The following is a 57123-nucleotide window of genomic DNA, read 5'->3' on the forward strand; positions in this document are numbered from 1 at the left end:
CGGGACGAGGGCCCGCCGCGGGGTGGGCGGGGGCGCCGCCCCGGCGGAGCGGCGGCCACAGCGGGTGGCGGTCAGGCCGCTGCGTTCGGTTCCTCCACGGGGGCGCGGACGCCCAGGTCCGTCAGGAGCGACGTCGTCGCGCGGTGGGCCGACGCCAGCGCCCCGCCGACCGTGCTCGTGTCGCGATGGTCGCCGCACACGTACAGCCCCGCGAGCAGCCGCACCGAGCGGTGCGCGTCGTGCGGGGGCCGCATCGCCGGGACCGCCTCCGGGGTGTGGTGGAAGGCCAGGAGTTCCCAGTCGTCCGTCGACGTGCCGTAGAGCGTGGCCAGGTGTTTGCGGACGCGGCGTTCCGTGTCGTCCGGGGGAGTTCCGAGGACCGTCGAGGTGATGAGGGGCCGGCCTCCCGGCGCCCGCGCCGGGTCCACCGTGCTCATCACCGCCGTGTGCGCCACCGGCCCGCCCGGGTCCGCCTCCAGGAGGAGAGTGGGGTCCCCGCACGGCGCCACGGGGGCCGTGTGGTGGAGGACGGTCACCGGGTGGAAGTTGGGGACCCGCAGGCCCGGCAGCAGGGACGCCGCCGTCCGCGCACCCGTCGCCAGGAGGACCGAGCGGCAGCCGATGACCCCGTGCTCGGCCGTCGTGACCCGGGAGACCGATATGTCGGTGACCCGGACGCCGGTCCGGACCGTGCCCGGCGGCAGCGCGGCGGCGAGCCGCTCGGGGAGCGCCGCCGAACCGCCCTCGGGGACGGCCGGCCGCCCCCGGGCGAAGGCCCGCAGCGCCAGGTCCGCCTGACGGCTCGACATGGCGAGGTCGGGGTCGGCGAGGAGCGCGGCGAGCAGCGGCCGCAGCACCCCCTGGACCGTCCGGGCGGGCAGCCGGGCCGTCAGGGCCTCCCGGGCGGTCCGCTCGGGCCGGGCGAGGAGGCGCTGCGTCGGCGTCGCGGCGAGCCGGACGAGGGACGCGCCGAGCCGCGCCTGGTCGAGCGAGGCGGCCGGATTCCGGGGGGCGCTCGCGAGGGCGCGCGCCACGCTGAACGCTCCCCCCACGCCCCGGTGGACCCCGCCGCCCCGGTGGCCGCCCGCCCGGCGCGGGTGCGGGACGCCCCAGCGTGCGTACCGCCCGTCGCTGTGGACGAGCACCCCGGGAGCGAACGGGCGCAGCGCGAGCCCGGACAGCCCGGGCGTGGCCCGTAGTTCCTCGGGCGAGAGGGTGAGCAGCGGGCCCACCCGGTCGAGCAGGAAGCCGTCGACGTGGTCGGTGGCCATCCGGCCGCCGACCTGCGGCTCCGCCTCCAGGACGGCGACGGCGAGCCCGGCGCCGGTCAGCCGGCGCGCGGCCGCGAGCCCCGCGATCCCGGCTCCTACGATGACGACGTCGACGGCCTCCACGACGTCCCTGTGCTGTGCGCTGGTTGCGGTACTGAGCACGTTCCCCTCCCCAGGTCGGCGCCGCCGGTGGGAGGCCTTATGCCCCCAACAGGCCCCCGGAATGCCCGAGTTCGCGTTCGTATCGAACGGTGGGCGTCGAGCCTAGGCAGGGGCCGTGCGGAAGTCGGCCCGCGCGCGGCGGGGTGCACGCAGCACGGGGGAGCGCACCTCGGGGACGGGGCGTCAGCGCAGCGCCGCCCGGATCGACTCGTCGATCGTCGGGAAGGCGAAATCGAAACCGGTCTCCAACAGCCGCCCCGGCAGCACCCGCTGACTGCCCAGCACGTCCTGGGCGAAGTCGCCGAGGACCACCTTCAGGGCGGGCGCGGGGACGGTGAAGAGGGTCGGGCGGTGCAGCACCCGGCCCATCGCCGCCGTCACCTCGCGGTTGGTGACGGGCTCGGGGGCCGTCAGGTTCACGGGACCCGAGAGGGACGGGGTGTCGACGAGGTGGCGCAGGGCGGCCACCTCGTCGTGGAGGGAGATGTGCGACCAGTACTGGCGGCCGTCGCCCATCCGTCCGCCGAGCCCGGCGCGGAAGACGGGGAAGAGCCGTCCCCAGGCGCCGCCTCGGCGTGCCACGACCAGGCCCGTGCGGGCGTAGGTGACCCGGATGCCGGCCTCCTCGGCGGGGGCGGCCGCGGCCTCCCACTCCACGCAGACCGAGGGCAGGAAGCCCGTGCCGGCGGGGGCGCTCTCGTCCACCGCGCGCGTGCCGGTGTCCCCGTACCAGCCGAGTGCCGTGCCGCAGACCAGCGTCTCCGGCGGGTCGGCGAGCGAGGCGAGCGCCTGGGCGATCGCCGTCGTGCCGAGGACCCGGCTGTCCCGGATCTCCTTCTTGTACGCCTCGTTCCAGCGGCGCTCGCCGACGCCGGCGCCCGCCAGGTGGACGACGGCGTCGACGCCGACGAGCCCGGCGGCGTCCACGTACAGCCGCTTGGGGTCCCATTCGACCTCGTCGGCGGTCCGGGCCGGGCGGCGGACGAGGCGGAGGACGTCGTGGCCGTCGGTGCGCAGGGAGCGGACCAGGGCCGAGCCGATGAGCCCGGAGGCGCCGGTGACGGCGACGCGCTTGCGAGTGGCGGAACGCTGCATGGTCACCATCCTGCCCTCCCCGAGCGGCGCGTGGCACAGTGGCCGTCATGATCGTGCCGGAGACGCAGATACGCATACGTACCGCCGTCCTTGAGGACGACGCCGTGCTCTCGGAGCTCGACCGGACCACCTGGTCGACCCTCCACGCCGTGCAGCCCGCCCCGGAGCCGGGCGCGCCCTTCTTCGACGAGCGCCACCTGCCCGAGCACTACCTGGTCGCGGAGGTCGGCGGGGCGGTCGTCGGTTACGTCCGGGTGGCGCCGCCGACCCCGCTCGCCGTCACCGCTCACGTCCGCCAGATCCAGGGCCTCGCCGTCGCCGAGTCCGCTCGGGGCAGAGGGGTCGCCCGGGCACTTCTGCGGGCGGCCATGGACCGGGCCCGGGAGCAGGGCGCCGTCCGGATCACCCTGCGGGTCCTCGGGCACAACGCGCCGGCCCGCGCGCTCTACGCCTCGGAGGGCTTCGCGGTCGAGGGCGTACTGCCGGGGGAGATACTGCTCGACGGGGCGTACGTGGACGACGTCCTCATGGGCCGCTCGCTGCTCGCCTGAGGGCCCGCGAGGGCGCTGTCCACCCGGTCGCTACTCGGCTGACGCGTCCCGCAGCAGCCGCATCCCGCCCATGAGTTCCCGCAGGCAGCGCACCGCGAGCGCGGCCGGTGCGCCCTCCCCGCGCTCCGGTGCCTCGGTCTCCGCCCAGCTCTCCAGGGCGATCCGGATCGCGTCGGTGGCCGCCGCCGCCGCGAGCCGTACCTCCAGCGGGTCCGCGTCCGGTCCGGCGAGCCCGGCGACGACCTCGCGCAGCCGCTCCTCGGACTCCTGGTTGACCCGGTACCAGACGGCCCGGAGGGCGGGGTCCTCGGCGGCGGCACGCAGCAGCCCGCGCGTCCAGCGCAGGCCCTCCGCGTCGGCCTCGGTCTCCGGGGTGAGCGCGTCGGCGATCGAGCGCTCCAGGGCCGCGGGCACGCCCGCGGCCGGTCCCGTCGCGGCGAGGAGTTCCCGCCAGCGGTCGGCGCCGCCCGCGAGGAGCGGGGCGACGGCGTCCTGCTTGGAGCGGAAGTAGCGGTAGAAGGTGCGCAGGGCGACGCCCGCCCGCTGGGCGATGTCCTCGGCCGTGGTGCCGTCGGGGCCGCGCTCGGTGAAGAGCTCGGCGGCGGCGCGGGCGATGTCCAGCTGGGTGGCGGCCTTGCGGCGCTCCGTCAGGGAGGGGGTGGGGGGCGTGGCGCCCTCGGGCTTGGTGCTCACTCCACGAAGCGTACGCCTGCGACTGCCGAACGTGCATGACGTGCAGGTGTGGCAAAACGTGCCACTCGGGCGTACGGTGGCGGCATCCCCGGAAAGCTTGACATCGAGAGGTTGTCGACATGAACCAGCTGACTCGTTACGAAGGACGCCGCGCCCTCATCACCGGCGGCGGCTCCGGCATCGGCCAGGCCACCGTCCTGCGCATGCTCGCCGAGGGCGGCCGCGTCGTCGCCGCCGACATCAGCGAGGACGGCCTCAAGGACACCGTCGCCAAGGCCGGCGAGGCCGCCGACCGCCTCACCACCGTCGTCGTGAACATCGCCGACGAGGCCTCCGTACGGGCCGGCGTCGCCGCCGCCGTCGAGGCGCTCGGCGGCCTGGACGTCCTGGTCAACGCCGCCGGCATCCTGCGCTCCTCGCACACCCACGAGACGAGCCTGGACTCCTTCGAGCAGGTGATCCGGATCAACCTCACCGGCACCTTCCTCGTGATCCGCGAGGCGATCCCGGCGCTCCTGGAGGGCAACGACTCCGCCGTCGTGAACTTCTCCTCCACCTCCGCGATGTTCGCCCACCCCTACATGGCGGCCTACGCGGCCAGCAAGGGCGGCATCCAGTCCATGACCCACGCGCTCGCCGCCGAGTACGCCAAGCAGGGCATCCGCTTCACCGCCGTCCAGCCCGGCTCCATCTCCTCCGGCATGACCGACGGCTCCGGCGCCTCCAAGCAGTCCCAGGGCCCCGGCCTGCCCGAGGACACCGACTGGTCCCTCTTCGCCAAGCTCGCCCCCGCCCTCGGCCAGGGCTTCGCCGGCCCCGAGACCGTCGCCGGCGTCGTCGCGATGCTCGCCTCCGAGGACGGCAGGTTCATCACCGGCACCGAGGTCCGCATCGACGGCGGGACCCACTTCTGATGACCGCCGCCGAGGTCTTCCACGGCCGCACCGCCGTCATCACGGGAGCCTCCTCCGGCATCGGCGCCGGCCTCGCCCGGCACGCCGCCGGGCTCGGCATGAAGCTGGTCCTCGCCGACATCGCCGCCGAACGGCTCGCCGAGTTCGCGGGCGAGCTGTCCGCCACCGGCGCCGAGGTCACCGCCGTCGTCACCGACGTCGCCGACCCCGCCTCCGTCGAGGCCCTCGCCGACACGGCGTACACCCGTCACGGCGCCGTCGACCTGCTCGTCAACAACGCCGGGATCATGGCCATGGGCTACTCCTGGGAGATCCCGGCCGAGCGCTGGGACGCCATGCTCCGGATCAACATCGGCGGGTACGTCAACGGCATCCGGGCCTTCGTCCCGCGCATGCTGGAGCGCGGCGAGAAGGCCCGGGTGGTCAACGTCTCGTCGATCGGCGGCCTGCTGCCGAGCCCGCTGATGGCCCCGTACAGCGTCACCAAGTTCGGCACGCTCGCCCTCACCGAGTCCCTGCACTACGAGATGCAGATGAAGGGCGCCCCGATCCAGGTGTCCGTCGTGACGCCCGGCTCGGTCAAGAGCGAGATCTTCAAGGCCGCCAGGCCCGGGGAGACCGCCCCGCCGGAGATCGCGGCCTTCAACGACCGGCTCCAGGCGATGGCCGACGAGCACGGCCTCACGCCCGAGGAGCACGCCGAGCGGGTCTTCGAGATGGTCGCGGAGGGCAAGTACTGGGCGATCCCGCAGCCCGAGCAGCTCTTCCCGGCGCTCAAGCCCCGCACGGAGATGATCCTCGGCCAGGAGAACCCCCGGCTGCAGCTGGGCTGATCCGGACGGGTCCCGGGGGCCCCGCCCCCGGGATCTACACCGTCCCGAAGCGCTCCCACAGCCGGGGGAACCGGGACGCGAGCACGTCGTCGTCCTCCAGGTCGAAGGGGGCGCCCAAGGGCTCCCCGCCCGGCATCGGAATGCCCAGGTCGGGGGTCTCGGCCCCGGTCAGCGCCTCGTACGCCTCGTCCGCCGCGAAGCCGATCTCCTCGCCGTCCCCGTCGATCTCCACGTCGAAGTCGCCGATCAGCTCCGCCAGCGCGTCCGGATCGTGCACACCCCCCTCGTACACCTCCCGGCCCTGGCCGATCAGCCAGCAGCGGAACGAGTCGAAGGTCTCCTCGCCCGCCCCGTCGAAGAGCACCGCCGCGGCACCCCACAGATCCCAGAGGTACGCGCGGTTGAACCGGGCCTCGAAATGGCGCGCGTAGTCGAGCACCGAGTCGGGGTCCAGCCGGGTCAGCCGCTCCACGAGCAGATCCGCCTGCTCCTCGGGGTCGCCCTCGGCTTCCTCGCGGGTGGCGTCGATGAGCTCCCAGAACTCGGTCTCGTCCATCACGGCACCAGCATCGTGGCTCGGGGAGTCCGACGCACCCGGAAAGCCCGAAATGAATCCGGACAGAAGATGTCGTGTTTTCCTGACAGGGTGACGTCCATGACGACTGAAACCGCACCCCTGTACGGACGGATCTGCCTGGTCGCCGGGGCCACCCGGGGCGCCGGACGGGCCATCGCCGTCCAGCTCGGCACGGCCGGAGCCACCGTCTACGTCACCGGCCGCACCACCCGCGAGGAGATCAGCGAGGTCGGCCGCGCCACGGAGACCATCGAGGAGACCGCCGAACTGGTGACGGCCGCCGGCGGCGAGGGCATCGCCGTCCCCACCGACCACCTGGAACCCGAGCAGGTCCGGGCCCTCGTCGAGCGGATCGACCGCGAGCAGGGCCGGCTCGACGTCCTCGTCAACGACGTCTGGGGCGGCGAGCACCTGGTCTCCTTCGGGAAGAAGACCTGGGAGAACGACCTCGCCGGCGGCCTCCGGATGCTCGAACTCGGCGTACGGACCCACGCCATCACCTCGCACCTCGCGGTCCCGCTGCTGATCCGCAACCCCGGCGGGCTCGTCGTCGAGGTCACCGACGGCACCGCCGCGTACAACGACACCCGCTTCCGCGAGAACCTCTACTACGACCTCACCAAGAACGCCCCGATCCGGATGGCCTTCGGGCTCGCCAAGGAGCTGGCGGAGTACGGCGGGACGGCCGTCGCCGTCACCCCCGGCTGGCTCAGGTCCGAGCAGATGCTCGCCGGCTTCGGCGTCACCGAGGAGAACTGGCGCGACGCCACCGAGAAGCTCCCCGACTTCGGCATCTCCGAGTCCCCGGTGTACGTCGGCCGGGCCGTCGCCGCCCTCGCCGCCGACCCCGACCGGCACCGCTGGACCGGACAGTCCCTCTCCAGCGGCCAGTTGGCGAAGGAGTACGGCTTCACCGACGCCGACGGCTCGCAGCCCGACGCCTGGGGCTTCATCGTCGCGGGCGAGACCGGGACGCCGGACGTGGCCGACTACCGGTAGCGCTCCACCATGCCCCGGGCCGCCTCCGCGAACCGCTCCCGGAGCGCGGCCGGGGCGAGCACCTCCACCTCCGGGCCGAGACCCAGCAGCTGGCCGAAGGCGACCTCCTCGCTCTCCACCCGGAGGACCACCCGCACCAGGCCGTCCTCGGCGGTCCCCGCCGCGAGCGCCTCCTCGGCCGCCGCCCGGTCCGTCACGTACGGCAGCCTGCGCGCCCCCGCCTCCGTCAGCCGTACGACGACCTCGGCGCGCAGGATCGACCGGGCGAACTCGGCCGCCCGCTCCTCCCAGAAGGAGGGCAGGTCGAAGTCCGGGTCCCGGTCGAAGCGTTCCTCGCCCACGGCCACCGCCGTGAACCGGTCCACCCGGTACGTGCGGACGGAGGACCCCGAGCGCGCGCACACGTACCAGACCCCGGCCTTGAGGACGAGGCCGTACGGCTGGAGCTCCCGCTCCACCTCCGCGCCGTCACCGCGCCGGTAGCGGGCGGACACCCACCGGTCGTCCCACACCGCCTCGGCCACCGGCGCGAGCAGCTCCGGCGTCTCCGGCTCCTGGTACCAGCCGGGGGCGTCCAGATGGAAGCGCCGCGCCGCCGACTCGTGCGCGTCCCGCAGCGAGGGCAGCAGCGCCGCCGACACCTTGAGCCGGGCCGCCGAGGCCGCGTCCTCCAGGCCCATGTCCCGCAGCGCGCCCGGCAGTCCCGACAGGAACAGGGCCTCCGCCTCACCGCGCGCCAGCCCCGTGAGCCGCGTCCGGTATCCGCCGACGAGCCGGTACCCACCGGCCCGGCCCCGGTCCGCGTACACCGGCACCCCCGCCTCCGACAGGGCGACGGCGTCCCGGGTGACGGTCCGCTCCGACACCTCCAGTTCGGCGGCGAGTTCGGCGGCGGTCATGGACGGCCGGTTCTGGAGGAGCAGGACCATCTTGATGAGGCGGGCGGCACGCATGCGAACAAGAGTGCCGTACGTACGCCGAGGGGCCGCCTCCGTATGTGCGTACGGAAGCGGCCCCTCGGACGATCGGAGGCCCTTACAGGCCGTAGCGCTCGCGCGCCTCCTTCACGGCCGTCGCCCGGACCTCGCCGCGGCGGGCCAGCTGGGCCAGGGCCGCGACGACGATCGACTGGGCGTCGACGCCGAAGTGGCGGCGGGCCGCCTCGCGGGTGTCCGAGAGGCCGAAGCCGTCGGCGCCCAGCGAGGTGTAGTCCTGCTCGACCCACTGCGCGATCTGGTCGGGGACCTGGCGCATGTAGTCGGAGACCGCGAGGACCGGGGAGTCGATGCCCTCCAGGGCCTTGCGGATGTACGGCACCTGCTCCTCGCCGCGCAGGAGGGCCGCGTCGGCCTCCAGGGCGTCGCGGCGCAGCTCCGTCCAGGAGGTCGCGGACCACACGTCGGCGGCCACGCCCCACTCCTCGGCGAGCGTCTTCTGCGCCTCCAGGGCCCAGTGGATGGCCGTGCCGGAGGAGAGCAGCTGGATGCGGGAGGCGTTCGCCGGGAGCTCCAGGCCGGCCGACTCGGCCGTGTTGAAGCGGTAGAGGCCCTTGACGATGCCCTCGTCGATCCCGGACGGCTTGGCCGGCTGCGGCATCGGCTCGTTGTAGACCGTCAGGTAGTAGAAGACGTTCTGGTCCTCGCCCTCGGCGGCCTCGCCGTACATCCGGCGCAGACCCTCCTTGACGATGACCGCGACCTCGTACGCGAACGCCGGGTCGTACGTCAGCGCCGCCGGGTTGGTCGCCGCGATGACGGGCGAGTGGCCGTCGGCGTGCTGGAGGCCCTCACCGGTCAGGGTCGTACGGCCGGCCGTGGCGCCGACGAGGAAGCCGCGGCCGAGCTGGTCACCGAGCTGCCACATCTGGTCGGCGGTCCGCTGCCAGCCGAACATCGAGTAGAAGATGTAGAAGGGGATCATCGCCTCACCGTGCGTGGAGTACGCGGTGGACGCGGCGATGAAGTCGGCCATCGAGCCGGCCTCGGTGATGCCCTCGTTCAGGATCTGGCCGTTGACGGCCTCCTTGTAGTACATCAGCTGGTCGCGGTCGACCGGCTCGTACGTCTGGCCCTTCGGCGAGTAGATGCCGAGCGACGGGAACAGCGACTCCATACCGAAGGTACGGGCCTCGTCCGGGACGATCGGGACCCAGCGCTTGCCGGTCTCCTTGTCGCGGATCAGGTCCTTGATCAGTCGCACGAACGCCATCGTCGTGGCCATCGACTGCGAGCCGGAGCCCTTGTCGAAGGCGGCGAAGGCCTTGTCGGCCGGGGCCGGCAGCGGGGCGAGCGGGTGCGTGCGGCGGGCCGGGGCCGGGCCGCCGAGCGCCGCGCGGCGCTCCTGGAGGTAACGGACCTCGGGGGAGTCGGCGCCCGGGTGGCCGTAGGGCACCTGGCCGTCGACGAACTGCGCGTCCGAGATGGGCAGCTCAAGAAGGTCACGCATGTTCTTGAACTCGTCCGTCGTCAGCTTCTTCATCTGGTGGTTCGCGTTCTTCGACGCGAAGCCCTCACCCAGGGTGAAGCCCTTGACGGTCTGCGCCAGGATGACCGTCGGCGCGCCCTTGAACTCCAGGGCGGCCTTGTACGCGGCGTACACCTTGCGCGGCTCGTGGCCACCGCGGGAGAGGTGGAAGCACTCGAGGATCTTGTCGTCGCTGAGCAGCTGCGCCATCGCGACGAGCGCCGGGTCCTTGCCGAAGAAGTCCTGGCGGATGTAGGCGGCGTCGCGGGTCTGGTACGTCTGGACCTGCGCGTCCGGGACCTCGCGGAGGCGGCGGACGAGGGCGCCGGTGGTGTCGAGCGCGAACAGCTCGTCCCAGGCGTTGCCCCACAGCGACTTCACGACGTTCCAGCCGGCGCCGCGGAACTGGGCCTCCAGCTCCTGCACGATCTTGAAGTTGGCGCGGACCGGGCCGTCGAGGCGCTGCAGGTTGCAGTTGATGACGAAGGTCAGGTTGTCCAGACCCTCGCGGGCCGCCAGGGCGAGGGCAGCGGTCGACTCGGGCTCGTCCATCTCGCCGTCACCGAGGAACGCCCACACGTGCGAGGCGGAGACGTCCTTGATGGAGCGGTTGGTCAGGTAGCGGTTGAAGCGCGCCTGGTAGATCGCGGAGAGCGGGCCCAGACCCATGGAGACGGTGGGGAACTCCCACAGCCAGGGGAGGCGGCGCGGGTGCGGGTAGGAGGGCAGGCCGTTGCCGCCGGACTCCTGCCGGAAGTTGTCGAGGTGGGCCTCGTTCAGGCGCCCGTCGAGGAAGGCGCGGGCGTAGATGCCGGGGGAGGCGTGACCCTGGATGTAGAGCTGGTCGCCGGAACCGTCGGCTTCCTTGCCCTTGAAGAAGTGGTTGAAGCCGGTCTCGTAGAGCCAGGCCGCGGAGGCGAAGGTGGCGATGTGGCCGCCGACGCCGTGCTTGGAGCCGCGGGTGACCATCGCGGCCGCGTTCCAGCGGTTCCACGCGGTGATCTTCCGCTCCATCTCCTCGTCGCCGCCGAACTCGGTGACCGAGGGCTCGGCGGAGGTGGGGATGGTGTTGACGTAGTCCGTCTCCAGGAGCTTGGGCAGGGCGAGGCCCGCGCCTTCGGCGTGCTGGAGGGTGCGGCGCATCAGGTAGGCGGCCCGGTGGGGGCCGGCGGCCTTGGTGACGGCGTCCAGGGAGGCCGCCCACTCGGCGGTCTCCTCGGTGTCACGGTCCGGGAGCTGGTCGAGCTCGCTCGGAATCTTGCCTACGGGATCGGTCATGATCGCCGCCTTCCGGACAGGGGTAGGGGGTGGAGATGGGGCCATGTCTGGCAGGACAGGGCGAAGGGCCGGGTGACGGCCCGCCGAAGACTGTAAACCGGCGATCGATGATCGATCAAAGGGTTGAAGGTGAAAACCTCTTCAGATCGAGAAAGTAGGCACAGGGTGCCAGGGAAACGGGCACCCGGTGCCTTGTTTTCTGTCCTGTTTTCGCAGGTGAGGCCGGTTGTCTGAGGGTGCGCGCGCACGAATGAGCGGGCCCGTCGACGGTACGGGCCCGCTCACTGTGCGTACAGGTGTGGCTCAGGCTCGCGGCGCGCAGCCCAGAACATGCGCCTTCACCAGCGCACCGATGTTCGGGTCGCCCCGCCGGAAGGCCTCCACCAGCTCCTGGTGCTCCTCCGCGTACGACTTCTGGACCGTGCCCAGCCAGCGGATCGACAGGGCCGTGAAGACCTCGATGCCGAGCGTCTCCCAGGTGTGCAGCAGGACGCCGTTCCCGGCCGCCTTCACCAGCTCCCGGTGGAAGGCCACCGTGTGCCGGACCTGCGCCGTACCGTCCATGGCCGCGTCCGCCTCGTACAGGGCCGCCACGTGCGGCTCCAGGGCCGAGCAGTCGGCCGCGAGCCGCCCGGCCGCCAGCTCGGCCGCGATCTGCTCCAGACCGGCGCGTACGGGGTAGCTCTCCTCCAGGTCGGCCGCGGTGAGGTTGCGGACCCGGACGCCCTTGTTGGGCGCCGACTCGATCAGCCGCAGCGACTCCAGCTCGCGCAGCGCCTCGCGGACCGGGGTCTGGGAGACCTCCAGCTCGGTCGCGATCCGGCGCTCCACGATGCGCTCGCCCGGCTTCCAGCGGCCGCTGACGATCCCCTCCACGATGTGCTCGCGGATCTGCTCGCGCAGCGAGTGGACGACGGGGACGGTCATGAAGCGGCTCCTCGGGGAGTGTTGACCCTTAGACAATACGGCGGCGCCCCCGTCCGGAAACACTTCCGGGCGGGGGCGCCGCAGGTGAGGCTCGTTACGTTGCCTTTCGGCGCCGTGCCTTACAGACCGAGGTCGACCTCGAACTCGCCGGCCTCCAGGATCGCCTTGACGGCCGTCAGGTAGCGGGCGGCGTCGGCGCCGTCCACCAGACGGTGGTCGTAGGAGAGCGTCAGGTAGGTCATGTCGCGGACGCCGATGACGGTGCCCTCGGCGGTCTCGATGACCGCCGGACGCTTGACCGTGGCACCGATGCCCAGGATGGCGACCTGGTTCGGCGGCACGATGATCGTGTCGAACAGCGCACCGCGCGAACCGGTGTTGCTGATGGTGAAGGTCGCACCGGCCAGCTCGTCCGGCGTGATCTTGTTGCCGCGGACCTTGCCGGCCAGCTCGGCGGTGGCCTTGGAGATGCCGGCGATGTTCAGGTCGCCCGCACCCTTGATGACCGGGGTCATCAGACCCTTCTCGGAGTCCACGGCGATGCCGATGTTCTCCGAGTCGAAGTACGTGATGGTGCCCTCGGCCTCGTTGATCCGGGCGTTGATGACCGGGTGGGCCTTCAGCGCCTGGGCCGCCGCCTTCACGAAGAACGGCATCGGGGAGAGCTTGACGCCCTCACGGGCCGCGAACGCGTCCTTGGCGCGGGCGCGCAGCTTCATCAGCTTGGTGATGTCGACCTCGACGACCGAGGACAGCTGGGCCTGGCCGTGCAGCGCCTTCATCATGTTGTCGCCGATGACCTTGCGCATGCGGGTCATCTTGACCGTCTGGCCACGCAGCGGGGAGACCTCCAGGGCGGGGGTCTTCGGCGCGGCGGCGGCCGGAGCGGCGACGGGAGCGGCAGCGGCGGCCTTCTTGGCCTCGGCGGCCGCGAGGACGTCCTGCTTGCGGATGCGGCCGCCGACGCCGGAGCCCTTGACGGACGCCAGGTCGACACCGTTCTCGGTGGCGAGCTTGCGGACCAGCGGGGTCACGTACGCGCCGTCCTCGGCCGGGGCGGCCGGAGCCGGGGTCGCCGGGACCGGGGTCACGACGGCCGGGGCGATCGACGGGGCGGCGGCGACCGGAGCCGGAGCGGCGACCGGGGCGGCCGGGGCGACCGGCGCGGGGGCCGGAGCCGGGGCGGCCGGGGCGACCGGAGCCGGGGCAGCGGCGACGGGGGCCGGAGCGGCCGGGGCCGGGGCGGCGGCGGGAGCGGCACCCGCGGCGCCGATGACGGCCAGCTTGGCGCCGACCTCGGCGGTCTCGTCCTCGGCGACGACGATCTCCAGGAGAACGCCGGAGGCGGGGGCGGGGATCTCGGTGTCGACCTTGTCCGTGGAGACCTCGAGCAGCGGCTCGTCGGCCTCGACGGTCTCGCCGACCGACTTCAGCCAGCGGGTGACGGTGCCCTCGGTGACGGACTCGCCGAGCGCCGGCAGAACGACGTCGGTGCCCTGGACGGCACCGGCGGGGGCGGCGGCCGGAGCCTCGGCCACGGGGGCCGGAGCGGCCGGGGCCTCGACGACCGGCGCCGGGGCGGCGACCGGAGCCGGGGCGGCCTCGGCGGCGGGGGCCGGAGCGGCGGCCGGGGCGCCCGTGCCGTCGTCGATGATGGCGAGCTCGGCGCCCACCTCGACCGTCTCGTCCTCGGCGACCTTGATGGAGGCCAGGATGCCCGAGGCGGGGGCGGGGATCTCGGTGTCGACCTTGTCGGTCGAGACCTCGAGCAGCGGCTCGTCGGCCTCGACACGCTCACCCTCGGCCTTGAGCCAGCGGGTGACGGTGCCCTCGGTGACGCTCTCGCCGAGCGCCGGCAGGGTTACGGAAACCGACATGGTTTCAGTTGCTCCTAACGAATTGCGGAAAGTGGTCGTCGCGCCCTGTGATGACGTGAGCGTCAGTCGTGGGAGTGCAGAGGCTTGCCGGCCAGGGCCAGGTGGGCCTCGCCGAGCGCCTCGTTCTGCGTCGGGTGGGCGTGGATGAGCTGCGCGACCTCGGCCGGCAGCGCCTCCCAGTTGTAGATCAGCTGTGCTTCGCCGACCTGCTCGCCCATGCGGTCACCGACCATGTGGACGCCGACCACGGCACCGTCCTTGACCTGGACGAGCTTGATCTCGCCCGCGGTCTTGAGGATCTTGCTCTTGCCGTTGCCCGCGAGGTTGTACTTCAGGGCGACGACCTTGTCCGCGCCGTAGATCTCCTTGGCCTTGGCCTCGGTGATGCCGACGGAGGCGACCTCGGGGTGGCAGTACGTCACCCGGGGCACACCGTCGTAGTCGATCGGGACGGTCTTCAGACCGGCCAGGCGCTCCGCGACGAGGATGCCCTCGGCGAAGCCGACGTGCGCGAGCTGGAGCGTCGGGACGAGGTCGCCCACGGCCGAGATCGTCGGCACGTTGGTACGCATGTACTCGTCGACCAGGACGTAGCCGCGGTCCATCGCGACGCCCTGCTCCTCGTAGCCGAGACCGGCGGAGACCGGGCCGCGGCCGATGGCGACCAGGAGGACCTCGGCCTCGAAGGTCTTGCCGTCGGCCAGGGTGACCTTGACGCCGCTGTCGGTGTACTCGGCGGACTGGAAGAAGGTGCCGAGGTTGAACTTGATGCCGCGCTTGCGGAACGCGCGCTCAAGAAGCTTCGAGCTGTTCTCGTCCTCGACCGGGACCAGGTGCTTCAGGCCCTCGATGACCGTGACGTCGGTGCCGAAGGACTTCCACGCCGAGGCGAACTCGACGCCGATGACGCCGCCGCCCAGGATGATCGCGGACTCCGGGACGCGGTCCAGGGTCAGCGCGTGGTCCGAGGAGATGATCCGGTTGCCGTCGATCTCCAGGCCGGGCAGGGACTTCGGCACGGAACCGGTGGCCAGGAGGATGTGACGACCCTCGACGCGACGGCCGTCCACGTCGACGGAGGTCGGGGAGGACAGGTGGCCGGTGCCCTCGATGTAGGTCACCTTGCGGGAGGCGACGAGACCCTGCAGGCCCTTGTACAGGCCCGAGATCACGTCGTCCTTGTACTTGTGCACGGCCTTGATGTCGATGCCCTCGAAAGAGGCCTTGACACCGAACTGCTCCGCCTCGCGCGCCTGGTCGGCGACCTCGCCGGCGTGGAGCAGGGCCTTCGTCGGGATGCAGCCGTTGTGCAGGCAGGTGCCGCCGAGCTTGTTCTTCTCGATCAGTGCGACGTCCAGGCCCAGCTGCGCTCCGCGCAGCGCCGCGGCGTAACCGCCGCTACCGCCGCCGAGGATCACTAGGTCGAAAACGGTGCTGGCGTCGTTCGCCACGTCACGTCCTCCATGCATGTGCGCTCGTCGCCGGTCGTCGACGACCTGGCGGCGGCTGGTGTCCGGCCGCTTTATTTCGGCCCTGTGGTGGGGGCCCTGTCCTGCCGAGAACCCATCTTCGCACTTGTTGACGGACGACGGGACGCGGGGCCGTGGTCTGAGACGGCCGATCGTCCGTACGGCGGGGTCACGGGCACGGACGAACCTACGGATTTCGTCGTCGGCGAACAGGGAAGGCCCCGGGCGCGGAGCCCGGGGCCTTCCCTGTCACGGGGTGGATCAGAGCTCGCCGGCCGCCGTGCGCTCGGCCAGCTTCACCAGGGTGCGGACCGAGGAGCCGGTGCCGCCCTTCGGGGTGTAGCCGTACGGGGCGCCCTCGTGGAAGGCCGGGCCCGCGATGTCCAGGTGGGCCCAGGTGATGCCCTCGCCCACGAACTCCTGCAGGAAGAGACCGGCGACCAGGCCGCCGCCCATCCGGACGCCCATGTTCGCCATGTCGGCGGTGGGGGAGTCCATCGTCTTGCGCAGGTCCGCGGGGAGCGGCATCGGCCAGGACTGCTCGCCGACCTCCTCGGCGATCTCGTGGATCGCGGTCCGGAACTCGTCGTCGTTGGCCATGACGCCGAAGGTGCGGTCACCGAGGGCGAGGACCATGGCGCCGGTCAGGGTCGCCACGTCGACGATCGCGTCCGGGTGCTCCTCGGAGGCCTTGGTCAGCGCGTCGGCGAGGACGAGCCGGCCCTCGGCGTCGGTGTTCAGGACCTCGACGGTCTTGCCGCTGTACATGCTCAGCACGTCACCCGGGCGGGTGGCGGAGCCGGACGGCATGTTCTCCGCGAGGGCGAGCCAGCCCGTGACGTTGACCTCCAGGCCGAGGCGGGCCGCGGCGACGACGGTGGAGAACACGGCGGCGGCGCCGGCCATGTCGCACTTCATCGTCTCGTTGTGGCCGGCCGGCTTCAGGGAGATGCCGCCCGAGTCGTAGGTGATGCCCTTGCCGACCAGGGCGAGGGTCTTCTCCGCCCTCGGGTGGGTGTAGGCGACCCGGACCAGGCGCGGCGGGTTCACGGAGCCGTTGCCGACGCCGAGGATGCCGCCGAAGCCGCCCTTGGTGAGCGCCTTCTCGTCGAGGACCTGGACCTTGAGGCCGTGCTCCTTGCCGGCGGCCTGCACGGCGGCGGCGAAGGTCGCCGGGTACAGGTCGTTCGGCGGCTGGTTGACCAGGTCGCGGGCGCGGTTGATCTCCTCGGCGACGGCCTGGGCGCGCTCGGCGGCGGCCTTGAAGGCCTTGTCGCGCGGCTTGGCGCCGAGCAGGGCCACCTCGGCGAGGGGCTTCTTCGCGTCCTTGGCGTCATTGGATGCCCGGTACGCGTCGTAGGCGTACGCGCCGAGCAGGGCGCCCTCCGCGATGGCGGCGGCGTCCTCGGCGGTGGCGATCGGCAGCGCGAACGCGGCCTTCTTCGAGCCGGTCAGGGTGCGGGCGGCGGTGCCGGCGGCGCGGCGCAGGGTCTCCCCGGCGAAGGACGCGCCGTCCTCGGGGGCCTCGCCCAGGCCGACGGCCAGGACGACGGGAGCCTTGAGACCGGCGGGGGCGGGCAGCTTCGTCGCCTCACCTTCGGCACCCGAGGCGCCCAGGGTCTCCAGGACGGCGGCGAGCCGGCCGTCGAAGGCCTTGTCGACGGCCTCGGCGCCCGGGGCGACGACCAGCGTCTTCCCGGACTTCGCGACGCCGACGACGAGGGCGTCGGCGCGCAGCGTCGCCGCGCCGGCAGTGCTGAGAGTGAGAGCAGTCACGGTGGTGAAATCTCGCTTCCATTGAGTTCTGTGGCGGTCGAGGGATGGGCCGACCGTGCCCGCCGCATCGTATTTCGGCCCGGAGAGCGCCGAGAACGAGCCTACGCTCGCTCACCCGGTTCGCTCACGGCGGCGGGGATTCACTCATCCGTGGTGTCTCTTTCATGTTTACCCTTCCGGCCTCTGTCGCCCGGCCACACTCGCCTCATTCACGCAAGGACGACACACCGTTCTTCGCCTCATCTGCGACATCTCCACGCGTTCCGCCGGTTCGGGCGGGGCCCGTCGAGGGGGGACACCCGCCATGGACTCCGGCCGAATCCGTACGCCCAGAACCGCGCCCCGCACCGCCGCCGGCGCCCGCATCGCGCCTCGTACGGGCAAGATCGCGGCCCTCGCCGCCGCCGCGCTGCTCGCCACCGTCGTCCCCTCCGCGCAGGCGGTCGCCGCGACCGCGCCCCGCGTGGACCTCACCGTCCTCGTCGTCGACGACGGCGGCAGCGCGGTCGGGGCGATCACCGCCGAGCTGAAGGGCTCCGGCGTCCCGTACCGCAGGATCGACCTCAACGACCCGAACCGGCCGGTCCTCGACACCGCCTTCCTCAGCGACACCGTCGACGGGCGGCCCCGCGCCAGGTACCAGGGCGTCGTCCTGCCCCACGAGAGCGCCTTCGGCCCCGACTCGGCCGAGGCCACCGCCCTCCAGGCGTACGAGCGGACCTTCGGGATCCCGCAGGTCGACGCCTACACCTGGTCGCACCCCGGCGTCGGCCTCGACTACACCGACCAGGGCGGCTGGTCCGGCGTCCTCGACGGGACCACCGCCGGCGTCACCACCGCCGGCCGGGCGGGCCCCTTCCGGTACCTCGCCGGAGCCCTCACCTTCGAGGACAACGACCCGACGATCGCCGAGAGTTACGGCTACGCCGGCCGCCCCCGCACCGGCTACACCAGCTACCTCGACATTCCCGTCGACGGCGGCGGCCGCGCCAGCCTCGTCGGCGAGTACGCCACCGACGGGCGCCGCGAACTCGTCGTCACCTTCGCCTACAACCAGTACCAGCGGCAGTTCCGGGCCCTCGCCCGCGGCATCGTCGACTGGCTCACCCAGGGCGTCCACCTCGGCCAGAGCCGCAACTACCTCTCCGTCCACGTCGACGACGTCTTCGCCCCCGACGCCCGCTGGGACCCCGCGCTCAACTGCACCCCCGGCGACTTCGACTGCGTCGGCGACGACGGCGAGGGCGTCGACCCGATCCGTATGACCGCCGCCGACGCCCAGTACGCCGCCGCCTGGCAGAAGGCCTCCGGCTTCACGCTCGACATGGTCTACAACGGCGGCCAGGGCGAGCAGTGGAAGACCGAGCACGGCGGCACCGACGCGCTCACCGACCGGCTCGTCGCCGACCGCGCCCAGTACCGGTGGATCAACCACACCTACACCCACCCCTTCCTCGGCTGCGTCCAGGACAACGCCGTCGTCCCCTGGCAGTGCGCCAAGGACACCGCCGGCAACACCCTCTGGGTCAGCCGCTCCGAGATCGCCGGCCAGATCCGCGACAACCACAACTGGGCCGTCGGCAAGGGCATCTCCGTCGACCGCTCCGAACTCGTCACCGGCGAGCACTCCGGCCTGAAGACCCTGCCCCAGCAGCCCGTCGACAATCCCAACCTCGCCGGCGCCCTCGCCGACAACGGCGTGAAGTGGACCGCGAGCGACAACTCCCGCGAGCCCCAGCAGCGGGCCGTCGGGACCGGCGCCGCGAAGACCGTGCCCCGCCACCCGATGAACGTCTACTACAACGTGGGCACCGCCGCCGAGATGGCCGATGAGTACAACTGGATCTACACCTCCCGCGCCGACGGCGGCAGCGGGATCTGCGAGTCCAACCCGGCCTCCACCTGCCTGCCCGCCCCGCTCCCCACGGCCACCGGCTACGCCGACCACATCGTGCCGCAGGAAGCCCGCACCGCCCTCTCCCACGTCCTCGGCAACGACCCCCGGCCGCACTACGTGCACCAGTCCAACCTCGCCGAGGAGCGCCTCCTCTACCCGGTCCTCGACCGCGTACTCGCCGACTACCGGGCCCTGTTCGCGGCGAACGCGCCCCTGGTGAACCCCGCCCAGAAGGACGTCGGCACCGAACTGGGCCGCCGCGCCGCCTGGGACCAGGCCGTAGCCGCCGGAAAGGTCACCGCCTACCGCATCGGCACCACGGTCACGATCAAGGCGCCCTCCGGCGTCACCGCGCCCGTCACCGCCCCCGAGGGCACCCGCAAGAAGCTCCTGCTCGGCACCACCGCCTTCGGCACGCCCTACGCGGGCACCCGCTCCGCCTGGACCACGCCCGAACTGCTCCAGACCGCCCTCACCCTCACGCTCCCGACCGCCTGACGCCTGACCAGCACGTCCTGGGGGGAACCCGCTCATGCCGAGCAGTGGCCGTCACGTCACCATGCTCACCGAAGGCACCTACCCGCATGTCCACGGCGGCGTCAGCACCTGGTGCGACCAGCTCGTCCGTGGCATGCCGGAGGTCGACTTCGAGATCCTCGCCCTCACCGGCAGCGGCCGCGAACCCGTCACCTGGGAGCTGCCGCCCAACGTCACCCGGCACACCGCGTACCCCCTGTGGGGCCCTCCGCAGGGTCCGGCCGTGCGCCGGCCCCTGCGGGGGCGCGAACGCCGCCGCTTCCTCGACGCGTACGAGCGCCTCCTGCTCGCCCTCCTCGACCCCGAGGCGGGCTGCGACTTCGGCACCGGCCTGTACGAACTCGCCGAACTCGCCCGGCAGGGACGGCTGACCGCCGCCCTCCGCTCCGAGCCGGCCCTGCGCTCCCTCATGTGGATCTGGACCATGCCGCACCTGCCCACGCTCGCGGCCCGGCCCACCGTCCACGACGCGCTCACCGCCACCGACCTGCTCGAACACGCCCTGCGCCCGCTCGCCGCCCGGATAGCCGACGGTGGCGTGGCGCACGCCGTCTCCAGCGGTCTCGCCACGCTGCCCGCCCTCGCCGCGCAGCACTTCGAAGGGGTGCCCTTCCTGCTCACCGAACACGGCATCTACCTCCGCGAGCGCTACCTCGGCTACCGCACCGAAGCGCAACGCTGGCCCGTCAAGGCCCTGATGCTCGGCTTCTACCGCGAGCTCAACACCCTCGGCTACCGCAAGGCCGACCTCATCACCCCCTGCAACCAGTACAACCGGCGCTGGGAGGAGCGCGGCGGAGCCCCCGCCGACCGCATCCGCACCGTCTACAACGGCGTCGACCCGGCCCTCTTCCCCGAGGCCGGACCCGAGCCCGAGACCCCCACCCTCAGCTGGTGCGGCCGTGTCGACCCCATCAAGGACCTGGAGACCCTGATCCGGGCGTACGCGATCTGCCGCGCCGAACTCCCCCCGCTCAGGCTCCGCCTGTTCGGCCCGGTCCCGGCCGGGAACGAGGACTACCTGACCCGTCTGGAGAAGCTCGCCGCCGAACTGGGCGTGACCGACGGGGTGTCCTTCGAGGGCCGGATCAGCGACGTCCCCTCGGCCTACGCGGCCGGCAGCGTCGTCATGCTCTCCTCCATCAGCGAGGGCTTCCCCTTCTCCCTCATCGAGGCCATGTCCTGCGGCCGCGCCACCGTCTCCACGGACGTCGGAGGCGTACGGGAGGCCGTCGGCGACACCGGGATCGTCGTCCCGCCCCGCGAACCGGCCGTCATGGCCGCCGCCGTCTCCGCGCTCCTCCGGGACGGCGCCCGCCGCGCCGAACTCGGCCGCCGCGCCCGGCAGCGGGTGATCGACGAGTTCACCCTGCACCGCTCGGTGGACGGCTTCCGCCGGATCTACCGCGAACTGGCGGGCGCCCGCCCGGCCCCGCTGCCGCCCCAGGAACCCCTCCGCCTGAGAATCCCCTCCCCGCGCCGCACCACCCCGGCCCTGGTCCCTGGAGGCACCCCGGCATGAGCGGCTCCCTCTGGCTGAAAGCCCCGAAGACGGAGACCCCCCTTCCGGCGATCCCACGCCCACGGCAGCCGGCCGCGCACCCGCCGCCCCCCGCCGGAGCCGAGCTCGCCGCCGATCCGCTCGACGAACTCGCGCGGCGGCTCGACGGGTTCGTCGCCGTCGCCGTGCATCCGGACGAGATCGCCGCGATCCTCGAGTCCGACGGCATGACCGACGAGCACATCCGGCTCACCTACGGCCGCGCCGACTCCTTCTCCCTCGCCGAGGACCTCTACGCGCGCGTGGAGCGGCGCCACCCCGAGCCGGCGGCGCCACCCTCCGGCGCCTGGTACGGCGAGCTCGCGGGCTGTCTGCTGCGCGGGCTGGTCTTCGCGCTCCCCGGCCTCGCGTACGTGCTCGCGGCACCGCTGCTCGCCGGCGGGCACGGCCGGTTCGGGCTCCCCGCCGGGACGATCCCGCTGCTCGCCGGGGCCGTCACCGGCTGGGTGTGGAACCAGGCCCTCTCCCACCGCGCGTACACCTGGCTCGGGCTCGGCGACCGGCCCGCCGCCGCCCGCACCCTCCTCACCGGCGCCCCGGCCGGCGCCCTCGCCGGGACGGCCGTCGCCCTCGCGAGCGCCGCGCCCGGCGAGACCCCCGCAGCCGTCTTCGCCGCCGGACAGTCGCTCTACCTCGCCGCCGCGACCGTGCTCCTCGTCCTCGGCCGCGAACGGGCCCTGCTCTGCGCCCTGCTGCCGCTCACCGGCGCCGTCCCCGCCTTCCGCTGGGACCTGCCGGACGCCCTGCGCGCCGCACTGCTCCTCGCCTCGCTCACCGCCTCCGTCGTCTTCGCCGGGCTCGTCCTCCGCCCCGGTCTGCGCCGGGGCGCGGCGGGCCGGGGCGGACCCCCGCGCGCCGCCTCCCTCCCGTACGGCCTCTTCGGCCTCGGCAGCGGCCTTCTCGTCCTCCACGCGGGCGTGGGCGACACGCTGGTGAGCGGGGCGGGGGCGGTCATCGCGCTCACCCTCTCGATGGGCCCCGCCGAATGGCTCCTGCACCGCTTCCGGGACGGGAGCCTGACCCGGCTGCGGACCCTCACCACCGCCCGCGAGTTCCGCCGGGCCGTCACCGGCACCCTCGTGCTCTGCCTCGGCGGCTACCTCACCGTGCTCCTCGCCCTCGCGCTCGCCGCGACCCTGGTCTGGCCGGGGGCGCCCTGGCCGACCCTCCCGCGCCTGCTCACCCTGCTCCTGATCGGGACCGTGCTCTGGCTCGGGCTGCTGCTCCAGGCCTTCGGTGCGGTGCTCAGCGCCGCCACCGTCTGCCTGCTCGCGGCGGCGGCGCAGACCGTGGAACCGGTGGCGGGCCCGGTGGCCGCCGGGGGAGCGGCCGCCGTGCTCGCCGCCCTGACCTGTGCCCTACTGGTACGACCGACCGCCCACCGCGCCTAGAGGTGTCATGACCGTCCCTTCCCTCCTGGTGCCGTACTACGAGCACCCGGCCGAACGCCCCGGGGCCTGGTCGGCCCTCGTCGACGCGGCACCGTCCCTGTACGGCGTCGTCCTCAACCCGGCGAGCGGCGCCGGTGCCGCGCCCGACCCGGCGTTCGCCGAGGCCGCCGGGCGGCTGCGGGCCGCCGGGGTGCGGGTCCTCGGCTACGTGGACACCGCCTACGGCCGCCGTCCGCACGCCGAGGTCGTCGCCGAACTGGTCCGCCACCGCGACTGGTACGGCGCCGACGGCGCCTTCCTTGACCAGGTGGCGACCGCGCCCGCCGCCCTCGCCCACTACCGCCGCATCGCGGTCGCCGCCCGGGCCGCCGGGACCGCGACCCTCGTCTTCAACCACGGGGCCCACCCCGACCCGGGATACGAGGCCCAGGCCGACCTCCTCGTCACCTTCGAGGGCCCCTGGGACACGTACCGGACCCTCGACCTGCCCGTCGCCGCCCACTACTGCCACCTCGTCTACGCCGCCCCCGCGGGCTTCCGTCCGGCCACCCCGGTGCACTGCGCCGTCCCCGGCACCGGCGCGCACCCCTGGGGCACCCTTCCGCACCTCCTGGAGCCCGCCCGATGAGACGACCGCTGCCGCTGCTCGCGGGGCTCCTCCTGCTCGCCACGGCCTGTACGGCGGCCCCCGGCCCCGACCCGAAGACCACCGAGGAGCAGCGCTGGCGCCCGGCGCCCGGCCTCGCCTGGCAGTGGCAGCTCAGCGGCCGGCTCGACCCGGCCGTCGACGTGCCGGTGTACGACATCGACGGCTTCGACCACCCGGCGTCGACCGTCGCCGACCTCCACCGCCGCGGCCGCAAGGTCATCTGCTACGTCTCCACCGGCGCCTGGGAGGACTTCCGCCCCGACGCCGACAGCTTCCCGAAGGCCCTCCTCGGCAAGGGCAACGGCTGGGAGGGCGAGCGCTGGCTCGACATCCGCCGCACCGACCTCCTCGGACCGCTCATGGCGAAGCGTCTCGACATGTGCCGGGACAAGGGCTTCGACGCCGTCGAACCCGACAACATGGACGGCTACAAGAACCGCACCGGCTTCCCCCTCACCGCCGCCGACCAGCTCCGCTACAACCGCCTCGTCGCGACCCTGGCCCACGACCGGGGTCTCGCGGTCGGCCTCAAGAACGACCTGGACCAGATCCCGAAGCTGCTCCCGGACTTCGACTTCGCGGTCAACGAGCAGTGCGCCGAGTACGACGAATGCGGCCGTCTCGCCCCGTTCGTGGCGGCGGGCAAGGCCGTCTTCCACGTCGAGTACGAGCTGACGACGGACCAGTTCTGCCCCCAGGCCCGGAAGCTGGGCCTCAGCTCGATGCGGAAGCGGTACGAGCTGGACGCGTGGCGCAAGCCCTGTTAGCGAGGGCCCGCGATCAGCCCAGCGTCAGCGCGATCAGCGCCGCCGTCGCCGCCGTCTCCTCCACCGCGCCGAACACATCGCCGGTCACCCCGCCGAAGCGCCGCACGCACCGGCGGAGCAGCAGCGCCGCCGCACCGAGGCCCGCGCCGGCCGCCAGGACGGAGCGGACGGCGTCGTACGGGGAGAGCAGGAGGCCCGTCGCGGCGCAGAGGACCAGGACCAGGGCGGTCGTGAGGGTCGCGGACCGGGTCGGGACCGTCTCGGCGACGATCGCGCCGAGGCCCTCGGGGCGGGCGGCCGGGACGCCGTGCCGGGACGCGTGGGTGAGCGCGAGGCGGGCGACGGTGGCGGCGAGGGCGGCGGCGACGGTGCCGTGCGCCCAGCCCTCCCCGTACAGCTCGTACAGTGCCGCGACCTGGGCGAGCAGGACCAGGACGAGGGCGATGACGCCGAACGGGCCGATGTCCGACTGCTTCATGATGCGCAGCGCGTCCTCGGCCGGCTTGGCGCTGCCGAGGCCGTCGGCGGTGTCCGCGAGGCCGTCGAGATGGAGGCCCCGGGTGAGCAGGGCGGGGACGGCGGTGGCGGCGACGGCCGCGAGCAGCGGGCCCGAGCCGAGCAGCAGGAAGAGACCGCCGGCCGCGGCGGAGCAGAGCCCGACGACCAGACCCGCGAGCGGGGCCGAGAGCATGCCGGCGCGCGCCGCGTCCCGGTCCCAGCGGGTGATGCGGGCGGGGAACACGGTGAGGGTCCCGAAGGCGAAACGCAGGCCGTCCATCCGGGCAGGGTAATCGCCGTCCCAGGACGGTAGATTGCGCATACCGCACATATCGGAAGTGGGTGGCATGGGTCACTGGTTCTCCCGGAACATCGTCGAGCCGGGCAAGCTCCCGATGCTGCTCGCTCTGACCTCCTTCGTCCTGACATTCCTGGTCACCCGCACCGTCACCCGGCTCATCCGGGCGGGGAAGGGACCTTTCCGGAACGTCTCCTCCGGAGGCGTCCACATCCATCACGTCGTACCGGGTGTCGTCCTCACCGTCCTCGGCGGGTTCGGCGCGGTGGGCAGCAGCCGGTACGGCGTCGGCGCGGCGGTCTTCGCGGTCGTCTTCGGGATCGGCGTGGGGCTCGTCCTGGACGAGTTCGCGCTCATCCTCCATCTCGACGACGTGTACTGGTCCGAGGACGGCCGCAAGAGCGTCGAGGTGGTCGTGCTCACCACGGCCCTCGTGGGACTCACGCTCAGCGGCTTCTCGCCGCTCGGCGTCAACGACATGACCGCCGAAGAGCGCCAGGACCGGGTCACCTTCATCCTCAGCCTCGCGCTGAACTTCCTCCTCGTCCTGATCACCCTGGTGAAGGGGAAGTTCCGGATGGCCGTGTTCGGGGCCCTGGTCCCGTTCGTGGCGATCGTCGGCGCGGTCCGCCTGGCCCGTCCCGGCTCCTGGTGGTCCCGGCGCTTCTACCGGAGCCGCCACCGGGCCAGGGCCCGCTCCCGGATCCGTACGTACCGCCACGACAGGCGCTGGACCAAGGTCCGGCGCCGCCTTCAGGACCTGATCGGCGGCTTCCAGGAGCGCGTCCCCGGGCGCGGCTCGACGCCGCCGTCCTGACCGCGCCCACGGCGGACCTGGACGGCGATCAGGACGAGGACGGCGGCGATCGCCGCCAGGTGCTCCTTGCCCGCCAGGTTCGCCTTGATGAACACCTCGACGACCATCGCGAGGACCACGAGCCCGCCGGTCCAGTACGCCCGGTAGCGCCAGCAGACGTACACGGCGAGGCCGACCACCGCCGCCGACGGGCCGGTGTCGACGACCTGCGCGTCGGAGGCGGGCAGCCCGAACGGGCTGTCCGGGCCGAGCGCGATGCCCACGCGCGCGTAGAGCGTGCCGGCGAGGGTGGCGAGGTACGCGATGCCGAGGGTCCGCCACCGCCCGATGCAGATCTCGGCGATCCCGAACACCAGCAGGACCTGCGCGAGGGCGCCCCACACGGGCAGATCGAGCGCGGGGACGAACAGCGAGAGCGGGGTCCGGAGCAGCGCCGGCCACAGCGGGTCCTCGGCCCGTACGGAACCGATGTCCTGGACCGGCTGATAGCCCCAGTCCTGGTTCTGCACGATCTGGAAGAGGGAGGTGAGGCAGACGGCGCCCAGCGTCAGGGGAGCCGCCCTCCACCTCCTGGTGAGGAGCGCCGTCCGGACGGTGGTGAACAGCGGCCCCCACTCGCGGCGGGCGAACTCCCTTACGGCGTGTCTCAACGGCTGCTCTCCAGATGCCTGCGGTGCATCCATTTCGGCAGACCGGGGGCCTCCAGGAAGCCCTCGGCCCGACCGGCGGCGAGGCCGATGCGCAGCAGGTCCGCACTCTTCTCGAAGAGCATGAATCGGGGCTCCCAGATCGGTCGGTACTTGGCGTTGGCGCGGTACAGCGACTCGATCTGCCACCAGCGGGAGAAGAAACTGAGCAGTGAGCGCCACATGCGCAGCACGGGTCCCGCCCCGAGCTTCGAGCCACGTTCGAAGACGGAGCGGAACATCGCGAAGTTGAGCGAGACCTGAGTGATCCCGATCTCCTTGGCGCGCTGCAGGAGTTCGATGACCATGAACTCCATCAGGCCGTTCTCGGAGTCCCGGTCACGGCGCATCAGATCCAGCGAGAGCCCCTTCGGCCCCCAGGGGACGAAGGAGAGCAGGGCCCGCAGCTCCCCCTGGTCGTCGGTGCACTCCAGCATCACGCAGCGGCCGTCCCGGGGGTCGCCCAGCCGGCCGAGGGCCATCGAGAAACCGCGCTCGGTGGCCCCGTCGCGCCAGTCGTCCGCCTTGCGGAGCAGTTCGGCCATCTCGTCGGCGGGGATGTCCTCGTGGCGCCGGATCCGGACCTCGTACCCGGCCCGCTTGACCCGGTTGAAGGCCTGCCGGACGGTCCGCATGGCCCGGCCGTCCAGGGTGAACTCGTCGGTCTCCACGATCGCCTCGTCGCCCAGCTCCAGGGCGTCCAGACCGTGCCGGGCGTAGATGACCCCGGCCTCCTCGCTCGCGCCCATCACCGCCGGGATCCAGCCGTGCTCGCGCGCCTCGGCGAGCCAGGGCTCGATGGCGCCCGGCCAGGCCTCGGGGTCGCCGATCGGATCGCCGGAGGCGAGCGAGACCCCGCCGACCACCCGGTAGGCGATGGCCGCCTTCTCGCTCGGCGACCACACCACGCTCTTCTCGCGGCGCAGCGCGAAGTAGCCGAGCGAGTCGCGCTCGCCCTGCTTGTCCAGCAGGACCCGCAGCCGGTCCTCGTCCTCCTCGGTCAGCGGATCGACGGCCCGCCGGGAGCGGAAGGCGGCGAAGAGCACCGCGAAGAGCAGCAGCGTGGACATGACGTTGATGGTGACGTCGACCCAGCCGGGGGTGTGGATGCCGGTGACGCCCGAGCTGTCGGAGGCCAGCGTGATCAGCCGCATCACGCCGTACTTCCAGCGCTCCAGGAAGGTGGAGTGGCCGGTGGAGTCGTTGGTGACGGTCACCAGGACGGCGGCGAGCAGCGAGGTGACGAGCAGTCCGCCCACGGCCACCCCCGCCGCGAGCTTGGGGTTGGAGCGGTCGCCCTTGGCGTAGAACTCCTTGCGGCCGAGCAGCAGCGCGAGCACGAACGCGGCGGTGAGGACCAGCGAGATCCAGTTCTGGGCGTGCTGCCGGATCTCGGGGAAGAACATCACGAGGGCGAAGAGCAGCAGGAAGAGGCCGCCGAGCACCATGTTGAGGATCCACGCGGCTCGTTTGCGGCGCCGCATGGTGATGGCCAGGAAGAGGGTGAAGACCCCCGAGGCGAAGCCCGCGGTGAGCATGTACGGCGTGAAGTAGTTGTCCTCGTTGTGCCGGCGCAGGTCGTTGCCGAACGAGACCCAGACGGCGCTCAGGAAATTGATGAACGTGACGACGCGCAGGTACCAGACGGCGAACGCGGCGCTGCGCCGCGAGCGGGCGGTCGTGCCCCGGGGTGCTGCTTCGGCAGACAAGCGGACTTCTCCCATGAAAAGCGATCATATGGGGCATGGTGTGCCGTGCGGAGACGCCGGAGGCGGCCACGCGCGCGTCGCGCATGACCGCCCCGGAGTCCTCGTTCCGTTCCGCCCGTACTCAGGCCTCCGTCGCACCCTCGCCGGCCGGAGTGGTCGGATCCGGACGCTCGGGCAGCTCCGCGGCGAACGCCGCAGCGGCCTGGACGAGGGGAAGTGCGAGCAATGCCCCGGTTCCCTCACCCACATGGACGCCGTGATCGAGCAACGGGTTGAGCGCCATCCGGTCCAGCGCCTTCGCCTGCGCCGGCTCCCCGCTCACCTGACCCGCCAGCCACCAGTCCGGCGCCCGGAACGCCGCCCGCTGCGCCACCAGCGCACAGGCCGCGCCCACCACACCGTCCAGGATCACCGGCATCCGCCGCACCGAGGCCTGGAGCAGGAACCCGGTCATCGCCGCCAGATCCGCCCCGCCGACCGCCGCGAGCAGCTCCAGCTGGTCGCCCAGGACCGGCCGGGCCCGCCGCAGCGCGTCCCGGATCGCCGCGCACTTGCGCATCCACGCCAGATCGTCGATTCCGGCACCGCCCCGGCCCGTCACCACCGAGGCGTCCGTCCCGCACAGCGCCGCGATCAGCGTCGACGCCGCGGTCGTGCCGCCGACGCTCAGATCCCCGAGCACCACCAGATCGGTGCCCGAGTCCGCCTCCTCGTCGGCGATCGCGATGCCGAGCCGGACCGCCGCCTCGGTCTCCTCGACCGTCAGCGCGTCCGCCACGTCGATCCGGCCACTGCCGCGCCGCACCCGGTGCCGTACCACCTCGGCGGGCAGCAGCTCCGGATCGCAGTCCAGACCGGCGTCCACGACCCGTACCGGCACGCCCATGGAACGGGCGAGCACGGCCACCGGGCTCGCCCCGTCGAGCACCGCGCGCACCAGCTCGTACGCCGTCCCCGCCGCACGGCCCGACACATCGAGCGAGGCCACCCCGTGGTCGCCCGCGAACAGCACGACCTTCGGCTGCTCGATCGCCCGCACCTTGACCGAGGACTGGGCCGCGGACAGCCACTCGCCCAGCTCGTCGAGCCGGCCCAGCGCCCCCGGCGGCACGGTCAGCCGCTCCCGGCGCTCCTCGGCATCACGCCGTATCCCGCCGTCGGGGCGCTCGATCAGATCGGAGAAGTCGTCGAGGTTCAAGGGTTCCGCCTAGTGACAGGTAATTCGGTGATCGCACCCTACCCGCGCAGCACCAGCGCCTGACCCGCGACCACGAGGACGACCTCCTCGCACTCGTCCGCGAAGGCCGCGTTCAGCCGGCCCAGCTCGTCCCGGAAGCGGCGCCCCGCCGCCGTCGCCGGCACCACCCCCGAGCCGACCTCGTTCGTCACCGTCACGACCGTACGGCCCGTCGCCCGCACCGCCGCCACCAGCTCCGCCGTCCGCTCCCGCAGCGCCGCCTGCCCGCCGTCCCGCCACCGCTCGTCGTCCCAGGCACCCACCCGGTCCATGGCGTCCGTCAGCCACAGCGACAGACAGTCGATCAGCAGCGCCGGGCCGTCCTCCGCGAGCAGCGGTACGAGCTCGCAGGTCTCCGCCGTACGCCACGAGGCCGGCCGCCGCTCCCGGTGCAGCCCCACCCGCTCGGCCCACTCCGGGTCGCCCTCCCTGGTCCCGCCCGTCGCCACGTACAGCACCTCGGGGAAGGTCTCCAGACGCCGCTCGGCCTCCACCGACTTCCCCGACCGCGCCCCGCCCGTCACCAGCGTCCGCCGGGGCACCTCCGGCACCTCGTGGTAGTCACCGACGTACAGCGTCGTCCCGTCCGGCACCGCCCGTGCCCCCGCCGCCGCGAGCTGCCGGTCCAGCTCCGCGCCCGCAGGCGCGTCGTGGTCCAGGTGCACCGCGATCACCTCGGTGGCCGGGCCGACGGCCCCGGTCGCCCGCAGCCGCGCCAGCCCGTCCGGCCGCCCGGTGACATCGGCGACGATCATGTCGTACGGCGCGCGGTGGTCGTCCCCGATCCCCGCGGGCGCACCCCCCGGCGGCAGGTACAGCAACCGCTCCCCGTCGGCCGAGGTCACCTCGTACCCGGTCCCGGGGGAGTCCATCGGCACCGCCCGTACCCGGTGCCCGCTGATCAGCGTCAACTCGCGTCCGTCCGGCACCCGCCCGGCGGTCGGAAGCCCCGCGGGCACCTCCACGGCGGGCCCGTCGTGCGGATGCGTGAGCAGCACCTGCCGCACCGCCACCAGCGAATGCCCCGACCGGGCGGCGGCGAGCGCGGCCCCGGGGGTCAGATCGAGCAACAGGGCCCCGTCCACGAGCAGCGAGGTCGCAGCCCTCGCTCGCTCCCCACGGGACAGCGCGCACACGGCGCAGGGGCAGTCGGGGCGGGGGAGGCCGAGCGGGGCGCCGGTGCCGAGCAGAGTCAGTTCCACCCTCAGATCCTCCCGCGCCACCGCAAGGCGTGCGCGCCCGGCTACGCTGCGGGCAGGAAACCGATCATCCGGTGAGCGCCAGGAGGCTTGCATGGCATGGACGTGGCGGTTCGAGAAGTCCGACGGCACCGAGGTCGAGCCGGTGGTGACCCCGGAGGAGTTCACCACCCAGGGCGACGCGGAGAGCTGGATCGGCGAAAACTGGCGTGACCTCCTGAGCGGCGGCGCGGACCAGGTGACGCTGTCGGAGGACGGGACGAAGATCTACGGCCCGATGCCCTTGAACGCGGAGGGCTAGAAGCACCCCCCGTTGTGGGCACGCGTTCCGCCGGGGCTGCGCCCACCCCCACCCCGTTGTGGGCAGGCGTTCCGCAAGGGGCGGAACGGGTGGGCACAACGGAACGGCGCCCTTGCCGGCGCCAGAGGCTCTCGTGCCCTGACCCGCACCACGTTGTGCGCCGCCACGCGTGGTGCGGGTCCAGGCGCGGAACGCGGAGGCGCCGCTAGAGGGCGCCGTCCCGTGTGCCCACCCGGGCCGGGGTGCGGGCTCGCACGGGTCGCGGTCTACATCTCGCCCAGCGTGACCTCCGTCTTGTGCGTCGTCGCGCCGCGCGTGTACACCACCGTCACCTTGTCCCCCGGCTTCATCGACGCCAGCGCCTCCGACAGCGACGTGATCGTCGTGATCTCCGTGTCGCCGAGGCGCGTGATCACGTCGCCCGGTTTCAGGCCCGCCTGCCCCGCCGCCCCGTCCGGCGGCGCCTCGACCACCGCCACGCCCGCCGGCTCGTAGTTGTCGTCGAGGACCGTACGGCCGGTGATGTTCAGGGCGGCCCGGCCCGAGTCCGTCACCTTGCCGTTCTTGACGATCTGGTCCGCGATCGTCTTCACCATCGACGCGGGGATCGCGAAGCCGATGCCGGGCGCGGAGCCGCCGCCCAGCTCGGGGTCGGTCGCGGCGAGGGTCGGGATGCCGATGACCTCGCTGTCGAGGTTCACCAGGGCGCCCCCGCTGTTGCCGGGGTTGATCGCCGCCGATGTCTGGACCATGTTCGCGATCGTCGCGCCCGTCCCGCCCCCGTCCCTTCCCTCGCTGACCGTCCGGCCGGTGGCGGAGACGATGCCCTGGGTCACGCTGCCGGACAGGCCCAGCGGGGAGCCCATCGCGAGGACGATCTGTCCCATGTCGACGGCGGCCGAGTTGCCGAACGTCGCCGCCCTCAGCCCCTGCGGCACGCTGTCCAGCTTGAGCACCGCGAGGTCCTGCTCGGGGTACGAGGAGACGAGCCGTGCCGTCACCGCCTGCCCGCCGGTGGCCGCCGTGACCTTGAAGGCCTGCTCCTGGCCGATGACGTGCGCGTTGGTGACGATGTGGCCCTTGCCGTCGTAGACGACCCCGGAGCCGAGGTTGTTCCCCGCCTCGATCTGCACGACCGAGGGCAGGACGTTCCTGATGACGGCCTGGTAGTCGTCCTGGAGCTCGTTGGTCGCGACCGGCGCCGCCGCCTGGGTCGACCGCTCCGGGGCGGCGTCTCCGCCGGAGGACGAACAGCCGCCGACGAGTGCGACGGCACAGGCCCCGGCGGTGAGCGGCAGGAGGATGTGACGGGCACGGGCACGGGATACGTCCATGTCCGGAGTATCCGTTTGCGCCCCGCCCCCGGCCCGGCGAGCGCACCCGATCAGGGGTGCGCGAACGCCGGACGTGCGGGCCTCAGCCCCGAAGAACGCCGACCCGCCGACGGGCCGGCCTCAGCCCCGTACCCCGCACAGGTGCAGCAGCGCCGCGATCCGCCGGTACGGATCCGTGCGCCCCGCCCGGTCCTCGGCGGCGAGCAGCCGGTCCAGCTCCTCGGCGGCGGGCAGACCCGCGTCCGCGGGGACGTCGTCCGTGAAGACCCGCACCCCGTACCAGGCGTGCAGCGGCGCCGCGATCCCCGCGAGCGTCGCCGTGAGCGCGTCGAGCCGGTCGGCCCGCACCTTCACGCCGATGTCGTCCGTGTAGACGTCGGAGTCGAAGGCGGCGAGCGCCCCCGACCAGTCCCCGGCGAGCCCCGGCCGCATGGACAGGGCCTCCGCGTTCCGTACCACCAGGGACAGCAGGCCGCCGGGCGCCAGCATCCGGGCCAGTCCCGCGAGCAGCGCGTCGGGCTCGTCCGCGTACATCAGCACGCCGTGGCAGAGGACCACGTCGAAACTGCCGGGCAGGAAGTGCACCCCGGTCTCGCGGCCGTCGCCCTCGATCATCCGGACCCGCTCGCGGATCCCGGCGGGCTCCGTCGCCAGCGACTCACGGGCCGTCTTCAGGAGGTCCGGGTCGGCCTCCAGACCGGTCACGGTGTGCCCGGCCCGGGCCAGGCGCAGGGCCTGGGTGCCCTGGCCCATGCCCGCGTCGAGGATGCGCAGCCGCTGCCCCACCGGGTAGCGGCCGGTTATCTGCTCGTCGAGCTGACGGGCGACGATCTCCTGCCGGATGGTGTCGCGCAGTCCGCCGGGACCGGCGGGCCAGTGGGCGACGACGGGCAGCACCGGACCACCCGACTCCGACGTGGCTCCGCCGAACGCGCGCCCGTCGAACTCCGAGCTGTCGGCGCTCAGGGCCGCTCTCCGCGCTTGACCTGCGGCTTCGGCAGACGCAGTCGGCGCATCTGGAGCGTGCGCATCAGGCCGTAGGCGATGGCGCCGCGCTTCGGCTCGTTCGGGAAGCGCTCGTTGAGCTGCTTCCGCAGGCGGATCCAGATGCCGATCGAGTCGATGACGATCAGGACGATCACGCCGAGCCAGAGCAGCAGGGAGATGTTCTGCAGCGACCGGTTGGCGTTGCCGAACAGCGACAGCACGAGGATCACCACGGCCATCGGCAGGAAGAACTCGGCGATCGCGAACCGCGAGTCGACGAAGTCGCGCACGAAACGGCGGACCGGACCCTTGTCGCGGGCGGGCAGGTAACGCTCGTCGCCGCTGGCCAGCGCCTCGCGCTGCCGGGCCAGGTCCGAGCGGCGTGCCTCGCGCTGACGCTTGGAGGCCTCCTTGCGGTCGGTCGGCACCGTCGCGGCGCGACGGCGCTGGGTCTGCGCGTCGCTCCGCTTCGGGGTCGGGCGGCCCTTGGGGGCCTCGGGGTCGCGGGGCTGCTTGCTGGAGAGGTCCGCCGTCACCTTGTCGGTGGGGGCCTTCTCGTCCTTCGAACGGCTACGGAACACAAAACCCAAGGGTACGGGGTAGCGGGCATGAACCCCATGCGGGCCGGGAACGATCCGCTAACGGACTGCGTCTTGGGCGGTACGTACGAAGGACGGTGCGGGGATCTCCCGGAGATCCCTCTACTCCCTGCGCGGGAGGGAACACCGCGCGCAGTCGTCCTTGGGGAGGAGCGCATCCCGCTCCGAACAGTGCGGTAATGGAGACAGGGCCCGTACTGTGGATCCTGTTGAAGAGCTGGAGCCGAGTCCGTCAGAAGGGGGCGCGCGAAGCCCATGAGCGGTGTCATGAAGCGTATGGGGATGATCTTCCGCGCGAAGGCGAACAAGGCCCTTGACCGGGCCGAGGATCCGCGCGAGACGCTCGATTACTCCTACCAGAAGCAGCTGGAGCTGCTGCAGAAGGTGCGGCGGGGTGTCGCCGACGTCGCCACCTCCCGCAAGCGGCTCGAACTCCAGCTGAACCAGCTGCAGGGCCAGTCCGCCAAGCTGGAGGACCAGGGCCGCAAGGCCCTCGCCCTCGGCCGCGAGGACCTGGCGCGCGAGGCGCTGTCCCGGCGGGCCGCGCTCCAGCAGCAGGTCAGCGACCTGGAGGTGCAGCACCAGACGCTGCAGGGCGAGGAGGAGAAGCTCACCCTCGCCGCCCAGCGTCTCCAGGCCAAGGTGGACGCCTTCCGCACCAAGAAGGAGACCATCAAGGCGACCTACACGGCGGCCCAGGCGCAGACCCGGATCGCCGAGTCCTTCTCCGGCATCTCGGAGGAGATGAGCGACGTCGGTCTGGCGATCCAGCGGGCCGAGGACAAGACCGCCCAGCTCCAGGCGCGCGCCGGCGCGATCGACGAGCTCCTCGCCTCCGGCGCGCTCGACGACCAGTCGGGCCTGGCCAAGGACGACATCCAGGCGGAGCTGGACCGGCTGTCCGGCGGCACGGACGTCGAGCTGGAGCTCCAGCGGATGAAGGCCGAGCTGGCCGGCGGCCCCTCGGCGCAGCAGCAGGCCATCGAGGGCGGTGGCGCGGCCGCGCCGCAGGACCGCCAGTCCCAGTCCCACCCGCGCTTCGAGAAGTAGGCGACAGCTCTTCGGAAGACAGGACGCGTCATGATCGTACGGATCATGGGGGAGGGCCAGTGGAAGCTGGCCAACAGCCACTTGGGTGACCTGAACTCGCTCGACGACGAGCTGCTCGACGAGATGGAGGCCGGGGACGAGGAAGGCTTCCGGCGCACGCTGGGCGCCCTCCTCGACGCGGTCCGCCGGCTTGGTTCGCCCCTCCCGGACGACGCCCTGGAGCCCTCGGAACTGATCCTCCCGGCGCCGGGGGCGACTCTGGACGAGGTCCGCGCCATGCTCTCCGACGACGGCCTGATCCCAGGCTGACGCCCCGCGCCCCGGCCCGCCGCCGTGTGGGCCCGCGCCCCGCCCGTGTGGGCCCGCGCCCCGCCCGTGTGGGGCGGTGCCCCCGCCCGTGTGGGCAATCGTCCCGCTGGGGCGGGACGGGTGGGCACACGGGACGGCGCCCCTAGCGGCGCCTCCGCGTTCCGAGCCTGAACCCGCACCCGTAGCGGCGGCACACATCGTGGTGCGGGTCAGGGCGCGGAAGCCTCTGGCGCCGGCAGGGCGCGGGTCCGTTGTGCCCACCCGTTCCGCCCCTTGCGGAACGCCTGCCCACAACGAGGTGGGGGTGGGCACCGCCCCGGTGGAACGCGTGCCCACACGGCGGGTGGGTACCGCCCCGTACCGTGGTCCCGTGACCCCACCCGGCCCTGCCACCGGCACCCCCCACGCCCGTCTCCGCGACTGGTTCCACGCGCACCCGCTCGCGTTCGACGCGACCATCGCGGCCGGCGCGCTCGTCGCCATGATCGCCGGGTCGTTCACCGACCCGCACGGCAGCCCGGACGGGCCGACGTTCGGGGATCACAGCCCCGACCTGCTGAGCGTGCTGATCATGATCGCGGGGGCGGCCGCCCTCGTGATGCGCCGCCGCAGCCCCTTCGCCGTGCTCGCCTTCACCGTCACGATCAGCCTCTTCGAGCTCGTCAACGACAACCGCCCCGCCCCGATCGCCATGAGCGCCGTCGTCGCGCTCTACACGGTCGCCTCCCGCACCGACCGCCCCACCACCTGGCGGGTGGGCCTCGTCACGATGGCGGTGCTGACCGCCGCGGCCATGGTCTTCGGGCCGACCCACTGGTACGCGCAGGAGAACCTGGGCGTCTTCGCCTGGACCGGGATGGCCGCGGCCGCCGGGGACGCCGTCCGCAGCCGCCGGGCCTTCGTGGACGCGATCCGGGAGCGCGCCGAGCGGGCCGAGCGGACCCGCGAGGAGGAGGCCGGGCGACGGGTCGCCGAGGAGCGGCTGCGGATCGCCCGCGACCTCCACGACGTCGTCGCCCACCACATCGCCCTGGTGAACGTCCAGGCCGGCGTCGCCGCCCACGTCATGGACAAGCGCCCCGACCAGGCCAAGGAGGCCCTCGCGCACGTCCGCGAGGCCAGCCGTTCCGCCCTGGACGAGCTGCGCGCCACCGTCGGCCTGCTGCGCCAGTCCGGCGACCCGGAGGCCCCCACCGAGCCCGCCCCGGGCCTCGCCGTCCTCGACGGGCTGCTCGACAGCTTCCGCAAGGCCGGTCTCCCCGTCGCCCTGGCCCGCGCGGACGAGGGCCTGACGCTGCCCGCGACCGTCGACCTCGCCGCGTACCGGATCGTGCAGGAGGCCCTGACGAACGTCCGCAAGCACGCGGGACCGGACGCGAAGGCCGAGGTGAGCGTCGTCCGGGTGGGCCGTACGGTCGAGATCACCGTCCTCGACAACGGCACGCCCCCGGCCGTCCCGCCCCAGGCCGCCGAGCAGCCCCCGGTCGGCGGCCACGGACTGCTCGGCATGCGGGAGCGGGTCGGCGCGCTCGGCGGCACCCTCACCACCGCCCCCCGCTACGGCGGCGGCTTCCGCGTCCAGGCGATACTGCCGGTGACGTGCCGCACGGGGGAGGACCGCACATGACGATCCGGGTACTGCTCGCCGACGACCAGGCCCTGCTCCGCAGCGCCTTCAAGGTCCTGGTGGACTCCGAGCCCGACATGGAGGTCGTCGGGGAGGCGCCCGACGGCGCCGAGGCGGTCACGCTCGCCCGGGCCACGCGGCCCGACGTCGTCCTGATGGACATCCGCATGCCGGGCACCGACGGTCTCGCCGCCACCCGGATGATCACCGCCGATCCCGAGCTCGCCGACGTACGGATCGTCATGCTGACCACCTTCGAGGTCGACGAGTACGTCGTGCAGTCGCTGCGCGCCGGCGCCTCCGGCTTCCTCGGCAAGGGGGCCGAGCCGGAGGAGCTCCTCGGCGCGATCCGGATCGCGCACGCCGGGGAGGCGCTGCTCTCCCCGGCCGCCACCAAAGGGCTGATCGCCACCTTCCTCGCGCAGGGCTCCGGCGCGGAGGCCGCCGGCGAGGGAGCCGGGGCGCGCTCCGAGCGGCTCGCGGCGCTCACCGCACGGGAGCGGGAGGTCCTCGTCCTGGTCGCGGGGGGTCTCTCCAACGACGAGATCGCCGAGCGGCTCGACGTCAGTCCGCTCACGGTGAAGACGCATGTCAACCGGACGATGGCCAAGCTCGGCGCCCGCGACCGGGCGCAGCTGGTGGTCACGGCGTACGAGTCCGGTCTCGTACGCCCTCGGGTGGAGTGAGCGCGTACTCCAGACGCGGTATGCGCGGCGTAAAGAAGTGGACCCGGGGGCCGAGGACTTCCGGCCGGGGATGGCAGATCGTATAGGCGGGGGGCACCTCCGGCGGATCCAGCGGGTCCGGCCGGGGTCTTGGCTGCTCCCGCATGTCGACGAGTACGCCACAGAAGAGAGACCCCATGTCCTGGCTGTCCAGATTCAGCCTCGCGCAAAGGGCCCTGATCGGGCTGATGTCCATCGTCGCGATCGTGTTCGGGGCGATCGCGATCCCGCAGCTGAAGCAGCAGTTGCTGCCCTCGATCGAGCTCCCCATGGTGTCGGTCCTGGCCCCGTACCAGGGCGCCTCTCCCGACGTGGTCGAGAAGCAGGTCGTCGAGCCGCTGGAGAACAGCCTCAAGGCCGTCGACGGCCTGAAGTCGGTCACCGCGACCGCCTCCGAGGGCAGCGCCGTCATCATGGCCTCCTTCGACTACGGCGACGAGTCGACGAAGCAGCTCGTCGCCGACGTCCAGCAGGCCGTGAACCGGGCCCGCGCGCAGCTCCCCGACAGCGTCGACCCGCAGGTGATCGCCGGTTCGACGGACGACATGCCGACCGTCGTCCTCGCCGCCTCCTCGGACAAGGACCCGCAGGCGCTCGCCGACCAGCTGCAGAAGACCGTCGTCCCCGTCCTGGAGGACATCGAGGGCGTCGGTCGGGTGTCGATCGACGGCGTCCAGGACCTCCAGGTCTCCGTCACCCCGGACGAGCGCAAGCTCGCCGCGGCCGGCCTGAACACCATGAGGCTCGCCGAGGCCCTGCGCTCCGGCGGCGCCACGATGCCGGCCGGCGCCTTCTCGGAGGCCGGCAAGTCCCGCACGATCCAGGTCGGCGGCGGCTACACCTCGCTGAAGCAGATCGAGGACCTGCGCATCCCCGCGGCCGTCCCCGGCAAGGCCAAGGCGGTCCGCCTCGGAGACGTCGCCACCGTGAAGCAGGAGGAGTCGCCGCGCGTCTCCCTCACGCGCACGAACGGCAAGCCCAGCCTCGCCGTCTTCGCCACCATGGACAAGGACGGCAGCGCCGTCGCGATCTCCGACGCCGTCGAGGAGAAGCTGCCCGAGCTGCGCCGCGACCTCGGTGCAGGCGCCGAGCTGACCGTGGTCTCCGACCAGGGCCCGGCCGTCGCCAAGGCCGTCTCCGGCCTGACCACGGAGGGTGCGCTCGGCCTCGTCATGGCCGTCCTGGTGATCCTGGTCTTCCTCGCCTCGCTCCGCTCGACGCTGGTGACCGCGGTCTCCATCCCGCTCTCGGTCGTCCTCGCCCTCATCGTGCTGTGGACCCGCGACCTCTCGCTGAACATGCTGACGCTCGGCGCGCTCACCATCGCCATCGGCCGGGTCGTCGACGACTCGATCGTGGTCCTGGAGAACATCAAGCGCCACCTGGGCTACGGCGAGGAGCGCCAGGCCGCGATCCTCACCGCGGTCCGTGAGGTGGCGGGCGCCGTCACCTCCTCGACGCTCACCACCGTCGCCGTGTTCCTGCCGATCGGTCTGGTCGGCGGCATCGTCGGCGAGATGTTCGGCTCCTTCTCCCTGACGGTGACGGCGGCCCTGCTCGCCTCGCTGCTCGTCTCCCTGACCGTGGTCCCGGTGCTCTCGTACTGGTTCCTGCGCGCCCCCAAGGGCACCTCGCAGGACCCGGAGGAGGCCCGTCGCCGCGCCGAGGAGAAGGAGGAGAAGAGCCGCCTCCAGCGTGCGTACGTGCCGGTCCTGCGGTTCGCGACCCGGCGCCGGCTCACCAGCCTCGCCATCGCCCTCGTCGTCCTGGTCGTCACCTTCGGCATGGGCGGCCTCCTGAAGACGAACTTCTTCGACCCGGGCGAGCAGGAGGTGCTCAACATCAAGCAGGAGCTGGCGCCCGGCACCAGCCTGAGCGCCTCCGACGAGTCCGCGAAGAAGATCGAGAAGGTCCTCGCGGAGACCGAGGGCGTCAAGGACTACCAGGTCACCGTCGGCTCCTCCGGCTTCATGGCGGCCTTCGGCGGCGGCACCGGCTCCCACCAGGCCTCCTACAAGGTGAGCCTGGAGGAGTCCGCCTCGTACGAGAAGACGCGTGACGCCATCCAGAAGGGCCTCGGCGCCCTCGACGGGATCGGCGACACCACCATCGCGGCCGGCGACGGCTTCGGCTCCCAGAACCTGAGCGTGGTCGTCAAGGCCGCCGACGCGGAGGTCCTCAAGAAGGCCTCCGAGCAGGTCCGGTCGGCGGTCGCCGGGCTCAAGGACGTCTCCGACGTCCAGAGCGACCTCTCGCAGTCCGTCCCCCGGATCTCCGTGAAGGCGAACGCCAAGGCGGCCGACGCCGGCTTCGACACCACCTCGCTCGGCGCGATCGTCGCCCAGTCCGTCCGGGGGACCCCGGCCGCCAAGGCGATCCTCGACGACAGCGAGCGGGACGTCCTCATCACCTCGGCGCACCCGGCGACCACCCTGGCCTCGCTCAGGGCGCTGCCGCTCGGCCCGGTGAAGCTCGGCGACATCGCCACCGTCGAGCTGGTCCCCGGCCCGGTCTCGATGACCCGGATCGACGGCGCGCGCGCCGCGACGATCACGGCCAAGCCGGTCGGCGACAACACCGGCGCGGTGGGCGCCGACCTCCAGGCGAAGCTCAAGGCGCTCGACCTGCCCGAGGGCGCCACGGCCACCGTCGGAGGCGTCACCGCGGACCAGTCCGACGCCTTCCTCAACCTGTTCCTGGCGATGCTCGCGGCCGTCGCGATCGTCTTCATGCTCCTGGTGGCGACCTTCCGCTCGCTGATCCAGCCGCTGATCCTGCTGGTCTCGATCCCGTTCGCCGCGACCGGCGCGATCGGTCTGCTCGTGGTCACCGGCACGGCGATGGGCGTCCCGGCGATGATCGGCATGCTGATGCTCATCGGCATCGTCGTCACCAACGCGATCGTCCTGATCGACCTGATCAACCAGTACCGGGCGCAGGGCCTGGGCGTCGTCGAAGCGGTGGTCGAGGGCGGCCGGCACCGGCTCCGCCCGATCCTGATGACCGCCCTGGCGACGATCTTCGCGCTGCTGCCGATGGCCCTCGGCATCACCGGCGAGGGCGGCTTCATCGCCCAGCCGCTGGCCGTGGTGGTGATCGGTGGTCTGATCACCTCGACGCTGCTGACCCTGCTCCTCGTCCCGACGCTCTACGCGATGGTGGAGCTCCGCAAGGAGCGCCGCGCGCAGAAGAAGGCGGCGAAGAAGGGGTCGGAGCCCGGCGGTGCGTCGGTGCCGCCGCAGGTGAAGGAGCCGACCGCGGTCTGATCCGTACGGCATGAGGAAGGGGCGCCCCGCGATGTGCGGGGCGCCCCTTCCGGCGTACGTACGGGAGAACCGTTACGGCAGCGCCAGCATCCGCTCCAGGGCGAGCTTGGCGAAGCTCTCCGTCTCCTTGTCGACCTGGATCTGGTTGACGAGGTTGCCCTCGGCCAGGGACTCCAGGGTCCACACCAGGTGCGGGAGGTCGATGCGGTTCATCGTCGAGCAGAAGCAGACCGTCTTGTCGAGGAAGACGATCTCCTTGCCCTGGTCGGCGTAACGGTTCGCCAGCCGGCGGACGAGGTTCAGCTCGGTGCCGATCGCCCACTTGGAACCGGCCGGGGCCGCCTCCAGGGTGTTGATGATGTACTCGGTCGAGCCCACGTAGTCCGCGGCGGCGACGACCTCGTGCTTGCACTCGGGGTGGACGAGCACGTTCACGCCCGGGATGCGCTCGCGGACGTGGTTCACCGAGTCCAGCGAGAAGCGGCCGTGCACCGAGCAGTGGCCCCGCCAGAGGATCATCTTGGCGGCGCGCAGCTCCTCGACGGTGAGCCCGCCGTTCGGCTTGTGCGGGTTGTAGACCACGCAGTCGTCGAGGGACATGCCCATGTCGCGGACGGCGGTGTTGCGGCCCAGGTGCTGGTCCGGCAGGAACAGGACCTTTGTCGTGCCGGGCTCTCCCTGCTCGAAGGCCCAGTTCAGGGCCCGCTCGGCGTTGGACGAGGTGCAGATCGTGCCCCCGTGCTTGCCTGTGAAGGCCTTGATGTCGGCCGAGGAGTTCATGTACGAGACGGGCACGACCTGCTCGGCGACGCCGGCCTCGGTCAGCACGTCCCAGCACTCGGCGACCTGCTCGGCGGTGGCCATGTCGGCCATCGAGCAGCCGGCCGCGAGGTCGGGCAGGACGACCTTCTGGTCGTCGACGGTGAGGATGTCGGCCGACTCCGCCATGAAGTGGACACCGCAGAAGACGATGTACTCGGCCTCCGGCTTGGCGGCGGCGTCGCGCGCGAGCTTGAAGGAGTCGCCGGTCACGTCGGCGAACTGGATGACCTCGTCGCGCTGGTAGTGATGGCCGAGCACGAAGACCTTGTCCCCGAGCTTCTCCTTCGCGGCGCGGGCGCGCTCCACGAGGTCCGGGTCGGAGGGCGACGGCAGATCGCCGGGACACTCCACGCCGCGCTCACTCTTCGGGTCGGCTTCGCGACCGAGCAGGAGAAGGGCGAGCGGCGTCGGCTGCACATCCAGGGGCTGGGCGGTGGTCACGTCACGCACCCTTTCTTCGGGGTCTTCGGAAACGCTTTTCGTCGAAATGACGCTATCTATCATAACCGCTTCACGTCAGGATGACGATGGCCATAGTGTCGATGTGACGAATTCGCTGTCCGCGCTCCTGGACATGGTGTGCGAGCATGAAAGAGGGAAGACCCCACTCGGCCCGGAATGAATCCGGGGCACCGTCGGTTGCAACCGTCGGCAAGCAGTCTCCGTACACACCGGGAGAGAAGCAGATGTCCGTATCGGACGAGAAGACCACTGTCAGCGACGGCATCCTCCTGTCCGACGCCGCCGCGGCCAAGGTCAAGGCCCTCCTCGACCAGGAAGGCCGCGAGGACCTGGCCCTGCGCGTCGCCGTTCAGCCCGGCGGCTGCTCCGGCCTGCGTTACCAGCTGTTCTTCGACGAGCGTTCGCTCGACGGCGACGTCGTGAAGGACTTCGACGGCGTCAAGGTCGTCACCGACCGCATGAGCGCCCCGTACCTGGGCGGCGCGTCGATCGACTTCGTCGACACGATCGAGAAGCAGGGCTTCACGATCGACAACCCGAACGCCACGGGCTCCTGCGCCTGCGGCGACTCGTTCAGCTAAGCCTGTACGCACGTGAGGGCGGCGGCCCCGGGAGCTCCCCGGGCCGCCGCCCTCACGCGTACCCGCCCGCGCGGACTCAGCGGCGCGGCACGGCCTGACCGCTCGCCGCGTCCACCACGGTCCGCCCACCCAGCGGGCTCTGCAGCGTCACGGTCAGCGTGATCTCCTTGGCGACCGCGATGCACACCGTGTCGGGGTCGGACTTCTCCTCGATCCGCACCGTCACCTTCTCCGGGGTCTCGACGGCCTTCGCGGTGTACGTGGCGCACACCCCGCCGAAGAAGGTGAGAGACAGCTTCCGGCCGTCGTCCGCCGTCCGGTACGACTCGACCTGCTGGGGCCTCGTGACCGGCGACGGCTTCTCCGGCGGCGCCAGGTACTCCGGGGCCACCGCTGTCTCCGTCACCGTGTACGGCGCCCCGTCCACCGGGTCCGCCGTGAACAGCCAGGTGGGCACGAGCAGCCGCTCTCCCGCCACGTCCTTGGCGGCCAGGCCGAAGACGGCGGCCGTCACCGGGACCTCGGTCGGCGGCGCCGTGTCCACGGCCGACCGGCAGGGCGCGGCGGGCTCGTCCTTGCCGCTCCCGTCGACGTCCGCTGCCGCCGGCGGGTCGATCGCGCAACCGCCGATGCCGACCGGGCCCGTGCCCTTCGAGTCCTCGTTCAGCTCCGCGAGCGCCTTCGCCGCCCCGATCACCGGGTACGTGGCGCCCTTCACCGGCTCCTTGAGCGTCCCGCTCCCGGCGAACACCCGGCCGTTCGCGCCGACGTGCAGCCCCGTCGACCAGCCGTAGGTCGGCAGCCCGCCCACCACCGGATCGGCGTTGACCACCCGCACCGAAGTCATGATCACCTGGCTCGCGGTCACCTTCGCGTCGTCCTGGCCGAGCGCCTTCAGGACGGGGACGGCCGCCGCCTTCGCCGCCGCCTCGCTCACCGGCGAACCACCCCGCGAGGGCTTCGCCTCTCCCGGCGGCGGGCACTCCTTGCCCTTGAGGCAGGAGTCGCCGACCGGGCCGCCGTCGTACCAGGAGAACGACCAGCTCCCGGGCGCCTTCCGGGCCACGTCGAGGCGCGGCCCCGAACCGTCCTTCTCGGGCGCGATCGTCCAGACGTCCCCGACGAGGGAGGGCCGGCCCTCGATGCCGAGTGCTTCGGCCAGCCTGGTCACCTCGGCCGAGGTGACCAGGCCCTCGGGCCGGTGGACCGCGGCCGAGGAGGGCCCTTGGGGGAGGTGGCCCTTGGCTTTGTAGACCGTCCCGTTCGAGCCGCCGCCCGGGTCGGGCTCACCGGGCGCGATCCCGGGACCGCCGCCCGTGTCACCGCCGCCGCCCTCCAGGCGCAGGGGCGGAGGTGTCCCGACGGCGTCGTGGGCCTTGCCGCCCACCGCGACCGGCGTCGCCTCGCCGGGCGCCGTCGCCGCGACGGCGAGATAGACGCCACCGCCCCCGGCGAGCAGCACACCCGCCGCCACCGAGGCGGCGATGACGTTCCGTCGCCTCCGTACGTTCTCCGTACCGCTCACCGCAAAGCTCCCTCGTCTCGACCGGACGCCGATGGGACGGAGCGGAGGGGCGGACGGTTCCGTCCGTCAGCCGCCGTACTCGGCGGTGGCGTCGATCAGCCGGGCCGAGGCCGCCGGAACGACCACGCCGTGGATCGACGCGGGCGAGACCGGTACGGGCTTGGGGGAGACCGGGGTGACCCAGTGGGGGGCCATCCGAGCACCGTCCCCGCGCAGCTGGGCGAGGCTCAACTCGGACTCGTGTCGCTCACGGGGAGCGGGGTACGTGGTCATGGGCGCACCGTATGCACCACACCACTCCGGGGAAAAGGCCTACTCTGGGGTAGTTTCCACTGTTCGGCAGGCCGCGCCCCACCCGGTAGCGTGAACTGTCGCCCCTTTCGAGCGCTTCGCGCGCCCTACCGAATTCGCAGGAGCACCCCGCCGTGCGTATCGCAGTCACCGGCTCCATCGCCACCGACCACCTGATGACCTTCCCCGGCCGGTTCGCCGACCAGCTGGTGGCCGACCAGCTCCACACGGTGTCCCTCTCCTTCCTCGTCGACAACCTCGACGTCCGCCGGGGCGGCGTCGGCCCCAACATCTGCTTCGGCATGGGCCAGCTCGGCGGCAACCCGGTCCTGGTCGGCGCGGCCGGCTACGACTTCGACGAGTACCGCGCGTGGCTCGACCGGCACGGTGTCGACACCGGCTCCGTGCGCATCTCCGAGGTCCTGCACACGGCGCGCTTCGTCTGCACCACGGACAAGGACCACAACCAGATCGGCTCCTTCTACACCGGCGCCATGAGCGAGGCCCGGCTGATCGAGCTCAAGGCCGTCGCCGACCGCGTGGGCGGCCTCGACCTCGTCCTCATCGGCGCCGACGACCCCGAGGCGATGCTCCGCCACACCGAGGAGTGCAAGACCCGGGAGATCCCCTTCGCCGCGGACTTCTCGCAGCAGATCGCGCGGATGGACGGCGAGGAGATCCGCACGCTCCTGGACGGCGCCACGTACCTCTTCTCCAACGAGTACGAGAAGGGCCTCATCGAGTCCAAGACCGGCTGGACCGAGGCGGAGATCCTCTCCCGCGTCGGCCACCGCGTCACCACGCTCGGCTCGCGCGGCGTGCGCATCGAGCGGGTCGGCGAGACGCCCATCGAGGTCGGCTGCCCCGAGGAGACGGCCAAGGTCGACCCGACCGGCGTCGGCGACGCCTTCCGCGCGGGCTTCCTGACGGGTCTGTCGTGGGGTGTGGGCCTGGAGCGCGCGGCGCAGGTCGGCTGCATGCTCGCGACGCTGGTCATCGAGACGCTGGGCACGCAGGAGTACACGCTGCGGCGGGCGAACTTCATGGAGCGCTTCACGAAGGCGTACGGCGAGGAGGCGGCGACGGAGGTCCAGTCCCACCTCCTCTAAAACACGGGGCTCGGCCCCGCCCGCCCCGTTGTGGGCAATCGTTCCGCTGGGGCGGAACGGGTGGGCACAACGGACCCGCGCCCTGTCGGCGCCCGAGGCTTCCGCGCCCTGACCCGCACCACGTTGTGCGCCGCCGCTGGGGTGCGGGTCAGGGCGCGGAAGGCGGGGGCGCCGCTAGAGGGCGCCGTCCCGTGTGCCCACCCGTCCCGCCCTGCGGGACGATTGCCCACACGGCGGGTGGGCCGGGGCGCCGCCCATCGCGGGCGCGGGCCCCGCGGGCGGGGCGACGCCCCCGGCCAGCGAGGGCCCACACGGCGGCGGGGCGCCGGCCCCGTGAGGGTTACGACACGCGGCGGACCACGTACGCCACACCACCCCGCGCCGAAGGCTCCTCACCCACATACTCCTGCCCCCGCATCTCGCACCACGCCGGAATGTCGAGCCGCGCCGCCTCGTCGTCCGACAGCACCGTCACCGTCCCGCCCACCGGCACCTCCCCGATCACCTTCGCCAGTTCGATCACCGGGATCGGGCAGCGCTTGCCCAGGGAGTCCACGACGAGCGAGCCCGAGGACGCCGGGGCGGACGGTACGGACTCGGGGGCGCCGAGTCGTTCCCGTACGCCCGCCACCACCCCCGGGAGCACGGCGAGGAAGCGGTCCACGTCCTCCTCCGTCGTACCGGTCGGCAGGGACACCCGGACGTTCCCCTCGCTCAGCACCCCCATCGCGCGCAGCACATGGCTGGGCGTCAGCGTCGAACTCGTACACGACGAACCGGACGAAACGGAGAAGCCCTCCCGGTCCAGCTCGTGAAGAAGCGTCTCCCCGTCGACGTACAGACAGGAGAAGGTGACGAGGTGGGGGAGCCGGCGCACCGCGTCGCCCACCACCTCCACGTCCGGCACCAGCTCCGGCACCCGCGCCCGGATCCGGTCCACCAGGGCCCGTAGCCGCGTCCCCTCCGCGGCCGCCTCCGCTCGGACGGCCCGCAGCGAGGCCGCCGCCGCCACGATCGCCGGCAGGTTCTCGAAGCCCGGCGCCCGGCCCGACTCCCGTTCGTCGGACGGGCCTTGGGGGGCGAACCTGACCCCCTTGCGCACCGCGAGGAGGCCGACGCCCGCCGGACCGCCCCACTTGTGCGCGCTCGCCGCGAGCAGCGACCAGCCGCCCTCCACCGGACCCCAGCCCAGCGACTGGGCCGCGTCCACGAGCAGCGGCACCCCTGCCGCCCGGCAGGCCTCGGCGACCTCGGCCACCGGCTGCTCGGTCCCCACCTCGTGGTTGGCCGACTGGAGACAGGCCAGGGCGGTGCCGGAGTCGAGCGCCGCCGCGAATGCGGACGCGCCCACCGCGCCCGAGCGGCCCACCGGCACCTCGGTCACCGTGCCGCCCGCCGCCGCGTGGGTCTCTCCCGCGTGCAGGACGGAGGAGTGTTCGACCGCGGAGACCACGAGCCGGTTTCCGACACGCCGACGTCCCGCGAGCGCGCCGGAGATTCCGGCGTGAACCGCGCGCGTCCCCGAAGGAGTGAATACGAGCTCGTCCGGGCGGCACCCCACGGCCTCCGCCGCGGCCTCCCGGGCGGCGTCGAGCAGCAGCCGGGCCCGCCGGCCCTCCCGGTAGAGCCGGGCCGGGTCGGCCCAGCCCTCGTCCAGGGAGGCGAGCAGCGCCTGACGGGCGACGGGGTGCAGGGGAGCGGCGGACGCGGCGTCGAAGTACGGCATCCACCCACGGTAGAACGCCCGGATCCACCACCACGGCTCCGGGGACCCCGGCACGCGAAGAGCCCCCGCGGCCCGGGGACCGCGCCTCCCACCGAGCCGCCGCGGCCCGGGGACCCGGGCCTGCGCCGAGCCCCTACGGCCCGAGGTCCCTGCCGCTCGCCGACCCCCTACGGCCCGAGGTCCCTGCCGCTCGCCGACCCCCTGCGGCCCGAAGGCCCCACCGCCCACCGCGCCCCCGCGGCCCGAAGCCCCCGCCGCTCGCCGAGCCCTCGCGGCCCGAGGTCCCCACCTCCCACCGAGCCCCTGCGGCCCGAGGTCCCCACCGCCCACCGATTCCCCGCGGCCCGAGGCCCCCACCGTTCGCCGAGCCCCTGCGGCCCGAAGCCCCCACCTCCCACCGAGCCCCCGCGGCCGGGACCCCGGACCGCCCACCGCGCCCCCGCGGCCCGAAGCCCCCACCGTCCCCCGCCCCTGATGAGCCCCCGTCAGAACCCCGGCCCGGCGCGTCGGCAGGCCGCCGAACGGGCGTGCCGTAGCCCCCTCCGGAAGGTCGGAGTCCACCCCTTCGGGGACTCGGACGGCGCGTTGGGCACCCTCCCCGCGCGACCCCAAATAGCGTCCAGTAGGGTTTGGTCCGCATAAACATCCAAACCCCTGCCCGCGGCCGGGGCGGCGACCGACCAGCGAGACGGACGGCCGTGGCCGACCAACGCGGGCCGAGACTCTCGGGAAGGCGCTACGTGAGTCCCAACGGCTCCGACCGCTCGTCGCGGCGCCCGATGCGGCGGAAGCTGCCGCAGGTGCTGACTGCGGGCCTGATCCTGGCGACAGCCACGGGCTGCTCGTACAACTGGGAAGACTTCCCCCGCCTTGGTATGCCCACCCCCGTCACGGAAGAGGCGCCTCGGATCCTCTCCCTGTGGCAGGGCTCCTGGGCCGCCGCCCTCATCACGGGCGTCCTGGTGTGGGGCCTGATCCTCTGGGCCACCATCTTCCACCGGCGCAGCCGGACCAAGGTCGAGGTACCTCCGCAGACCCGTTACAACATGCCCATCGAGGCGCTGTACACGGTCACCCCGCTCATCATCGTCTCGGTGCTCTTCTACTTCACCGCACGCGACGAGTCGAAGCTCCTCGAGCTCACCCCGAAGCCGCCCCACACGGTCAACGTGGTCGGCTACCAGTGGAGCTGGGGCTTCAACTACATCGAGAACGTGCCCGGTGTTCAGGGTGACGCCAAGACGGACAAGAACCTCGCCTCGCTCCCGGACAAGTACCTCGCGGACTTCCCGGAGAACGCGGGCGGTGTCTACGACGCCGGCATCCCCGGCGACCGGAACCCGCAGACCGGCAACCCGGGCCCGACCCTGTGGCTGCCGAAGGGTGAGAAGGTCAGGTTCGTCCTGTCCTCCCGTGACGTCATCCACTCCTTCTGGGTGGTCCCCTTCCTCATGAAGCAGGACGTCATTCCGGGTCACACCAACGCCTTCGAGGTCATCCCGACGCAGGAAGGCACCTTCCTCGGGAAGTGCGCCGAGCTGTGCGGTGTCGACCACTCCCGGATGCTCTTCAACGTCAAGGTGGTCTCCCCGGAGCGCTACCAGGCGCACCTGAAGGAGCTGGCCGAGAAGGGGCAGACCGGCTACATCCCGTCTGGCATCGAGCAGACGGACCCGGCCAGGAATGCGGAGAAGCACCAACTGTGAGCATCCACGACGAAACCCAGGCCTCCGCAGCTGAGGACTCGTACGAGAACGAGCTGCCCGTCAGGCGCAAGCAGCCCGGCAACGTGGTCATCAAGTGGCTGACCACTACGGACCACAAGACGATCGGTACGCTCTACCTCGTCACGTCGTTCGTCTTCTTCTGCATCGGCGGACTCATGGCGCTCTTCATGCGCGCCGAGCTGGCCCGTCCGGGTACGCAGATCATGTCGAACGAGCAGTTCAACCAGGCGTTCACGATGCACGGCACGATCATGCTGCTGATGTTCGCGACGCCGCTGTTCGCCGGATTCGCGAACTGGATCATGCCGCTGCAGATCGGCGCGCCCGACGTGGCGTTCCCGCGGCTGAACATGTTCGCGTACTGGCTGTACCTCTTCGGCTCGATCATCGCGGTGGCCGGCTTCCTCACCCCGCAGGGTGCGGCCGACTTCGGCTGGTTCGCCTACTCCCCGCTGTCGGACGCCGTCCGCTCGCCGGGTGTCGGCGCCGACATGTGGATCATGGGTCTGGCCTTCTCCGGCTTCGGCACGATCCTCGGTTCGGTCAACTTCATCACCACGATCATCTGCATGCGCGCTCCGGGCATGACGATGTTCCGCATGCCGATCTTCGTCTGGAACGTGCTGCTGACCGGTGTCCTGGTCCTGCTCGCGTTCCCGGTCCTGGCGGCCGCGCTGTTCGCCCTGGAGGCGGACCGCAAGTTCGGTGCCCACGTCTTCGACGCGGCGAACGGCGGAGCACTGCTCTGGCAGCACCTCTTCTGGTTCTTCGGACACCCAGAGGTGTACATCATCGCCCTGCCGTTCTTCGGCATCATCTCCGAGGTCATCCCGGTCTTCAGCCGTAAGCCGATGTTCGGTTACATCGGTCTGGTGGCCGCGACCATCGCGATCGCCGGTCTGTCCGTGACCGTGTGGGCGCACCACATGTACGTCACCGGTGGCGTGCTCCTCCCGTTCTTCTCCTTCATGACGTTCCTCATCGCCGTACCGACCGGCGTGAAGTTCTTCAACTGGATCGGAACGATGTGGAAGGGCTCGCTGTCCTTCGAGACCCCGATGCTCTGGGCCGTCGGCTTCCTGATCACCTTCACCTTCGGTGGTCTGACCGGCGTCATCCTGGCCTCGCCCCCGATGGACTTCCACGTCTCCGACTCGTACTTCGTCGTGGCGCACTTCCACTACGTCATCTTCGGCACCGTCGTCTTCGCGATGTTCTCCGGCTTCCATTTCTGGTGGCCGAAGTTCACCGGCAAGATGCTCGACGAGCGCCTCGGCAAGATCACGTTCTGGACGCTGTTCGTGGGCTTCCACGGCACGTTCCTGGTGCAGCACTGGCTCGGTGCCGAGGGCATGCCGCGTCGTTACGCGGACTACCTCGACGCCGACGGCTTCACCGCGCTGAACACGATCTCGACGATCTCCTCGTTCCTGCTCGGTCTGTCGATCCTGCCGTTCTTCTACAACGTCTGGAAGACCGCCAAGTACGGCAAGAAGATCGAGGTCGACGACCCGTGGGGCTACGGCCGTTCGCTCGAGTGGGCGACGTCCTGCCCGCCGCCGCGGCACAACTTCCTCACCCTGCCGCGGATCCGTTCGGAATCCCCGGCGTTCGACCTGCACCACCCTGAGATCGCGGCTGTCGACCAGCTCGAGAACAAGCCGCACGAGGCCGCGGCCCTCACGGGCAGCAAGGAGGCCGGCAAGTGAAGATCCAGGGCAAGATGTTCATCTGGCTGAGCGTCTTCATCCTTGCCATGGCGGTCCTCTACGGCGTCTGGTCCAAGGAGCCGGTCGGTACGACGGCGCTCTTCCTGGCCTTCGGCCTGGCCATCATGATCGGCTACTACCTGGCCTTCACGGCCAAGCGTGTCGACGCGATGGCGCAGGACGACAAGGAGGCCGACGTCGCGGACGAGGCCGGTGAGGTGGGCTTCTTCGCCCCGCACAGCTGGCAGCCGCTCTCGCTGGCCGTCGGTGGCGCGCTCGCCTTCCTCGCGATCGCGATGGGCTGGTGGATCCTGTACTTCTCCGCCCCGCTGATCCTCGTCGGCCTGTTCGGCTGGGTCTTCGAGTTCTACCGCGGCGAGAACCAGAACCAGTAGCGGTACCCCGCTCCGCACCGGAGCACACAGAGGGGCCCGGACACTTCGTCACCGAAGCGTCCGGGCCCCTCTTTTGCAGCACTCGGCGCGCCTGCCGCGAGGATCGTATTTAGCGTGAAGTCATGAACGACACGCCGCGCATTCGGACTGTTCTGAGCTGCACTCTTCTGGCTGTCACCGTCACCGCGGGTGCCACCGCGTGCGCGGGCTCCGACAACCACCCGCTGTCGGAGAAGGCCTACGACGCGGCCGACCAGCTCGCGGTCAACGCCCCCGCCGACGGAGCCAAGGCGGACCCCGAGAAGCCCCTGGAGATCACCACCAAGGGCGACGACGGCCGGATCACCGACGTCACCGCCACCGACGCCTCCGGGCACCACCTGGCCGGCGAACTCACCGCGGACGGGCAGCGCTGGCGCTCCACGGCCGCCCTGGCGGCCGGCGCCCGCTACACCGTCCAGGTGGCCACCGAGGACGAGGACGGCGCCCCAGGTGCCCGTACGTTCACTTTCGAGACGGCTCCGGCCAAACGGGCCCTCACCGCGACTTTCGGGCCGGAGGCGGGCACGTACGGCGTCGGGCAGCCCATCACGGCGGAGCTCAGCCTCCCGGTCAAGGACCGGTCGGCGCGCGCGGTCGTCGAACGGGCCCTCAAGGTCCGTTCCACACCCGCCGTCGAGGGCGCCTGGTACTGGGTGGACGACAAGAAACTGCACTTCCGTCCGAAGGAGTACTGGCCGGCCGGGGCGCACGTCACGGTCACGGGCAACCTGGACGGCCTCAAGGTCGGCGACAAGCTCTACGGCGGCGCCTCCAAGCCGCTGAAGCTCACCATCGGCGACCGTATCGAGGCCGTCGCCGACGCCGGATCGCTCCAGATGACCGTGAAGCGCAACGGGGAAGTGATCAACACCATCCCGGTGACCACCGGCAAGCCGGGCTTCTCCACCCGCAACGGCATCAAGGTCGTCCTCGGCAAGGAGTACTACGTCCGGATGCGGGGCACCAGCATCGGCATCGCGGAGGGCAGCTCCGACTCGTACGACCTGCCCGTGTACTACGCCACCCGGGTCACCTGGAGCGGCGAGTACGTGCACGCGGCGCCCTGGTCCGTCGGCTCGCAGGGCGTCGAGAACGTCAGCCACGGCTGTGTCGGCATGTCGACGGAGAACGCGGCCTGGTTCTACGAGACCGTCCGCCCGGGCGACATCGTCCGCGTCGTCAACAGCATCGGCGACACCATGGACACCTTCGGCAACGGCTTCGGCGACTGGAACATGGAGTGGGACAAGTGGCGCCAGGGCAGCGCCCTGGTGGAGACCGCCGGAAACCCGGTGGTCTCCACCGAGAAGGCCCGTCTGAGGCCCTCGATCTGAGCGGCGACGCGCCCTGAACGGCTCAGGCGTCGATCGACAGGCGTGAGCGCAGCAGGGTCGCCAGGGACGCCGCGAACTCGACCGGTTCCACCGGAAGGGTGACCGCGGCGTCCGCGCGGCTCCAGGTGGCCAGCCAGGCGTCCTGGGGCCGCCCGATCAGCAGCAGTACCGGCGGGCAGTGGAAGACCTCGTCCTTGATCTGCCGGCAGACCCCCATGCCTCCGGCGGGCACCGCCTCGCCGTCGAGCACGCACACGTCGATCCCGCCCTCGTCCAGGCGCTTCAGGACCGCGGCCAGCGTCGCGCACTCCACGAACTCGACCGGGGGAACGTCGGTCGCGGGCCTGCGTCCGGCCGCGAGCCGCACCTGCGCGCGGGTGTTCGCGTCGTCGCTGTAGACCAGGACCGTGGCACTCGACTGCATCGTTCCTCCGTGGGGAAGTCCGTGGGAAGGTCGTCGATCGATGCGCCGGATGCTACTCCGGTCCACACCCCGTCAACACCCGTTCAGCAGCTGTTCGAACGGTGCTCCGGGGCCTTCCCGCTGGGCCGTTCGGGCTGGACACACCCCCCTGACACTCCGAACGGCACCCCCCGGAGTGAGGGCGGGATAAGCGACCGACATAATGTCGGTCGTGGCGACAGTAACGACAGTAGAAACAGGGCACGCGCACCCGTCGGTCAATCGACCGAACCTCACCAGCGTCGGAACCATCATCTGGTTGAGCTCCGAGCTGATGTTCTTCGCGGCCCTCTTCGCGATGTACTTCACCCTGCGATCGGTGACGGGTCCCGAGTTCTGGGCGGAAAAGGCCTCGGCCTTGAACTTCCCCTTCTCGGCGACCAACACCACGATCCTGGTGCTCTCCTCCCTCACCTGCCAGCTCGGCGTCTTCGCCGCGGAGCGGGGCGATGTGAAGAAGCTCCGGACGTGGTTCATCATCACGTTCGTGATGGGTGCCATCTTCATCGGCGGCCAGGTCTTCGAGTACACCCAGCTGGTCAAGGAGGACGGCCTCTCGCTCTCCTCCGACGCGTACGGCACGGTGTTCTACCTGACCACCGGCTTCCACGGCCTGCACGTGACGGGCGGTCTCATCGCCTTCCTGCTGGTCCTCGGCCGGACGTACGCCGCCAAGAGGTTCACCCACGAGCAGGCAACCGCCGCCATCGTCGTGTCCTACTACTGGCACTTCGTCGATGTCGTCTGGATCGGCCTCTTCGCCACGATCTACATGATCAAGTAATCGGCTCCGCCTCCACGGCGGACCGAGACATCCAGCAAGCATCGACGCAGAAGATCCTGACACCGGGGTAATCCGTGAAAAAGCTCTCCGCACGACGACGCCATCCGCTGGCGGCGGTCGTCGTCCTACTTCTCGCGCTGGCGGCCACGGGGGGGCTGTACGCCGCGTTCGCGCCCGCGGGCACGGCGAAGGCCGATGAAACCGCCCAGTCCCTCGCCATCGAGGAGGGCAAGAAGCTCTACTCCGTCGGCTGCGCCAGCTGCCACGGAACCGGCGGTCAGGGCACCTCTGACGGCCCGTCCCTCGTAGGCGTCGGCTCGGCCGCGGTCGACTTCCAGGTCGGCACGGGCCGTATGCCGGCCCAGCAGCCGGGCGCCCAGGTCCCGAAGAAGAAGGTCATCTACACGCAGGCTGAGATCGATCAGCTCGCGGCGTACGTCGCCTCTCTCGGTGCCGGTGCGATCACGCCGACCGAGGGCCAGTACAGCCCTGACGGTGCCGACATCGCCAAGGGTGGCGAGCTGTTCCGCACCAACTGTGCCCAGTGCCACAACTTCACCGGTGAGGGTGGCGCGCTGACCTACGGCAAGTACGCCCCGAGCCTCGAAGACGTGGACCCGAAGCACCTCTACGAGGCCATGCAGACCGGCCCGCAGAACATGCCCTCCTTCCCCGACACGACCATGCCGGAGAAGGAGAAGAAGGACATCATCGCGTACGTCCAGGCCGTCAACAGCGACACGACCGAGAGCCCGGGCGGTCTCAAGCTCGGTGGCCTCGGCCCCGTCAGCGAGGGCCTGTTCGCCTGGGTCTTCGGCCTGGGCGCGCTGATCGCAGTTGCCATCTGGGTCGCGGCCCACACCGCTAAGGCCAAGAAGTCATGAGTAGCCAAGAGATTCCAGAAGAGACCCTGCCGGCAGGGCAGGACACCGCGCACGGCGCGGTGAAGGTCGCCGACGACCCGTTCGCCGACCCGGGCCTTCCGCCCCACAAGCCCCGCATCCAGGACATCGACGAGCGGGCCGCCCGCCGGTCCGAGCGTGCGGTCGCCTTCATGTTCGTGCTGTCGATGCTGGCCACCGTCGCCTTCATCGCCTCGTACGTGATCTTCCCGGTCGACAAGATCGTGTACATCTGGCCCTTCGGCCACGTGTCCGCGCTCAACTTCGCCCTGGGTATGACCCTCGGTGCCGCCCTCTTCTTCATCGGCGCGGGCGCGGTCCACTGGGCCCGCACCCTGATGTCCGACGTCGAGGTCGCCGACGAGCGTCACCCGATGGCGGCGACGCCCGAGGTCAAGGCGAAGGTCATGGCGGACTTCGCGGCCGGTGCCGCGGAGTCGGGCATGGGCCGCCGCAAGCTCATCCGCAACACGATGTTCGGTGCGCTGGCGCTTGTCCCGCTCTCCGGCATCGTCCTGCTGCGTGACATGGGCCCGCTGCCCGAGAAGAAGCTCCGGTCCACGCTGTGGGCCAAGGGGCTCCAGCTCATCAACATGAACACGCACGAGCCGCTGCGTCCCGAGGACGTCGCGGTCGGCTCGCTGACCTTCGCGATGCCCGAGGGCCTCTCGGAGCACGACGAGCACTTCCAGACCGAGATCGCCAAGGCCGCCCTGATGATCGTCCGGATCCAGCCGGAGGACATCAAGGACAAGCGCGAGCTCGAGTGGTCCCACCAGGGCATCGTCGCGTTCTCGAAGATCTGCACCCACGTCGGTTGCCCGATCTCCCTGTACGAGCAGCAGACGCACCACGTGCTCTGCCCGTGCCACCAGTCCACCTTCGACCTCTCCGACGGCGCCCGCGTCATCTTCGGCCCGGCCGGTCACGCCCTTCCGCAGCTGCGGATCGGCGTGAACGACAAGGGCTTCCTCGAGGCGCTCGGCGACTTCGACGAGCCCGTCGGTCCTGCCTTCTGGGAGCGCGGATGAGCACCGTGACCACGAGTAAGAAAGCACCCGCCGGTGAGCGGGTCGCGGACTGGGCCGACGGCCGCCTGGGGATCTACACGCTGGCCAAGGCCAACATGCGGAAGATCTTCCCGGACCACTGGTCCTTCATGCTGGGCGAGGTCTGCCTCTACAGCTTCCTCATCATCATCCTGACGGGCGTCTATCTGACGATGTTCTTCCACCCGTCGATGAACGAGGTGGAGTACGTCGGACCGTACGTCCCGCTCCAGGGACAGCTGATGTCCGAGGCGTTCAACTCGACCATGCACATCTCCTTCGAGGTGCGCGGTGGTCTGCTGATCCGGCAGATCCACCACTGGGCGGCGCTGATCTTCCTCGCCGGCATGTTCGTGCACATGATGCGCGTGTTCTTCACCGGCGCGTTCCGCAAGCCGCGTGAGATCAACTGGCTGTTCGGCTTCCTGCTGTTCTTCCTGGGCATGTTCACCGGCTTCACCGGTTACTCGCTCCCGGACGACCTGCTCTCCGGCACCGGTGTCCGCTTCATGCAGGGCGCGATCCTGTCCGTGCCGGTCCTCGGCACGTACCTCTCGATGTTCCTGTTCGGCGGCGAGTTCCCCGGCGGCGACTTCGTCGCCCGGTTCTACTCGGCGCACGTGCTGCTGCTGCCCGGCATCATGCTGGGTCTCGTGGTCGCCCACCTCATCCTGGTGTTCGTCCACAAGCACACGCACTTCGCCGGCCCCGGCCGGACGAACGAGAACGTCGTCGGCATGCCGCTGCTGCCCGTGTACATGGCGAAGGCCGGAGGCTTCTTCTTCCTGGTCTTCGGTGTCATCGCGGTCATCGCGGCGATCGCCTCGATCAACCCGATCTGGGCCATCGGCCCGTACCGCCCGGACCAGGTGTCCACCGGCGCCCAGCCCGACTGGTACATGGGCTTCGCCGAGGGTCTGATCCGAGTGATGCCGGGCTGGGAGATCAACCTGTGGGGCCACACGCTGGTCCTCGGCGTGATGATCCCGCTGGCGATCTTCCCGGCGGTCCTCGCGGCCATCGCGGTCTACCCGTTCATCGAGTCCTGGATCACCGGCGACAAGCGCGAGCACCACATCGCGCAGCGCCCGCGCAACGCTCCGACGCGCACCGCCTTCGGTGTCGCCTGGATCACCGCGTACATGATCATGCTCGTGGGTGGTGGAAACGACCTCTGGGCGACCCACTTCCACCTGTCGCTGAACTCGATCACCTGGTTCGTGCGGATCTTCTTCTTCGCCGGCCCGGTCATCGCGTTCATCGCCACCAAGCGGATCTGCCTCGGCCTCCAGCGCCGCGACAAGGACAAGGTGCTGCACGGCCGCGAGTCGGGCATCATCAAGCGCCTGCCGCACGGTGAGTTCGTCGAGGTCCACCAGCCGCTCAGCCAAGGCGAGCTGCACCGCCTCACGGCGCACGAGCAGTACGACGCCGCGGAGCTTCCGCCGGCCGTCGACGAGAACGGCGTGGAGCGCAAGATCGGCCGCATGGAGAAGCTCCGGGTCAAGCTCAACAAGGGCTACTACGGCGACGACAGCCAGATCGCCAAGCCCACGGTCGAGGAGTACAAGGAGATCCAGAGCGGCCACGGCCACCACTGATCACCTGACCTCGTAGGTCGCCACGGCGAGAGCCCCGTCCATTCGATGGACGGGGCTCTTTGCCGTGCCCGGACATCGATAGGGTGGGTGTGTATCCGTCACGTGATCATCAGGAGCTGCCATGAGCGCTGCGACCCCCGCTGGAGGACCTACGTCGGCGGGCCGCTCCTGGCCCGTCCTGCTGAACGGACTCCTCGACGGCCACGACCTCACCGCCGACGACACGGCCTGGGCGATGGACCTGATCATGAGCGGCGAGGCGACCGACGCGC

General features: G+C 71.7%; 50 protein-coding genes (1 of these 50 cut by a window edge). 27 read left to right on the plus strand and 23 right to left on the minus strand.

From position 1 onward, the window contains the following. Nucleotides 1-71: 71 nt before the first annotated feature. A complete protein-coding gene (locus AC07AW_RS10705; RefSeq protein ID WP_478815065.1) occupies nt 72-1433 on the minus strand; it encodes an NAD(P)/FAD-dependent oxidoreductase in 1362 nt (453 codons plus the stop codon). 183 nt (nt 1434-1616) lie between these two features. Further along, on the minus strand, nt 1617-2537 hold the full coding sequence (locus tag AC07AW_RS10710; protein ID WP_478815066.1) for a TIGR01777 family oxidoreductase: 921 nt from the start codon (nt 2535-2537) through the stop codon (nt 1617-1619). 38 nt (nt 2538-2575) lie between these two features. Between AC07AW_RS10710 and AC07AW_RS10715 the strand changes: the two genes are divergently transcribed. Next, on the plus strand, nt 2576-3079 hold the full coding sequence (locus AC07AW_RS10715; RefSeq protein WP_478815067.1) for an N-acetyltransferase family protein: 504 nt from the start codon (nt 2576-2578) through the stop codon (nt 3077-3079). 30 nt (nt 3080-3109) lie between these two features. On the opposite strand, the gene AC07AW_RS10720 is transcribed toward AC07AW_RS10715, so the two are convergent. Further along, nucleotides 3110-3772 (minus strand): TetR/AcrR family transcriptional regulator, encoded by a 663-nt coding sequence (locus AC07AW_RS10720; protein WP_478815068.1) that lies wholly within the window; start codon nt 3770-3772, stop codon nt 3110-3112. A 119-nt stretch (nt 3773-3891) separates the two neighbouring features. On the opposite strand from AC07AW_RS10720, the gene AC07AW_RS10725 reads away from it, so the two are divergent. After that, nucleotides 3892-4686 (plus strand): SDR family NAD(P)-dependent oxidoreductase, encoded by a 795-nt coding sequence (locus AC07AW_RS10725; RefSeq protein WP_478815069.1) that lies wholly within the window; start codon nt 3892-3894, stop codon nt 4684-4686. Continuing rightward, complete coding sequence (locus AC07AW_RS10730; protein WP_478815070.1) at nt 4686-5519, plus strand: SDR family NAD(P)-dependent oxidoreductase; 834 nt, start codon at nt 4686-4688, stop codon at nt 5517-5519. Before AC07AW_RS10725 ends, AC07AW_RS10730 begins: the two co-directional genes overlap by 1 nt. A gap of 34 nt (nt 5520-5553) precedes the next feature. On the opposite strand, the gene AC07AW_RS10735 is transcribed toward AC07AW_RS10730, so the two are convergent. Further along, complete coding sequence (locus AC07AW_RS10735) at nt 5554-6075, minus strand: DUF4240 domain-containing protein (protein ID WP_478815334.1); 522 nt, start codon at nt 6073-6075, stop codon at nt 5554-5556. 99 nt (nt 6076-6174) lie between these two features. Here AC07AW_RS10735 and AC07AW_RS10740 point away from each other — a divergent pair, with 99 nt between their 5' ends. Further along, nucleotides 6175-7095: an SDR family oxidoreductase gene (locus tag AC07AW_RS10740; RefSeq protein WP_478815071.1), complete on the plus strand. Its 921-nt coding sequence runs from the start codon at nt 6175-6177 to the stop codon at nt 7093-7095. Here AC07AW_RS10740 and AC07AW_RS10745 read toward each other — a convergent pair. The 6 genes from AC07AW_RS10745 to AC07AW_RS10770 form a co-directional block, all read right to left on the minus strand. Continuing rightward, nucleotides 7086-8048, minus strand: coding sequence for a helix-turn-helix transcriptional regulator (locus AC07AW_RS10745; protein WP_478815072.1), 963 nt, complete (start codon nt 8046-8048; stop codon nt 7086-7088). The two genes, AC07AW_RS10740 and AC07AW_RS10745, sit on opposite strands and share 10 nt — an antisense overlap. Before the next feature lie 82 nt (nt 8049-8130). Then, nucleotides 8131-10836 (minus strand): pyruvate dehydrogenase (acetyl-transferring), homodimeric type, encoded by a 2706-nt coding sequence (aceE, locus tag AC07AW_RS10750; RefSeq protein ID WP_478815073.1) that lies wholly within the window; start codon nt 10834-10836, stop codon nt 8131-8133. A gap of 303 nt (nt 10837-11139) precedes the next feature. Beyond that, entirely contained in the window at nt 11140-11763 is a 624-nt protein-coding gene (locus AC07AW_RS10755) for a GntR family transcriptional regulator (RefSeq protein WP_041128868.1), read from the minus strand. Between the two features lie 119 nt (nt 11764-11882). After that, nucleotides 11883-13640, minus strand: coding sequence for a 2-oxoglutarate dehydrogenase, E2 component, dihydrolipoamide succinyltransferase (gene sucB / locus AC07AW_RS10760; RefSeq protein ID WP_478815074.1), 1758 nt, complete (start codon nt 13638-13640; stop codon nt 11883-11885). A 62-nt stretch (nt 13641-13702) separates the two neighbouring features. Next, a complete protein-coding gene (lpdA, locus tag AC07AW_RS10765) occupies nt 13703-15091 on the minus strand; it encodes a dihydrolipoyl dehydrogenase (protein WP_189802175.1) in 1389 nt (462 codons plus the stop codon). A 279-nt stretch (nt 15092-15370) separates the two neighbouring features. Beyond that, entirely contained in the window at nt 15371-16885 is a 1515-nt protein-coding gene (locus AC07AW_RS10770; RefSeq protein WP_478815075.1) for a leucyl aminopeptidase, read from the minus strand. Nucleotides 16886-17189: 304 nt separating this feature from the next. Between AC07AW_RS10770 and AC07AW_RS10775 the strand changes: the two genes are divergently transcribed. Genes AC07AW_RS10775 through AC07AW_RS10795 form a run of 5 tightly spaced genes read left to right on the plus strand, consistent with a single transcriptional unit; the run spans nt 17190 to nt 23687 of the window. Continuing rightward, nucleotides 17190-19280 carry a hypothetical protein gene (locus tag AC07AW_RS10775; RefSeq protein WP_478815076.1) on the plus strand — a complete coding sequence of 697 codons (2091 nt, stop codon included), beginning with the start codon at nt 17190-17192 and terminating at the stop codon, nt 19278-19280. Nucleotides 19281-19314: 34 nt separating this feature from the next. Next, nucleotides 19315-20841, plus strand: coding sequence for a GT4 family glycosyltransferase PelF (pelF, locus tag AC07AW_RS10780; RefSeq protein ID WP_478815077.1), 1527 nt, complete (start codon nt 19315-19317; stop codon nt 20839-20841). Continuing rightward, nucleotides 20838-22271 (plus strand): hypothetical protein, encoded by a 1434-nt coding sequence (locus AC07AW_RS10785; protein WP_478815078.1) that lies wholly within the window; start codon nt 20838-20840, stop codon nt 22269-22271. Before pelF ends, AC07AW_RS10785 begins: the two co-directional genes overlap by 4 nt. 7 nt (nt 22272-22278) lie before the next feature. Further along, nucleotides 22279-22899 (plus strand): spherulation-specific family 4 protein, encoded by a 621-nt coding sequence (locus AC07AW_RS10790; RefSeq protein ID WP_478815079.1) that lies wholly within the window; start codon nt 22279-22281, stop codon nt 22897-22899. Next, nucleotides 22896-23687 (plus strand): endo alpha-1,4 polygalactosaminidase, encoded by a 792-nt coding sequence (locus tag AC07AW_RS10795; protein ID WP_478815080.1) that lies wholly within the window; start codon nt 22896-22898, stop codon nt 23685-23687. The genes AC07AW_RS10790 and AC07AW_RS10795 overlap by 4 nt, the downstream gene beginning before the upstream one ends. 13 nt (nt 23688-23700) lie before the next feature. Here the strand turns inward: AC07AW_RS10795 and cobS are convergent, their stop codons facing one another. Next, entirely contained in the window at nt 23701-24465 is a 765-nt protein-coding gene (gene cobS / locus AC07AW_RS10800) for an adenosylcobinamide-GDP ribazoletransferase (protein WP_478815081.1), read from the minus strand. Between the two features lie 67 nt (nt 24466-24532). Here cobS and AC07AW_RS10805 point away from each other — a divergent pair, with 67 nt between their 5' ends. Continuing rightward, on the plus strand, nt 24533-25300 hold the full coding sequence (locus AC07AW_RS10805) for a hypothetical protein (protein ID WP_478815082.1): 768 nt from the start codon (nt 24533-24535) through the stop codon (nt 25298-25300). On the opposite strand, the gene AC07AW_RS10810 is transcribed toward AC07AW_RS10805, so the two are convergent. From AC07AW_RS10810 to AC07AW_RS10825, 4 genes are all read right to left on the minus strand, one after another. After that, on the minus strand, nt 25237-25983 hold the full coding sequence (locus AC07AW_RS10810; RefSeq protein ID WP_478815083.1) for a hypothetical protein: 747 nt from the start codon (nt 25981-25983) through the stop codon (nt 25237-25239). The genes AC07AW_RS10805 and AC07AW_RS10810 overlap by 64 nt on opposite strands. Next, nucleotides 25947-27710, minus strand: a complete 1764-nt coding sequence (locus AC07AW_RS10815; protein WP_478815084.1) for a phosphatidylglycerol lysyltransferase domain-containing protein — start codon at nt 27708-27710, stop codon at nt 25947-25949. Before AC07AW_RS10815 ends, AC07AW_RS10810 begins: the two co-directional genes overlap by 37 nt. 106 nt (nt 27711-27816) lie before the next feature. Continuing rightward, complete coding sequence (gene cobT, locus AC07AW_RS10820; RefSeq protein ID WP_478815085.1) at nt 27817-28893, minus strand: nicotinate-nucleotide--dimethylbenzimidazole phosphoribosyltransferase; 1077 nt, start codon at nt 28891-28893, stop codon at nt 27817-27819. A 38-nt stretch (nt 28894-28931) separates the two neighbouring features. Beyond that, complete coding sequence (locus AC07AW_RS10825) at nt 28932-30134, minus strand: bifunctional adenosylcobinamide kinase/adenosylcobinamide-phosphate guanylyltransferase (RefSeq protein WP_478815086.1); 1203 nt, start codon at nt 30132-30134, stop codon at nt 28932-28934. A gap of 91 nt (nt 30135-30225) precedes the next feature. Here AC07AW_RS10825 and AC07AW_RS10830 point away from each other — a divergent pair, with 91 nt between their 5' ends. Continuing rightward, a complete protein-coding gene (locus AC07AW_RS10830) occupies nt 30226-30432 on the plus strand; it encodes a hypothetical protein (protein ID WP_055600478.1) in 207 nt (68 codons plus the stop codon). A gap of 266 nt (nt 30433-30698) precedes the next feature. On the opposite strand, the gene AC07AW_RS10835 is transcribed toward AC07AW_RS10830, so the two are convergent. From AC07AW_RS10835 to AC07AW_RS10845, 3 genes are all read right to left on the minus strand, one after another. Then, complete coding sequence (locus tag AC07AW_RS10835; RefSeq protein ID WP_478815087.1) at nt 30699-31766, minus strand: S1C family serine protease; 1068 nt, start codon at nt 31764-31766, stop codon at nt 30699-30701. Nucleotides 31767-31886: 120 nt separating this feature from the next. Beyond that, the gene (locus AC07AW_RS10840; RefSeq protein WP_478815088.1) at nt 31887-32663 is read right to left on the minus strand and encodes a class I SAM-dependent methyltransferase; all 777 of its coding nucleotides are present in this window, start codon (nt 32661-32663) and stop codon (nt 31887-31889) included. A 65-nt stretch (nt 32664-32728) separates the two neighbouring features. Beyond that, entirely contained in the window at nt 32729-33334 is a 606-nt protein-coding gene (locus AC07AW_RS10845; protein ID WP_478815089.1) for a DUF3043 domain-containing protein, read from the minus strand. 273 nt (nt 33335-33607) lie between these two features. On the opposite strand from AC07AW_RS10845, the gene AC07AW_RS10850 reads away from it, so the two are divergent. The 5 genes from AC07AW_RS10850 to AC07AW_RS10870 all read left to right on the plus strand — a co-directional run bounded on the left by AC07AW_RS10850 (nt 33608) and on the right by AC07AW_RS10870 (nt 40329). After that, the gene (locus AC07AW_RS10850) at nt 33608-34402 is read left to right on the plus strand and encodes a PspA/IM30 family protein (protein WP_478815090.1); all 795 of its coding nucleotides are present in this window, start codon (nt 33608-33610) and stop codon (nt 34400-34402) included. Nucleotides 34403-34432: 30 nt separating this feature from the next. Continuing rightward, nucleotides 34433-34711: a PspA-associated protein PspAA gene (pspAA, locus tag AC07AW_RS10855; protein WP_478815091.1), complete on the plus strand. Its 279-nt coding sequence runs from the start codon at nt 34433-34435 to the stop codon at nt 34709-34711. A gap of 370 nt (nt 34712-35081) precedes the next feature. Next, nucleotides 35082-36338: a sensor histidine kinase gene (locus AC07AW_RS10860; protein ID WP_478815092.1), complete on the plus strand. Its 1257-nt coding sequence runs from the start codon at nt 35082-35084 to the stop codon at nt 36336-36338. Next, on the plus strand, nt 36335-37024 hold the full coding sequence (locus tag AC07AW_RS10865; protein WP_478815093.1) for a response regulator: 690 nt from the start codon (nt 36335-36337) through the stop codon (nt 37022-37024). Before AC07AW_RS10860 ends, AC07AW_RS10865 begins: the two co-directional genes overlap by 4 nt. Before the next feature lie 176 nt (nt 37025-37200). Next, complete coding sequence (locus tag AC07AW_RS10870) at nt 37201-40329, plus strand: efflux RND transporter permease subunit (protein ID WP_478815094.1); 3129 nt, start codon at nt 37201-37203, stop codon at nt 40327-40329. A gap of 72 nt (nt 40330-40401) precedes the next feature. Here the strand turns inward: AC07AW_RS10870 and nadA are convergent, their stop codons facing one another. Then, on the minus strand, nt 40402-41592 hold the full coding sequence (gene nadA, locus AC07AW_RS10875) for a quinolinate synthase NadA (RefSeq protein WP_478815095.1): 1191 nt from the start codon (nt 41590-41592) through the stop codon (nt 40402-40404). 245 nt (nt 41593-41837) lie between these two features. Between nadA and AC07AW_RS10880 the strand changes: the two genes are divergently transcribed. Continuing rightward, nucleotides 41838-42194: a HesB/IscA family protein gene (locus AC07AW_RS10880; RefSeq protein WP_015033024.1), complete on the plus strand. Its 357-nt coding sequence runs from the start codon at nt 41838-41840 to the stop codon at nt 42192-42194. Nucleotides 42195-42270: 76 nt separating this feature from the next. On the opposite strand, the gene AC07AW_RS10885 is transcribed toward AC07AW_RS10880, so the two are convergent. Then, a complete protein-coding gene (locus AC07AW_RS10885; RefSeq protein WP_478815096.1) occupies nt 42271-43719 on the minus strand; it encodes a hypothetical protein in 1449 nt (482 codons plus the stop codon). 66 nt (nt 43720-43785) lie between these two features. Continuing rightward, nucleotides 43786-43992, minus strand: a complete 207-nt coding sequence (locus AC07AW_RS10890; RefSeq protein WP_478815097.1) for a hypothetical protein — start codon at nt 43990-43992, stop codon at nt 43786-43788. A gap of 152 nt (nt 43993-44144) precedes the next feature. Here AC07AW_RS10890 and AC07AW_RS10895 point away from each other — a divergent pair, with 152 nt between their 5' ends. Continuing rightward, nucleotides 44145-45119 carry a carbohydrate kinase family protein gene (locus AC07AW_RS10895; RefSeq protein WP_478815098.1) on the plus strand — a complete coding sequence of 325 codons (975 nt, stop codon included), beginning with the start codon at nt 44145-44147 and terminating at the stop codon, nt 45117-45119. Between the two features lie 340 nt (nt 45120-45459). Here the strand turns inward: AC07AW_RS10895 and AC07AW_RS10900 are convergent, their stop codons facing one another. Beyond that, nucleotides 45460-46845: an aminotransferase class V-fold PLP-dependent enzyme gene (locus AC07AW_RS10900; RefSeq protein WP_478815099.1), complete on the minus strand. Its 1386-nt coding sequence runs from the start codon at nt 46843-46845 to the stop codon at nt 45460-45462. Between the two features lie 740 nt (nt 46846-47585). Between AC07AW_RS10900 and ctaC the strand changes: the two genes are divergently transcribed. The 4 genes from ctaC to AC07AW_RS10920 all read left to right on the plus strand — a co-directional run bounded on the left by ctaC (nt 47586) and on the right by AC07AW_RS10920 (nt 52052). Then, nucleotides 47586-48551, plus strand: coding sequence for an aa3-type cytochrome oxidase subunit II (gene ctaC / locus AC07AW_RS10905; protein ID WP_478815100.1), 966 nt, complete (start codon nt 47586-47588; stop codon nt 48549-48551). Next, complete coding sequence (ctaD, locus tag AC07AW_RS10910) at nt 48548-50281, plus strand: aa3-type cytochrome oxidase subunit I (RefSeq protein WP_478815101.1); 1734 nt, start codon at nt 48548-48550, stop codon at nt 50279-50281. The genes ctaC and ctaD overlap by 4 nt, the downstream gene beginning before the upstream one ends. Next, complete coding sequence (locus tag AC07AW_RS10915; protein ID WP_478815102.1) at nt 50278-50676, plus strand: cytochrome c oxidase subunit 4; 399 nt, start codon at nt 50278-50280, stop codon at nt 50674-50676. The genes ctaD and AC07AW_RS10915 overlap by 4 nt, the downstream gene beginning before the upstream one ends. Before the next feature lie 122 nt (nt 50677-50798). Beyond that, nucleotides 50799-52052 carry a L,D-transpeptidase gene (locus tag AC07AW_RS10920; RefSeq protein ID WP_478815103.1) on the plus strand — a complete coding sequence of 418 codons (1254 nt, stop codon included), beginning with the start codon at nt 50799-50801 and terminating at the stop codon, nt 52050-52052. Nucleotides 52053-52074: 22 nt separating this feature from the next. Here the strand turns inward: AC07AW_RS10920 and AC07AW_RS10925 are convergent, their stop codons facing one another. After that, nucleotides 52075-52476 (minus strand): hypothetical protein, encoded by a 402-nt coding sequence (locus AC07AW_RS10925; protein WP_478815104.1) that lies wholly within the window; start codon nt 52474-52476, stop codon nt 52075-52077. Nucleotides 52477-52678: 202 nt separating this feature from the next. Between AC07AW_RS10925 and ctaE the strand changes: the two genes are divergently transcribed. From ctaE to trpD, 5 genes are all read left to right on the plus strand, one after another. Continuing rightward, nucleotides 52679-53299, plus strand: coding sequence for an aa3-type cytochrome oxidase subunit III (ctaE, locus tag AC07AW_RS10930; RefSeq protein WP_478815105.1), 621 nt, complete (start codon nt 52679-52681; stop codon nt 53297-53299). A 74-nt stretch (nt 53300-53373) separates the two neighbouring features. Beyond that, the gene (gene qcrC / locus AC07AW_RS10935; RefSeq protein WP_478815106.1) at nt 53374-54183 is read left to right on the plus strand and encodes a cytochrome bc1 complex diheme cytochrome c subunit; all 810 of its coding nucleotides are present in this window, start codon (nt 53374-53376) and stop codon (nt 54181-54183) included. Then, on the plus strand, nt 54180-55232 hold the full coding sequence (gene qcrA, locus AC07AW_RS10940) for a cytochrome bc1 complex Rieske iron-sulfur subunit (protein WP_478815107.1): 1053 nt from the start codon (nt 54180-54182) through the stop codon (nt 55230-55232). The genes qcrC and qcrA overlap by 4 nt, the downstream gene beginning before the upstream one ends. Beyond that, on the plus strand, nt 55229-56851 hold the full coding sequence (gene qcrB / locus AC07AW_RS10945; RefSeq protein ID WP_478815108.1) for a cytochrome bc1 complex cytochrome b subunit: 1623 nt from the start codon (nt 55229-55231) through the stop codon (nt 56849-56851). The genes qcrA and qcrB overlap by 4 nt, the downstream gene beginning before the upstream one ends. A gap of 121 nt (nt 56852-56972) precedes the next feature. Next, nucleotides 56973-57123, plus strand: partial view of an anthranilate phosphoribosyltransferase gene (gene trpD, locus AC07AW_RS10950; RefSeq protein WP_478815109.1) — the 5' portion only. The gene runs 914 nt beyond the window's last position; 151 of the gene's 1065 nt are visible here — the first part of the coding sequence; its start codon is at nt 56973-56975; the stop codon falls past the right edge of the window.

The sequence above is a fragment of the Streptomyces sp. NPDC044003 genome (assembly GCF_056435185.1).

Excerpts from the sequence above, each read along its gene's own strand:
- AC07AW_RS10740 (WP_478815071.1), top strand. The coding sequence starts at position 6,175 with ATGACGACTGAAACCGCACCCCTGTACGGACGGATCTGCCTGGTCGCC.
- AC07AW_RS10925 (WP_478815104.1), bottom strand. The coding sequence starts at position 52,476 with ATGCAGTCGAGTGCCACGGTCCTGGTCTACAGCGACGACGCGAACACC.
- qcrB (WP_478815108.1), top strand. The coding sequence starts at position 55,229 with ATGAGCACCGTGACCACGAGTAAGAAAGCACCCGCCGGTGAGCGGGTC.
- AC07AW_RS10870 (WP_478815094.1), top strand. The coding sequence starts at position 37,201 with ATGTCCTGGCTGTCCAGATTCAGCCTCGCGCAAAGGGCCCTGATCGGG.
- pspAA (WP_478815091.1), top strand. The coding sequence starts at position 34,433 with ATGATCGTACGGATCATGGGGGAGGGCCAGTGGAAGCTGGCCAACAGC.
- AC07AW_RS10815 (WP_478815084.1), bottom strand. The coding sequence starts at position 27,710 with ATGGGAGAAGTCCGCTTGTCTGCCGAAGCAGCACCCCGGGGCACGACC.
- AC07AW_RS10805 (WP_478815082.1), top strand. The coding sequence starts at position 24,533 with ATGGGTCACTGGTTCTCCCGGAACATCGTCGAGCCGGGCAAGCTCCCG.
- AC07AW_RS10755 (WP_041128868.1), bottom strand. The coding sequence starts at position 11,763 with ATGACCGTCCCCGTCGTCCACTCGCTGCGCGAGCAGATCCGCGAGCAC.
- AC07AW_RS10735 (WP_478815334.1), bottom strand. The coding sequence starts at position 6,075 with ATGGACGAGACCGAGTTCTGGGAGCTCATCGACGCCACCCGCGAGGAA.
- AC07AW_RS10775 (WP_478815076.1), top strand. The coding sequence starts at position 17,190 with ATGGACTCCGGCCGAATCCGTACGCCCAGAACCGCGCCCCGCACCGCC.
- AC07AW_RS10725 (WP_478815069.1), top strand. The coding sequence starts at position 3,892 with ATGAACCAGCTGACTCGTTACGAAGGACGCCGCGCCCTCATCACCGGC.
- aceE (WP_478815073.1), bottom strand. The coding sequence starts at position 10,836 with ATGACCGATCCCGTAGGCAAGATTCCGAGCGAGCTCGACCAGCTCCCG.
- AC07AW_RS10865 (WP_478815093.1), top strand. The coding sequence starts at position 36,335 with ATGACGATCCGGGTACTGCTCGCCGACGACCAGGCCCTGCTCCGCAGC.
- AC07AW_RS10880 (WP_015033024.1), top strand. The coding sequence starts at position 41,838 with ATGTCCGTATCGGACGAGAAGACCACTGTCAGCGACGGCATCCTCCTG.
- cobS (WP_478815081.1), bottom strand. The coding sequence starts at position 24,465 with ATGGACGGCCTGCGTTTCGCCTTCGGGACCCTCACCGTGTTCCCCGCC.
- AC07AW_RS10920 (WP_478815103.1), top strand. The coding sequence starts at position 50,799 with ATGAACGACACGCCGCGCATTCGGACTGTTCTGAGCTGCACTCTTCTG.
- AC07AW_RS10850 (WP_478815090.1), top strand. The coding sequence starts at position 33,608 with ATGAGCGGTGTCATGAAGCGTATGGGGATGATCTTCCGCGCGAAGGCG.
- ctaE (WP_478815105.1), top strand. The coding sequence starts at position 52,679 with ATGTCGGTCGTGGCGACAGTAACGACAGTAGAAACAGGGCACGCGCAC.
- AC07AW_RS10745 (WP_478815072.1), bottom strand. The coding sequence starts at position 8,048 with ATGCGTGCCGCCCGCCTCATCAAGATGGTCCTGCTCCTCCAGAACCGG.
- pelF (WP_478815077.1), top strand. The coding sequence starts at position 19,315 with ATGCCGAGCAGTGGCCGTCACGTCACCATGCTCACCGAAGGCACCTAC.
- AC07AW_RS10810 (WP_478815083.1), bottom strand. The coding sequence starts at position 25,983 with ATGGATGCACCGCAGGCATCTGGAGAGCAGCCGTTGAGACACGCCGTA.
- AC07AW_RS10900 (WP_478815099.1), bottom strand. The coding sequence starts at position 46,845 with ATGCCGTACTTCGACGCCGCGTCCGCCGCTCCCCTGCACCCCGTCGCC.
- AC07AW_RS10730 (WP_478815070.1), top strand. The coding sequence starts at position 4,686 with ATGACCGCCGCCGAGGTCTTCCACGGCCGCACCGCCGTCATCACGGGA.
- AC07AW_RS10795 (WP_478815080.1), top strand. The coding sequence starts at position 22,896 with ATGAGACGACCGCTGCCGCTGCTCGCGGGGCTCCTCCTGCTCGCCACG.
- AC07AW_RS10830 (WP_055600478.1), top strand. The coding sequence starts at position 30,226 with ATGGCATGGACGTGGCGGTTCGAGAAGTCCGACGGCACCGAGGTCGAG.
- AC07AW_RS10710 (WP_478815066.1), bottom strand. The coding sequence starts at position 2,537 with ATGGTGACCATGCAGCGTTCCGCCACTCGCAAGCGCGTCGCCGTCACC.
- qcrA (WP_478815107.1), top strand. The coding sequence starts at position 54,180 with ATGAGTAGCCAAGAGATTCCAGAAGAGACCCTGCCGGCAGGGCAGGAC.
- sucB (WP_478815074.1), bottom strand. The coding sequence starts at position 13,640 with ATGTCGGTTTCCGTAACCCTGCCGGCGCTCGGCGAGAGCGTCACCGAG.
- AC07AW_RS10785 (WP_478815078.1), top strand. The coding sequence starts at position 20,838 with ATGAGCGGCTCCCTCTGGCTGAAAGCCCCGAAGACGGAGACCCCCCTT.
- AC07AW_RS10715 (WP_478815067.1), top strand. The coding sequence starts at position 2,576 with ATGATCGTGCCGGAGACGCAGATACGCATACGTACCGCCGTCCTTGAG.
- AC07AW_RS10835 (WP_478815087.1), bottom strand. The coding sequence starts at position 31,766 with ATGGACGTATCCCGTGCCCGTGCCCGTCACATCCTCCTGCCGCTCACC.
- AC07AW_RS10790 (WP_478815079.1), top strand. The coding sequence starts at position 22,279 with ATGACCGTCCCTTCCCTCCTGGTGCCGTACTACGAGCACCCGGCCGAA.
- AC07AW_RS10890 (WP_478815097.1), bottom strand. The coding sequence starts at position 43,992 with ATGACCACGTACCCCGCTCCCCGTGAGCGACACGAGTCCGAGTTGAGC.